Genomic DNA, 57,671 nt, shown 5'->3' on the forward strand with positions numbered 1-57,671 from the left:
TGGCGCCGCCTTTCCCGTTATCCCCGCTGCCTCCCCCTCCGGCGCTGGGTGTAGGCAAATATTTCGCGCCCACTCCCCCACACCCCCGCGCCATAACCCGGGCGGCCCGTCATCGCGGGGCCTCGCTCATTCAGTCCAACCGCACCAGGATGCGGCCGACCATGCCACCGGCCAATATCCGCTCGATAGCCGCCGGCAACTCCGCCAGGCCAATTTCCTGGCACAGCGGCGAAAGATCGAGCTTCCACTGCAGCGAGAGCTTGTCCCACATCGATGCCTTGACCACAAGTGGCAGCTCCACCGAATCCACCCCCAGCAGGTTGACCCCGCGCAGGATGAACGGCAGGACGCTGGCCTGGAAGCCGACGCCAGCGGTCAGCCCGCAGCAGGCAACGCTGCCGCTGTGGCGCAGCGACTTGACCACATTGAACAGAATATCGCCGCCCACGGTATCGACCGCGCCCGCCCAACGCTCCTTGAGCATCGGTCGGTCGCTGCCTTGCTGCAGCTCCTCGCGACTGACGATCTCGTCGGCGCCCAGACCACGCAGGAAATCCGCCTGCTCGGCCTTGCCGGTAGCCGCGGCTACGCGATAACCAAGCTGCTTGAGCAACACGACCGCGATACTGCCAACCCCGCCGGTAGCACCAGTGACCAGCACCGCACCGGATTCAGGAGTGACGCCAGCCTGCTCCAGCTTGTCCACGCACAGCGCAGCGGTCAGGCCTGCAGTGCCGAGCACCATCGCCTCGCGCAGCGGCAGCCCCTGCGGGCGCTTGATCGCCCAGGCTGCCGGCACGCGGATGTACTGGCCAAAACCACCGGCGGTATTCATGCCCAGGTCGTAGCCGGTGACGATCACCTCGTCACCCACGGCGAATTCGGCAACGCTGGAAGCCTCAACCACACCTGCCGCGTCGATACCGGGCGTGTGCGGGTAGGCCTTGGTCACACCACGATTGCCGCTGGCGGACAGCGCGTCCTTGTAGTTGAGCGAGGAATAGCGCACGCGGATCAACAACTCGCCCTGCGGCAACTGCTCGACGTTGCGCTGGACTACTTCACGCTGGAAACCGCCATCGGCGCCTTCGCTGACTAGCAAGGCCTTGAACTCGGTCATCACCCTCTCCTCTTGTCGTGGTTCGCGGCTGCGCGACGCGAGTCGGCCGTGCAGCCCATCATGAACGAAGCGTTACCAGAAGCGTTGCTGATTGAGCCGGCTCAACCAGGTCAGGACAAAGCGATCTGCCGCCATGCTGGCCGCAAGCCCGACACGCTCCTGCAGGCTCTTCTTCTGAGCGAAATGCAGATGGAACAGTTCAGCCTCCACAGCGCGCTCGGCCAGGTACTGGTCGCTGGTCTTCAGCTCATCCACCAGCAGGCGCTCCTGCGCGGCCATACCCAGCCAGACTTCACCGGTGGCGATGGCGTCGATGTCCAACTGCGGGCGATAACGACCGACAAAGCCTTTGAACAGCTCGTGAGTGGTTTCCAGGTCTTCCTGGAATTTCTCCCGACCTTTCTCAGTGTTTTCGCCAAAGACGGTCAGGGTGCGCTTGTATTCGCCGGCGGTCAGCACTTCGAAATCGATTTCGTGCTTTTTCAGCAGACGATGCACGTTGGGCAACTGCGCCACCACGCCGATGGAGCCGAGAATGGCGAACGGCGCACTGAGAATCTTCTGGCCGATGCAGGCCATCATGTAGCCGCCGCTGGCGGCCACCTTGTCCACGCACACGGTCAGAGGGATGCCTGCGTCGCGAATGCGCACCAGCTGCGACGAAGCCAGGCCGTAGCTGTGAACCATGCCGCCACCACTTTCCAGGCGCAGCACCACTTCGTCCTCGGCCTTGGCCATGGACAACAACGCCGTTACTTCATGGCGCAGGTTGTCGGTGGCCGATGCCTTGATATCGCCGTCGAAATCCAGCACGAACACCCGTGGCTTGCTGGGCGGCGTTTTCTTCTCCTGCTTGGCCGCCTTGGCCTCGGCCTTGCGCGTAGCCTTGAGCTGATCCTTGGACAACACGCTCTGCTCCAGGCGCTCGCGCAGATCCTTGTAGAAGTCATTGAGCTTCTGCACCTGTAGCTGGCCACTGCCGCGACGCCCCCTGCCGCGCGTGGCGGCGATCGCCACCAGGACCACGACGATGGCGACCGCCAGGGTCAGGGTTTTCGCCAGAAAGCTGGCGTACTCGCTAAGAAACTCCACGGATCCCCCTCGGACAATGCAGCGGCGCCTGAGCACACAAAGGCTCAAGCATACCGGCGCAGCGGCCTAGCGGCCAACCTCGACAGCGTTGCTGCAATAGCCATACGAGCAATTCAAACAAGCGTATGTTTTTTCGTTGACAGCCCCTGAGCTTCCTCATACCCTCGCGAAACATTCAATGTGCCGGGACCAATACGGACGTGGGCAGCATCTATCTGATTCGACATGGCCAGGCCTCATTCGGTGCAGACGACTACGATGTCCTGTCTCCCGTCGGCGTACGCCAGGCCGAAGTGCTGGGCGAACACCTCGAACAACTCGGCATCGCCCTCGATCGTTGCGTCAGTGGCAGCCTGCGTCGCCAGCAGCACACCGCCAACGCCGCCCTGCAGCGCATGAGCCATGCGCCGACATTGGATATAGACGCAGCCTTCAACGAATTCGACGCCGATGCGGTGATTCGTACGCTGTTGCCGGATCTGCTACCGGAAGAACCCGAAGCCCTGCATATCCTGCGCAACGGTGCACAGAACCGTGCCGAGTTCCAACGCCTGTTCGCCAAACTGATCCAGCGCTGGATTTCCGGCGAGCATGACAAGCCAGGCCTGCAGAGCTGGCAGGCTTATGTCGAACAGGTCGAAGGCGGCCTGCGGCGCATCCTCGAACAGGCCAACAGCAAACAGAACATTGCCGTGTTCACTTCCGGCGGCACCATCACCGCCCTGCTTCGCCTGATTACCGGCGTACCGGCGGCGAATGCCTTCGAACTGAATTGGCAGATCGTCAATACCTCGCTCAGCCAGCTGAAATTCCGTGGCAGCGAGGTGAGTCTGGCTTCCTTCAACAGCCATGTGCATTTACAGCTGCTGAAGGCGCCGGAGCTCATCACCTATCGATGAGCTCCAGCCCACTGCGGCCGCGAGGCTGCGCGAAAAAACCGAAAAAGGATAAGACCATGAGTGTTGCTGACATCGCCCAAACCATGCAGTCCAAGTTCAACGCCAGCGCCGCTGCAGGCCTGGATCTGGTATTCCAATTCAACATCGAAGATGGCGAGAACTACGCGCTGATCGTCAAAGACGGCACCTGCGCCCTCGAGCAAGGCGACAACCCGAACGCCAACGTGACCCTGATCATGGACAGCGAAACCCTCAAGGGCATCGTCAGCGGCGAAACCGACGGCATGCAGGCTTTCATGGCCGGCAAGCTGCGCGCCGAAGGCGACATGATGCTGGCGATGAAGCTGGGCGAACTGTTCCCGGTCTGATCGGCGAGCTGAGCGCAAAACATGAAAACCGGAGTCCTGGCACTCCGGTTTTTTATTGCCTGCGCACAAGCGAAAGATCAGGTCGAAAATGACTGATCAGGCAGTTTGATCGTAGTGCAACACGCCCGCCTATAACGGCGCGTATTGCTTGTGACAGCCAGGGTACAGCATTAGATTAGCCAATTATCTGGGGCACCCATCATAAGTAGAAGGGATAAGCATGGCGCTCACTGACCAATCCACCCGCATTCGCACCGGCGAAGAGCTCGATGCTGCCGTCATCGACGCCTACCTGAAAGCCAATATTCCAGGCCTGAGCGGTGAAGCGAAGATCAGCCAGTTCCCCGGCGGCGCTTCGAACCTGACCTACCTGATCGAGTACCCGCAGCAGGAGTTCGTCCTGCGCCGCCCGCCCTTCGGCCATAAGGCCAAGTCGGCGCATGACATGGGCCGCGAGTACCGCATCCTCAATCAGCTCAATGCCGGTTTCCCCTACTGCCCGAAAGCCTACGTGCACTGCACCGACGAGTCGGTGATCGGCGCCGAGTTCTACGTGATGGAGCGGGTCAGGGGCATCATCCTGCGCTCTGAAATGCCGGCCGAGCTGAACTTCAGCGCCGAGCAGACCGCCGCGCTGTGCAAGAGCTTCATCGACAAGCTGGTGGAGCTGCACAACGTCGACTACAACGCCTGCGGCCTGGGCGACCTGGGCAAGCCCGAAGGTTATGTCGAGCGCCAGATCAAGGGCTGGAGCGACCGCTACGAGAAGGCCCTGACTCCGGACGCGCCGACCTGGGAGCCGGTCAAGGCCTGGCTCAACGACAAGATGCCAGCCGACCACCACAAGCCGGGCATCGTGCACAACGACTACCGCTTCGACAACGTGATCCTCGACCCGAACAACCCGATGCAGATCATCGGCGTGCTCGACTGGGAGATGACCACCATCGGCGATCCGCTGATGGACCTGGGCAACACTCTGGCCTACTGGATCGAAGCCGGCGACCCGGCGCCAGTGCAACTGATGCGCCGCCAGCCGAGCAACGCGCCGGGCATGCTCACGCGCCAGCAGTTCGTCGACTACTACGCCGAAAAAGCCGGCATCGAGATCAAGAGCTTCGACTTCTACTACACCTACGGCCTGTTCCGCCTGGCCGGCATCGTGCAGCAGATCTACTACCGCTTCTATCACGGCCAGACCCAGGACAAGCGCTTCGCCCAGTTCATTCACATGAACAAGCTGTTGGAGCAGATGTGCCTGCAGGTCATCGGTAAATCCACTCTCTAACCCCGGGGTAATCACAATGTCCAAGACCCAACTGTTCGACCTCGACGGCAAGATCGCCTTCGTCTCCGGCGCCAGCCGCGGCATCGGCGAGGCCATCGCCAAGCTGCTGGCCCAGCAAGGCGCTCACGTGATCGTTTCCAGCCGCAAGATCGACGGCTGCCAGGCCGTGGCCGATGCCATTACCGCAGAAGGCGGCAAAGCCACTGCCATCGCCTGTCACATCGGCGAGATGGAGCAGATCACCAACGTCTTCGCGCAGATCAAGGAACAGTTCGGCCGCCTCGACATCCTGGTCAACAACGCCGCGACCAATCCGCAGTTCTGCAACGTGCTGGACACCGACCTCTCCGCCTTCCAGAAGACCGTGGACGTGAACATTCGCGGCTACTACTTCATGTCCATCGAAGGCGGCAAGCTGATGAAGGAAAACGGCGGCGGCTCGATCATCAACGTCGCCTCGATCAATGGCGTCTCCCCTGGCGAGTTCCAGGGCATCTACTCGGTGACCAAAGCTGCGGTGATCAGCATGACCAAGGTGTTCGCCAAGGAGTGCGCGCAGTTCGGCATCCGCTGCAACGCCCTGCTGCCCGGCCTGACCGACACCAAGTTCGCCTCGGCATTGACCAAGAACGACGCCATCCTCAAGCACGCCCTGCAACGTATCCCGCTCAAGCGCGTGGCCGATCCGAGCGAGATGGCCGGCACTGTGCTGTACCTGGCCAGTGACGCCTCCAGCTACACCACCGGCGTGGCGCTGAACGTGGACGGCGGCTTCCTTTCCTGAGGCCGAATGCCCTGAACGACAAAGGCACCTTGTAGGTGCCTTTTTTGTAGGGTGCGAGATGCGCATCGCAGATGGATTCGGTCTATCGGTGCGCACGGCGCACCCTACTTCCGCCACACTCTGCTGCCGCTTACCAATCCTTCAACGCGGCTTCGGCTGCCGGGTTCATAGGTTCGGCCAGCAGACCGGTCGGCGTCAGGCTGACGCTGTAGACGGCATCGGCGGCAATCGGCAGATAGGTCACCCGCAGCGCCTGCGGGTCGAACAGCAGCAGATCACGCTGACTCAGCCGCAGCCAGCGCCACAGGTCCACGCCATAGGGGCTTTCGGCCAACTGCACGCGACCGTGTTGCGCCAGCGCCTGCTGCTCGATGGCCAGAAAACGTCCCGACAGACGCTCCAGGCGATAACCCGGCTCAAGGCCAATCAGCTCGGCCAGACCTTTCCAGCGAATTAGCCGACCATCGAGCTGCCACATGTCGCCCTCCAAGGTAACCGTGCGCTCGCGCCCACCTTCGAGCAACGTCACCTGATAACGCTGCGGGCCGTCGGCCTTGAAGCTCAGCGTCACCAAGGGCTTGCCCGGCTGCAACGGCTCATAGGCATACAGATCGTAAGCCACCAGGCCCACCAGCCCGGCCAACGCGAGAAATGCCAGACCACAGGTGCCACGCAACCAACCGAGGAACCAGCCCGTATTGAGCAGGATGCGCAGTGCCACCAACAGCGCCAATATGGCCAACAGCGCCACGGCCCAGGCCAACCCGTCGTATTGCATCGATTGCGTTCCTTCTATGGCGAAATCCCGGCATTATGCGCAGCTCTCTCCACGACGAACAGCCAGCAGGCTGCGCATTCGCCCACAAGTCGACACTTTAAATATGCCCTTCGCTCTCGAGCTCGCCATCGACCCCAGCACACTGGCCATTCTCGCCCTGGTCGCCTTCATCGCTGGTTTTATCGACGCCATTGCCGGTGGCGGCGGTCTGCTGACCATCCCCGCCCTGCTCACCACCGGCCTGCCGCCGCACCTGGTGCTGGGCACCAGCAAACTGTGCGCGACCTTCGGCTCGGCAACCGCCAGCTACACCTTCTACCGGCGCAAGCTGTTCAGCCCGGGCAAATGGAAGAACGCGATGGCCGGCACCGCCATGGGTGCGATTGGCGGAGCGGTGTTAGTGCACTGGATGCCGGCCGAGTGGATCAACAAGATGCTGCCGTTGGTGGTATTCGCCTGCGGCCTGTACCTGCTCTTCGGCAAGACGCCGGACGCGCCGCTGGACGCCGACCTGCCCATCGCCAGCCGCCGGCAATGGCCCCAGAGCATCAGCCTGGGCTTCTACGATGGCGTAGCCGGCCCGGGAACCGGTGCGTTCTGGACGGTCAGCACGCTGCTCATGTACCCGCTCGATCTGGTGCGCGCTAGCGGCGTGGCACGCTCGATGAATTTCATCAGCAACGCCTGCGCCCTGGCGGTGTTCATCATCGCCGGACAAGTGGCATGGGTGCTGGGCCTGTGCATGGGCTTTTCGCTGATGGCCGGCGCCTTTCTCGGTGCGCGCACGGCGATTGGCGGCGGCTCGAAATTCATCCGCCCGGTATTCATCGCCGTGGTTCTGGCGCTTACCGCCCGCCTGGTCTGGCAGCACTGGGTCGGTTAACTCCGCCAGGACATCGCATCTTGCAGGAGCAGCTTCAGCCGCGAAATGGTCGATGAAATTCGCGGCTCAAGCCGCTCCTACATGAGGAGTGCTAAGTCGGCAGCGTCGGCTCGGGCAGACCGAGGCGGCGCGCGACGTAGAGGTCGATCAGATGGCGAGCGATGGAGCGCGACGCCGGCAACGGCGGCAGATCATCGACACGAAACCAGCGCGCATCCTCGATTTCGTCTTCCTGCATGACGATATCGCCACCGGCATATTCGGCATGGAAGCCGAGCATCAGCGAATGCGGAAACGGCCAGCCCTGGCTACCGATGTACTGCAGATTCTTCACCTCGAGACCGACTTCCTCGCGCACCTCGCGTGCCACGCAATGCTCCACCGACTCGCCTGGCTCGACGAAACCCGCCAGGGTGCTGTAGACCCCTGTCACGAAACGCGGCGAGCGCGCCAGAAGGACCTCGTCGCCCCGGCTGACCAGCACGATCATGCTCGGTGAGATACGCGGATAGTGCTGCGATTCGCAGCTGTCGCAACGCATCGCCCGCTCACCAGGAAGCTGACGAGTCGGTGCACCGCAGCTGCCGCAATAGCGGTGTTCGGCATGCCAGGTGCCAATCTGCGCGGCGTAGGCCAGCATGCGAAAGGTTTCTGCTTCGCCCTGCAGCATGAACTGACGCAGACTCTGCCAGGCGCAGCCCTCCAGCGTCGCCGAGGGTTTGAGTTGCAGCAGGTAAACGGCATCGTCACCGAAATGACCGATACCCTGCTCGCCAAGAATCGGCAGATCTTGGCGCTTGACCCAGTCACGCGGAAATAGCACGCCATTGCTGTCGGCAAGAAAGTGCTGCTGGTTGTAGAGCAGCGCCCAGCCGCCAGCCTGAGCAGGATCGAGAAAGGTGTTGCGCCAGACCATCAGGCCGCCACCGGCATACCCAGCGCCTTGACGCTTTCCTCAGCCAGATCGAGCACACTGGGGCGGGTTTCCGGACGCATCACTGCGCCGGCTTCCAGGTAATACTCGAGGCTGCTCAGCGCATCAGCCAGGGTTTCCAGCATCTGTTCAGACGGCATTTGCGCGGAATCGAGCATGCGCGCCTGGATATAGTCGGCGCAGGCACCGACCAGCATCGCGGCGCGGCGCTGCTCGAGGAACCACAAGCCACCACGCACGGCCTGCAAGCTGAACGGCACGTTGGACAGGTGCATCTTGTCGCCAGCCGATTCCAGGTACGCGGTGATCGCGCGCTTGGCCAGAGCCAAACCGGCCTGGGCCTCGTCGACCACCACGATACGGGCTTCGTTGAGTTGATGAGTGGCGAAAGAGTCGGCTTCGTTGCCCGGTTCGACAGCAGCTGGCCTGAGATCGCGACCTTCGCCACGCTCCAGGCTGGCCACCATACCTTCGACATAGAGCACGGCATCAGCCAGCTTGTGCAGTTGCTCCGCCTGCGGCGGCGTTTCTTCACTCCAGGCGGCAACCTGCGGCAGCTGAGCACCGAGCGAGTTGCCGGCAGAATTCAAGCCGACCATGCCCAGGGTCTTGGCCAATTTGCCCAACAACGCATGCAGGGTGCCCAGGGTTTCACCTTGCAAGGTGCCACGTTCGAGCAGGTCGAGCATATCCTTGACGCTGGCCAGCTCTTCGCGAATCGCCGTGGACAACGAACGCATCACCGCCTGCCCCGGCCCGGCCAGGCGCTGGTATTCCTCTTCCAGCAAATGGTCGGTGAATGGCAACGGCGTGAGGCCGAACACTTCGCGCATAGCAGTGGCGTGTGGGCCATGACTGTCGGCGAGCGCGACCAGATACAGCAACTCTTTCAGCAAGCTGCGCGGCGCTTCGTATTGTGGATTGCCGAGCATCAGCTTGAGCTCACGATCAACTCGCGAAAACAGCTGCTTGCGCGATTTGCGCGGTAGCAGTTGACCGTCGCACTGTGCCTCGATGGCCGCGGCACCAATCCAGCACATGCGCCCACGCGGCTCATTGGCGAACAGGCTGTCCAGGCGCGCCATGGCGCGCACCATCAGCTTGAGGCTGGCCTGCGGATTCTGCTCACGGATAAAACCCAGCAACCCGACCTGATACATGTGCCGCAGGCGCTTGCCTTCGCTCAGCTTGGCCGCGCCATCGAGTGGCTGGGTAGCCGTGTGCGGCCGCGCATGATCGAGGCGAACGCTGAAGAAGAAACTTTCCGGCAGCGGCTGCTGCGCACCGGCCTGACGCAAATCATTGATCGCCGGCAGCAACAGTTCAGGCATTTCCTGGCGATGGGCGTCGACGTTTTCCAGATAACGCCGCAGGACATGCAGGGCATTGCTCAGAGCCGAGAGCTGCGCGTCGCGCTCCTCACCAGCGCCAGCGGGAATGTCAGTGGCCTGATCCAGCACTTCCTGAGCCAGCAACTCGGCGCCGGCCAGCTCGATCAGATTGAGCGTGCCGCGCACCTGGTGCAGGCTTTCCACCGCTTGCTGCAACAGACTGCCGTTGTGCCGCTCGGCGATGAAATGCTCCAGGCTCTGCTCGGCCTCTTCCATGGTGACGAACAGCTCGTCGCGCACCAGATTCAGGGATGTGGCTCCACTTACCATGCTCTAGGCCTCGCAGCGAACATCAGCGAATACGGCATCAGTCGGCGAACTCCGGCTTCTGCTTGGTCATGTGCGCCGCCATGGCCAGGCGCAGGTCTTCCGATTGCAGCATGGCGGCGTTCCAGGTGGCGATGTATTCAAGGCCATCGTCGACCCGGTGATCGCGCATATAGCGAATCATTTCCTTGGTGCCACGCACGGCAATCGGCGACTTGGCGGCGATTTGTGCGGCGATCTCCATCACCCCGGCCAGCAGCGCCTCCTGATTTTCGTAGGTGCGATTGACCAGGCCGATACGGGCAGCTTCAGTGCCATCGATGTTGCGCCCGGTGAAGGCCAGCTCACGCATCATGCCGTCGCCGATGATGCGCGGCAGACGCTGCAGGGTGCCGACATCGGCAGCCATGCCCATGTCGATTTCCTTGATCGAGAACTGCGCATCGAGCGTGGAATAACGCATGTCGCAAGCGCTGATCAGGTCGATGGCGCCGCCGATGCAATAGCCCTGAATGGCAGCCAGCACTGGCTTGCGGCAATTGTCGACGGCGTTGAAGGAGGCTTGCAGCTCGAGAATCTTGCGGCGAAGTGCCGTGGCGTTGCGACCAACGTCCTTGCCCAGCTGGGCGCCGACCGAGGCCAGCAGCATCAGGTCGATGCCCGAGGAAAAGTGTTTGCCAGCACCAGAGAGCACCACGACACGGACCGCGTCGTTGTCATCGACCCACTGGAAGATCTCGATGATCTCGCGCCAGAAGTCGGCATTCATTGCGTTGATCTTGTCCGGACGGTTGATCTGCACATGGGCGATCTTGTCCGCCAGCTCGACGCGGAAGGCTTTGTAGTCGGACATGGCAGGCATCCTCAGCCGCGGCTCGGCAGCACAGTAACAATTTTGTGATTAATAACCGAGCAACTATAACAAGCGCGCCATAAAAGTCGATGCTTGCCACTGTGACGCAGGGCACGCCCCGGACGTTAACAACCGCTTTGAATGTCAGAGATAAGAGATTGATCTGTCGAGGATCTTGCTCCCCGACAGATCCACGGCAGGATTACTCCACCAGGCAATCCACGCTGTACTCACCCGCCTCGGTTTGCAAACCGTGCACGTCGATATCGAACCCCGGGAAGGCCTGGTCGAACGTCCGCGCGAACGCCAGGTAGTCGAGAATCGAGCGAGTGGCCGCCGTGAAGCGCTCGCCTGGCATGATCAACGGAATACCCGGCGGGTAAGGTACCAGCATCACCGCAGCGATACGCCCCTGCAATTGATCGATGGGTACCGCTTCGACCTCGCCGCGCACCAGGCGGTCGTAGGCATCGGCCGGTTTGATCGCCAGTTCAGGCAGCGCCGTGTACATGCTTTTCAGCGCTTTGGCCGTGGCGTTCTCGCGGTAGCAGCCATGCAGCGCGTCGCAGAGGTCACGCAGGCCCATACCCTGATAGCGCCCGCCGCCCGTGTGGGCGATGGAGGGCAGCACGTCGATCAGCGGCAGATTGGCGTCGTAGCTGCGCTTGAACTCCAGCAGCTCGGTCAGCAGCGTGCTCCATTTGCCCTTGGTGATGCCCATGGAGAACAGCACCAGGAAGGAGTACAGGCCGGTTTTTTCCACCACCAGGCCGCGCTCCCAGAGAAACTTGCTGACAACTGCGGCGGGAATGCCCTGCGGCTCCAGCTTGCCGGCTGCATTGAGGCCGGGCATCACCAGCGTGACCTTGATCGGATCGAGCAGCACATAGTCATCGGCTACTTCGCCGAAGCCATGCCAGTCGGCGTCCGGTTGCAACACCCAGTCGGCAGTCGTCAGGCTGTCGGCGCCATCTGCCGCCCCTGGCTGCCAGATACTGAACCACCAGTCCTCGGCGTTCAGGTTGCGCCGCACATTGGCCAGAGCCCGGCGAAAGCTCAGCGCCTCGTCGAAGGTTTCCTGAATCAGCGAGCGCCCTGCCGGCCCTTCCATCATCGCCGAGGCCACATCCAGCGAGGCGATGATGCCGTACTGCGGCGAGGTGGAGATGTGCATCATGAAGGCTTCGTTGAAACGATCACGGTCCAGCTGGCGCTGCCCGCCGTCCTGCACGTGAATCATCGAGGCCTGACTGAAAGCTGCCAGCAGCTTGTGCGTCGAATGCGTGGTGAACACCAGCGGTGAATGCTCATCGTACTGGGTGCCCATGCCATAGCGGCCAGCATAGAACTCATGGAAAGCGGCGTAGGCGTACCAGGCTTCGTCAAAGTGCAGCACCTCGACCGAGTCCCCCAGCGCCTGCTTGACCATTTCAGCGTTGTAGCAGAGCCCGTCATAGGTGGAGTTGGTCACCACCGCCAGCTTCACCTTGGGCGCACGACCGCGCGCCAGCGGGCTGGCGTCGATCTTGGCCTGAATCGATTCCTTGCTGAACTCGGAGAGCGGAATCGGCCCGATGATCCCCAGTTCATTGCGCTCGGGGCAGAGATACAGCGGGATCGCGCCGGTCATGATGATCGAGTGCAGGATCGACTTGTGGCAGTTGCGATCCACCAGCACCAGGTCATCGCGGCCGACCATCGAATGCCAGACGATCTTGTTCGCCGTCGAGGTGCCGTTGATCACGAAAAAGGTGTGGTCGGCACCGAAGTTACGCGCCGCGCGCGCCTCGGCCTCGGCCAGCGGGCCAGTGTGGTCGAGCAGCGAGCCCAGTTCCGGCACCGACACCGACAAATCCGAACGCAGTGTGTTTTCGCCGAAGAACTGGTGGAAGGCCTGGCCCACCGGACTCTTGCGATAGGCCACGCCACCGCCGTGACCGGGTGTGTGCCAGGAATAGTTGGATTGCGCAGTGTGCTGCACCAGCGCCTTGAAAAATGGGGGTAGCAGGCCTTCCAGATAATTATGCGCCGCGCGCGCCACCTGTCGGGCCAGGAAGGAGACGGTGTCTTCGTAAAGATAAAGGATGCCGCGCAACTGATTGAGATCGGCCATGGCCTCGGCCGGGGCGTTCTCGATGGTCACCTGCTCGCCCAGGGCGAAGATCGGCAACTGCGGCGCCCGCACCCGCGCCACGCGGATCAGCTCGACCATGTCCTGCAACAGGCGGCTGTTCTCCCCCGCTCCCTCGGCGGCCACCAGGATGCAGGCCAGGCCGTGGTGGGTGGACGCGACAATGCGCCCCTCAGCGGCGCTCGCCGTGGGCAGAATGCTGAAACCGTCCTGGGTAAGCTCCTGAGCAATAGCGCGCACGCGATCACCGGCCACAGTGTCGGCCTTGATGTCGCGATGCACGATTAGGACGGGAAACTTGAGATCTTTATACATTGTGACGTCCTGAAGGCTGGCAGGCTTGGCCTGCCCATCGCCTCAGGTTAGAGGCTCCCCCTGATCGGCGGAACCCCCCTGTGCATCACGCTATAAGAAAAGGTCGCAATTGCGCTGTTCGGTTATTCCGGCGCTTTTTCCAACTGCGCCCACAGCGACGGGCCACCTGCAGATTTCTCGATCACGGCCAGACGTGCCAGATGCGCCGCAAGTTCGTCGTCGCTGGCGCGAATGACGCGGGTGCGCGGACGCGAGGCGTCCAGACGGCGGATTGGCGTAGGCTGCTGGCGCCCGCTGCCATCGCCATCGGAACCTTCACCGGCCAGGGACAGATTGGTCTGCCCGCCAGTCATTGCCAGGTAGACGTCGGCGAGAATCTCCGAGTCGAGCAAGGCGCCGTGCAGTTCGCGGTTGGAGTTGTCGACGCCGTAACGCTTGCACAGCGCATCCAGGCTGTTGCGCTGTCCTGGATGGCGCTCGCGCGCCATCATCAGGGTATCGAGCACCGAGCAATAATCACTGACGTCGGCGCGCTCGCTTTGCCCCAACAGGGCAAATTCGTTGTTGATGAAACCAACGTCGAACGCCGCGTTGTGGATGATCAGTTGGGCGCCCTTGATGAACTCATAGAATTCATCGGCGACTTCCTTGAAGCGCGGCTTGTCGGCAACGTATTCGTTGGTAATGCCGTGAACCGCGATGGCGCCTTCGTCGATTTCACGATCGGGGTTGAGGTAAACGTGGAAATGACGCCCGGTGAGGCGGCGGCCCAGCAATTCGACACAACCGATCTCGATGATGCGGTGCCCGTCGGTGACCGGCATACCCGTGGTTTCGGTATCCAGCACTACGTAGCGTTTGACGGTGTTCTCGGTTGTCACGCCTTGCCTCTCTCATCTATTCGGGTTGCCGCATACTCAGCGCAGCATCTTAACTCAGGTGCTGAATAACCGCTCAGCGCGCCGCACGCACGTCGTCGACACCGCGATTGGCCAGTTGGTCGGCACGCTCATTGCCGGGGTGACCCGTATGCCCACGCACCCACTGCCAGCTCACTTGATGGCGATTCACTTCTTCATCCAACTTCTGCCAGAGATCGGCGTTTTTCACCGGCTCTTTCGAAGCAGTCTTCCAGCCGCGCTTCTTCCAGTTCGGCAGCCATTCCTGGATACCTTTCATCACGTACTGCGAGTCGGTCACCAGTTTGACCGAGCACGGCCGGGTCAGCGCGATCAGGCCGGCAATCGCCGCCATCAGCTCCATGCGGTTGTTGGTGGTATTGGGGTCTCCGCCCCAGAGTTCCTTCTCCACACCTTTGTACACCAGCAGCGCACCCCAACCTCCGGGACCAGGATTGCCCTTGCAGGCGCCGTCGGTGTAAATCACCACATCATGGTTTTCAGACATTCATAAGCTCTGTACAGAATTGTTTGGCCGGAGTCTGGCCGGCTGCAAATTGCCGCAATCAGTTGTCGAGATCACGCCGACTGACCTTCGCCACTGGCATCGGCAGCAACTTGCCCATCGGCTCGCGGCGCGACTGCCGCAACGGACGCAAACCAACAACCAACTTGCGTGCTACCAACAGGTAACAACCGGCGCCCGGCAACTGCCAGGCATCGCCCCAGCTCTCCATTCGCCGCAGGCGCGTTTGCCAGACCAGCGAAGCGAGCGGCGGACGATAGCACCCGAACCGCCGTTTCTCCAACGCAAAGCCCAGCAAGCTCAGCCAGTCGCCGACGCGGCTCGGGGCGATGCAACGCGCCTTGGCCAAACCGTCCCGGGCAAACAGGCGCCGCACGCCCCAGGAGCTCCAGGGGTGAATTCCCAGAATCAACAGATGTCCGCCAGGTCTGACGCTACGCGCCGCTTCACGCAACAGGCCGTGGGGTGACAGGCTGAAATCCAGGCCATGCTGCAGCACCACCACGTCGGCAGCGTGCTCGCCCAGCGGCCAGGACTGCTCTTCGCAGACGATCTGCACGCCTGGCATCGGCGCGCCAAGGCGCACGTTGTGCTGGATCTGTCCCGCTTTGGGCGGGCCCTCGGCGCCAGGGCCGTAGCTCACCAGATAACCACCGAAAAAACGCGCCAGCTCCTCTTCCAGCAAGCGCCGTTCTTCCTCCAGCAACAGTTGGCCGAGCGGCCCGGCAAGCCAGTCGCGCGCCTCGCCGATAAGCTTGAGCCACTCAGGGTCGGCCTGGGCGAATGCCTCATCAGTCATCGCTGCCTCCGCATGACAGGTTCTGCATGTCGTGCCTAAGATGCACCTTTATCACCAGCTTAGCGACCCGCAATGATTCAGATCGACGCGCTGCCCGCCTTCAATGACAACTATATCTGGCTGCTGCAGGACGCCCGCAGCAAGCGCTGCGCCGTGGTCGACCCCGGCGACGCGGCGCCGGTCATGGCCTGGCTGGAGGCCCGTCCTGACTGGACGCTCAGCGACATCCTGATCACCCACCACCACTTCGATCATGTCGGCGGTGTCGAAACACTGAAGAAAGCCACCGGCGCACGTGTCGCCGGCCCTGCGGCGGAAAAGATCCCGGCCCGTGACCTCGATCTGAGCGACAACGACGAGATCGACGTGCTCGGCCTGCGCTTCCAGGTCATGGCCGTGCCTGGCCACACGCTCGGTCATATCGCTTACTACCACGCCGGACAGGACCTGCTGTTCTGTGGTGATACCCTGTTCGCAGGCGGATGTGGCCGCCTGTTCGAAGGCACCCCGCAACAGATGCATCAGTCTCTCAGCCGCCTGGCGGCCCTGCCCGCCCGTACCCTGGTGTACTGCACCCACGAATACACCTTGAGCAACCTGCGCTTCGCCCACGCCGTCGAGCCGGACAATGCACGCTTGAACGAACGCCTGGCCGAAGTGACCCGCTGGCGCGACGAAGGCCGCATCAGCCTGCCGTCGAACATCGAACTGGAACTGGCCACCAATCCTTTCCTGCGTGTTGGCGAACCTTCGGTCCTCGCTGCGACCAACGGACGCGATGACCGGCAGCCGAGCGAGCCAAGCGCCGTATTCGCTAGCCTGCGCGCCTGGAAAGACAAGTTCTAGCTGCTGAGAAAAGGTCGACAAGCCCGCAAAAGACCAGTCCAGGACTGGTGAAAACTTGACCAGCACCGCCTCGATTCCTAGAATCGCCCGAATTTTTCGTCGGGATGAACACCTCAGCCAATGCCTTTATCATCACGCAAGCCATTGAATATAAAGGCATTGGCGCGAAGCTCTCGAGCGCTCGCAGTGATGTGTTGCACGATCCTAGCCGGTTGTCAGAGCCTGCCCAGCGACACCCCAGATCGCTCTGCCGATACCTCCCGCGCCATTGGCATAGAACGTGAGCCCGAGTGGCTCAGCAGCGAAGTCAAACCCCGCGAGTACACCGACATCTGGGAGCGCATGCGCGACGGCTTCAAGCTGCAGGATCAGATAGGCATCAACCCGCGCATCGAGCGCGTACGCCTGTGGTACGCCAGCAATCCGAAGCATGTCGACACCGTCAGCGAACGTAGCGCCCCCTATATCCACTACATCGTCGAACGCCTGGCTGAACGCGACATGCCGATGGAGCTGGCTCTGCTGCCGGTGATCGAAAGCGCTTACGACCCACAGGCCTATTCTTCGGCGCACGCGGTCGGCCTCTGGCAGTTCATCCCGTCTACCGGCCGTTACTACAACCTGCGCCAGACCAACTGGTACGACGGTCGCCGCGACGTCACCGCCTCGACCCAGGCCGCACTCAACTATCTCAGCCGCCTGCACGAAATGTTCAACGGCGACTGGTTACTCGCCCTGGCTGCCTACAACGCTGGCGAAGGCCGCATCAGTCGCGCCATCGAACGCAACGAGAAACTCGGCCTGCCCAGCGACTACTGGAACCTGTCGCTGCCCAAGGAAACCGAAGACTACGTGCCCAAGCTACTGGCGCTGTCACAGGTGATCCTGACGCCGGAATCCTATAGCGTGACCCTCTCGCCGATCGCCAACGAACCCTACTTCGAACAGATCGCGATCAAGCAGCACATGGATCTGGCCCGCGTCGCCAAACTGGCCGACCTGGATGAACAGGAACTGCTGCAGCTCAACCCGGCCTATAAGCGCGGCATTACCCTCGACGGCCCGCAACATCTGCTGGTACCAACCGACAAAGCCGAGATGCTCAGCGCCAACCTGGCCTTGATGAAACCGCAGGAAATGGTCGACTGGCAGAGTTACACCGTGCGCTCCGGCGATAGCCTGCACGCCATTGCCAATCGTCATCACCTTTCAGTGAACATGCTCAAGGACGTCAATCGCCTGAGCAGCAACAACCTGAGCATCGGCCAGGTACTGACCATTCCAGGCAAACCCGGCACGCAGCCGAGCGAGCCGCTGTATCAACAGCGCGACACCGCGCAGAGCGTGGCCAGCCGGACCTATCAAGTGAAGAACGGCGACAACCTGTGGCAGATCGCTCGCGCCAACCAGGTCGCCGTGCATGACCTGAAGCGCTGGAACAAGCTGCAGGGCAATGATTTGAAGGTCGGCCAGGTGCTCACCCTGGCCGCCGATAGCAACGCGCGTGTCGCCAGCACCGCTCGCAGCACCTCCAGCTCGCGCGACAAGGCCACCTACTACCGCGTGCAGCATGGTGATTCGCTTTACGTGATCGCCAAGCGCTTCAAGATCGACCTCAAGCGCCTGCAAGCCTGGAACCCGCGCAGCAGCAAGCTCCAGCCCGGGGAAATGCTGACCCTCTATCTGCCGTGATCAGCGCTTGCTGATCGCATCCAGACAACGCCCCGCCAGTTGCGTGAAGCGCTGAAACGCCACGAACTGCTCATGCCGCAGCGCCCGCCCGGACAGCCGACTGTCGGCATATAGCACGCCAATTTCCCGCGTACCCGCGATGATCGGCGCAATGAAGAACATACCAGCGCCAAGGCTGCGTCGAATCGGCTGGGTCACCAGCTCGGCCAGGTTGTAGCTGGCGGGCACGCCCATCCAGATCGCCTCACGATGGCGCAGCGCATAACTGAAGATATGCGGCTGCTCCACCTGCTCGGCTGGCAGTACGAACTCTTCCAGCCATTGCTGCGACTTTTCACCGATCACCCGCTTGGCGCGGAAGCGGCTCTGTCCATCGGCAAGCACCGTGAGCATCACCCGCTCCAGGCCAGCGCCCCGATGCAGACCTTTGAGCAAGGTGTCGAGCACCAGCCCGACATCGGCCCTGGCATTGACCATCAGGCCGAGGTCCTGCAATGCCTGCTGCATCACCAACAGATCCGGCTGCAGCAAGCGCGCACGACGCTCTTCCTGCTGCTGGCGAATCTGCTCGGGATCGGTATTGGGAATCAGCCGGCACAACTTGCTGGCACCGAAGGTCGAGGCGACCTTCACCGCTTCATCAGCACTGGCCAGCACCTGCTGCAGGGTTTCCTCCGGAGTCAGGTCGATAAACGCCGCTACCTTGCCCAGCACGCCCTCCATTTCCGCACAATCCCAGCCACCGAGCGCCGCCTCACTGATACGCACGCCCAACTGTACGGCGTAGGCAGCTGGATCATGCTGGCTGGCGCCTGCCTGGGCGAGGATGGCCGTCTCGCCCAGGTTCCAGCTTTTCAGCAACGCCTGGGTAAGTTGACGAAAGCTGGCCCCGAGCACCTCACGCACCGCTTCATCGACATCGACACCAGGGCGCTCAAGGGCATCGGCCAGTTCATCAGCCTGCGCCCCACCACAGCCCCAGAACGCCAGCTCGCCCAGGTGATGGAGCAGTGCAGCGATGAATACCTCTTCGCTGTGCCCGGAAATGACATAGCCAGCCAGGTTGCGCGCCTGCACCGCGGCATGGAAAGAACGCGCGAGCAATGTCTGCAACTGCTCTCGCGGCGCACGAGTGAGCAGCCCGTCGATCAGGCTCACAGAAAGGCTGATCAGGCGCACATTGTCGAAGCCGATCAGCACAATGGCTCGCGAGATGGTCTTGATGGTTTCCTGGGACGGGTTGTAGTAGACGCTGTTGCCGACTCGCAGCACCTTGCTGGTCAGCGCCGCATCACGCAGCAACACATCGGCCAACTGCTGCACTGAGGCAGAATCCTGCTGCGCGAGGCGTTGCAGATCCTGCACGACGGCAGCCAGCGCGGGCAGTTCGGCTTGGTTCAGGCGATCGATCCATGACTGCAAACCATGGCTTCGTTCCGACAAATTCGTACCCTCATGGCGTGTCCCTGAAGTGTATGTCATCGCGTGGTAACCGCCCGCCCACCGCTGCGCTCTTTTTCCTGTCCATACAAGCTGTTACTGTACCGCCCCAGAGCCCAAACGCCGCCATGGATCGGATCTCACGCCCGATGCGTCCCCTCCTCCTGCTGTTCCTCAGCCTGGCCTTGAGCTTTCCCGCCTCTGCGACTATCAGCGAGAGCCACGGCTACGCCCAGTTCGGGACACTCAAGTACCCTGCCAGCTTCAGTCATTTTGACTGGGTCAACCCCGATGCGCCCAAAGGTGGCACGTTGCGCATCATGGCGTCCGGTACTTTCGATACGCTCAACCCCTACACACTCAAGGGCAGCAGCCCGATCTCGACCGCGCATTTCCTGCAGTATGGCGCCAATGAGCTGAACGAACCCTTGATGGTCGGCACTGGCGCTTACGATCCCTCCGGCGATGAGCCTGCCTCCAGCTACGGCCTGATCGCCAAGAGCGTCGAGTACAGCGAGGATCGCAGCTGGGTGGTGTTCAATCTGCGCCCCGAAGCGCGCTTTCACGATGGCAAGCCGATCACCGCCTACGATGTAGCCTTCTCCTATCGCCTGCTGCGCAATGACGGCCATCCGCAGTACCGCACCAACCTGCAGGAAGTGAAGCGCGTCGATATCCTCGGTCGTCACCGCATCCGCTTCGTCTTCAAGCGCGCCGGCAATCCGCTGCTGATCCTGCGCCTGGGCGAACTGCCGGTGCTGCCGCAGCACTACTGGAAAGATCGCGACTTCAAGAGCACGACATTCGACGCCCCGCTGGGCAGCGGCCCCTACCGCATCGTCCAGGTCGTGCCTGGCCGGCGCCTGGTGTTCGAACGGGTGAAGGACTGGTGGGGCAAGGATCTGCCGGTCAATCGCGGCAAGTACAACTTCGACCGCGTCGAAGTGGAGTTCTACCGCGACAACCATGTCGCCTTCGAAGCCTTCAAGGCCGGCGAATTCGACTTCTACATCGAGAACCAGGCGAAGAACTGGAGTAATGGCTATCGCTTCCCGGCCGTGACCCGCGGTGACGTGGTTCGCGCCGAGATACCGCACCAGATCCCGACGCAGACCCAGGCGCTGTTCATGAACACGCGCCGCGAGCTGTTCAGCGACCGCAGGGTGCGCGAAGCACTGGGGCTGATGTTCGATTTCGAGTGGACCAATCGCACACTGTTCAACAATGCCTACGTACGCGCCGCCAGTTACTACCCCAACAGCGAATTCTCGGCCACCGGCAAACCCGAAGGCGCAGAGTGGTTGCTGCTGTCGCCTCACCGCGACAAGCTGCCCGCGCGCCTGCTTACCGAGCCACTGACACAACCGGTAACCGATGGCCGCGGTATCCCCCGGGAAACCTTGCGCCGCGCCCTCGGTCTATTGGCCGACGCCGGCTGGAAGCCTTCCGGCCAGGAGTTGCGTAATGCTCGCGGTCAACGCCTCGAGTTCGAGATCATGCTGGTCAACCCCAGCCTCGAACGCATTCTCCAACCCTATATCGCCAACCTCGCCAGTATCGGCATACGCGCCAACCTGCGCACTGTCGACCGCGCCCAATACAAGCAGCGCCTTGACCAATTCGACTACGACATGATCCTGCTGACTCTGCCGCAAACCCTCAGCCCAGGCCTGGAGCAATCGCTGTATTTCCATTCCAGCCAAGTGAACATCAAGGGCGGCAAGAACTATGCGGGCGTCAATGATCCGGTGGTCGACGAGATGATCGACAAGCTGCTCTCGGCGCAGACGCGGGACGAACAGGTAGCAGCCGCACGGGCCCTTGATCGGGTACTGCTCTGGCAGCACTACAGCATTCCCAATTGGTACATCAATTATCACCGCCTGGCGTACCGCAACCGGTTCGCCTTCGTCACCACGCCGCCCTACACCCTGGGCCTGCGCACCTGGTGGCTGAAGCCCACGGAGAACGCTCGATGACCCACCCGCTGCGCAGTTTTCTGCTCCACGGTAGCAGCCTCATTCTGCTCGGCCTGGCCGGCCTCACCTTCGCCGCCCCCAAGCATGCCGTCACCCTCTACGACGAGCCGCCCAAATATCCCGCCAACTTCACGCACTTCGAATATACCAACCCCGACGCGCCCAAGGGCGGCACGTTTCGCGAAGCGGGTTTCGGTGGCTTCGACAGCCTCAACCCCTTCATCAGCAAGGGCGTGGCCGCCGACGAGATCAATCTGATCTACGACACCCTTGCCGTGCAGAGCATGGACGAGCCGTTCACCGCCTATGGCCTGGTGGCAGAAAAGATCGAGAAAGCGCCCGACAACGCCTGGGTGCGCTTCCTGATACGCAAGGAAGCGCGCTTCCACGACGGCACGCCGATCACCGCCGAAGACGTCAAGTTCACCTTCGATACGCTGATGGAAAAAGGCGCACCGATGTACCGCGGCTACTACGCCGATGTCGAAGAGGTGGAAGTGGAATCGCCGCACAGCGTGCGTTTCGTGTTCAAGCACGCCGGCAACCGCGAGCTGCCGCTGATCGTCGGCCAACTGCCTGTGCTACCCAAGCACTGGTGGGCCGAGCGCGACTTCGCCAAGAGCAATCTCGAGGTACCGCTGGGCAGCGGCCCATACAAGGTCGGTCGTGTTCAGGCTGGGCGCAGCATCCGCTACGAGCGGGTCGACGACTGGTGGGCCAAGGACCTGCCCGTGAGCCGCGGCTTCTACAATTTCGACAGCATCCAGATCGACTACTACCGCGACAACACCGTGGCTCTGGAAGCGCTGAAGGCCGGCCAGTTCGACTACTGGCTGGAAACCAGTGCGAAGAACTGGGCCACCGCCTACAACACCCCGGCGGTTGCCAACGGCCAGCTGATCAAGGAAGAAATCCAGAACCGCAACCCCACCGGGATGCAGGGTTTCATCTTCAACACCCGCCGTCCGCAGTTCCAGGATCGCCGCGTACGTGAGGCACTGGGCCTGCTGTACGACTTCGAATGGGCCAACAAACGCCTGTTCAACGGCGCCTATTTCCGCACCCGCAGCTACTTCGACAACTCCGAGCTGGGTTCGCAAGGGCTGCCCGGTGAAGACGAACTGAAAATCCTCGAGCCGCTGCGCGGCAAGATTCCAGCCGAAGTGTTCAGCGAGGAATTCCGTGTACCGGTCACCGACGGCAGCGGCATCATCCGCGAGCAACAGCGCCGCGCCTACCAGCTGCTGCAACAGGCTGGCTGGCGTATCGATGGTGATCGCATGCTCGACGCCAGCGGCCAGCCGGTAAGTTTCGAGTTTCTGCTCGCGCAGACCGAATTCGAACGCGTGCTGCTGCCCTTCAAACGCAACCTGGCCGACCTCGGCATCGAGCTGGTGATCCGCCGCGTTGACGTTTCGCAGTACATCAACCGCCTGCGTTCGCGTGATTTCGACATGATCGTCGGTGGTTTCGGCCAGTCCAACTCGCCGGGCAACGAACAGCGTGAATACTGGCATTCTTCCAGCGCCGACAACCCTGGCAGCCGCAACTTCATCGGCCTCAAGGACCCGGCCATCGACCAGATCGTCGAAGGGCTGATCAACGCTGACTCGCGGCAACATCTGATCGCCCACACCCGCGCCCTCGACCGCGTGCTGCTGTGGGGCTATTACGTGATCCCCAACTGGCACATCAAGACCTGGCGCGTCGCCTACTGGAATCGCTTCGAGCATCCGAAAGTGACGCCGCTCTACGATATCGGCCTGCACACCTGGTGGGTACGCCCAGGCCTGGAGCAGCCGAGCGAGGCGCAGCAGCAAGCCGCCGAACAAGCGGCCGAAGAGGCGAAGCAATAATATGCTGGCCTATATCTTTCGCCGCCTGCTGCTGATCATCCCGACCCTGTTCGGCATTCTGGTCATCAACTTCATCATCATCCAGGCCGCGCCAGGGGGCCCGGTCGAGCAGATGATCGCCAAGCTGGAAGGTTTCGATGCGGCTGCCGGCGGCGCCACGGGACGTATCGGCGGCGGTGGCGCCGAAGTGTCGGTGGCCGGCTCCAACTACCGCGGCGCCCAGGGCCTCGACCCGCAGCTGATCGCCGAGATCGAGAAAATGTACGGTTTCGACAAGTCGGCACCGGAACGTTTCTGGATCATGCTCAAGAACTACGCGCAGCTGGACTTTGGCTCCAGCTTCTTCCGCGACGCCCAGGTCATCGACCTGATCATCGAGAAGATGCCGGTGTCGATCTCACTCGGTCTCTGGAGCACCTTGATCATGTATCTGGTCTCCATCCCGCTGGGCATCGCCAAGGCCACCCGCCACGGCAGCGCCTTCGACGTCTGGACCAGTTCAGCGATCATCGTCGGCTACGCCATACCGGCCTTCCTCTTCGCCATCCTGCTGATCGTATTGTTTGCCGGAGGCAGCTACTGGGACTGGTTCCCGCTACGCGGCCTGACCTCGAACAACTTCGAGCAGCTCAGCCTCGGCGGCAAGATTCTCGATTACCTCTGGCACCTGGTACTGCCGGTCACCGCCCTGGTCATCGGCAACTTCGCCACCCTGACCTTGCTGACCAAGAACAGCTTCCTCGACGAGATCAACAAACAGTACGTGGTGACCGCCCGCGCCAAGGGCCTGACCAACCACCGCGTGCTCTACGGGCATGTGTTCCGTAACGCCATGCTGCTGATCATCGCCGGCTTCCCCGCCGCCTTCATCGGCATCTTCTTCACCGGCTCCCTGCTGATCGAGGTGATCTTCTCGCTCGACGGCCTGGGCCTGATGAGCTTCGAGGCAGCGATCAACCGCGACTATCCGGTGGTGTTCGGCACCCTGTTCATCTTCACCTTGCTGGGGCTGATCGTGAAATTGATCGGTGACATCACCTACACCCTGGTCGATCCACGCATCGACTTCGAAAGTCGGGAGGGTTGAGCATGAAACTATCCCCTCTCAATCAGCGCCGCTTCGACCGTTTCAAGGCGCACAAGCGCGGCTGGTGGTCGCTGTGGTTGTTCCTCATCCTGTTTGGCCTGAGCCTCGGTGCGGAGCTGATCGCCAACGACAAGCCACTGGCCGTGCGCTACGACGGGGAGTGGTATTTCCCGGTACTCAAGCGTTACCCGGAAACCGTGTTCGGCGGCGAATTCCCGCTGCAGGCCAATTACAAGAGCCCGTACATTCAGGACCTGATCACGGAAAAGGACGGCAAGATGATCTGGCCGCCGATCCCCTTCAGCTATTCGAGCATCAACTACGAGCTGGAAGTACCAGCCCCCGCACCACCCTCGGCACAGAACTGGCTGGGCACCGACGATCAGGGCCGCGACGTCCTGGCGCGGGTGATTTACGGCTTCAGGATCTCGGTACTGTTTGCCCTGATCCTGACCCTGGCCAGCTCGGTGATCGGCGTGATCGCCGGTGCGCTGCAGGGCTTCTATGGCGGCTGGGTCGACCTGCTTGGCCAACGCTTTCTGGAAATCTGGTCGGGCCTGCCGGTGCTCTATCTGCTGATCATCCTCGCCAGCTTTGTGCAGCCGAACTTCTGGTGGCTGCTGGGCATCATGCTGCTGTTCTCCTGGATGAGCCTGGTCGACGTGGTGCGCGCCGAATTCCTGCGTGGCCGCAACCTCGAGTACGTGCGCGCGGCGCGGGCGCTGGGCATGGAGAACGGCGCCATCATGTTCCGCCATATTCTGCCCAACGCCATGGTTTCGACCATGACCTTCATGCCCTTCATTCTCACCGGTGCGATCGGCACGCTTACCGCCCTGGACTTCCTGGGCTTCGGCCTGCCGCCTGGCGCGCCGTCGCTCGGCGAGCTGGTCGCCCAGGGCAAGAGCAACCTGCAGGCCCCGTGGCTGGGCATCAGTGCCTTCGCCGTGCTGGCGATCATGCTGAGCCTGCTGGTCTTCATCGGCGAAGCCGCCCGTGATGCCTTCGACCCGAGGAAATGACATGAGCCAGAACGAAACCCTGCTGCAAGTGCGCGATCTGGCCGTCGAGTTCGTCATGGGCGATCAATGCCAGCGCGTGGTCGAGAACGTCAGTTTCGATATTCACAAGGGCGAAACCCTGGCCCTGGTTGGCGAGAGCGGCTCGGGCAAGTCAGTGACGGCGCACTCGATCCTGCGTCTACTGCCCTACCCGCTCGCACGCCATCCTCATGGCAGCATCGAATACGCTGGCGAGGACCTGCTCAAGCTTGGCGAAGGCCGCTTGCGCGGCATTCGCGGCAACCGCATCGCCATGGTTTTCCAGGAGCCGATGACCTCGCTCAACCCGTTGCATTGCATAGAGAAGCAGATCAACGAAGTGCTTGCGCTGCACAAGGGCCTGCGCGGTAAGGCCGCCAGTGCACGCACGCTGGAACTGCTCGAGTTGGTCGGCATCCCCGAACCGAAGAAGCGTCTGAAGGCTTACCCGCACGAGCTATCCGGTGGTCAGCGGCAGCGCGTGATGATCGCCATGGCCCTGGCTAACGAGCCACAACTGCTGATCGCCGACGAACCGACCACCGCGCTGGACGTCACCGTTCAGCTGAAAATCCTCGAACTACTCAAGGATCTGCAGGCGCGCCTGGGCATGTCACTGCTGCTGATCAGCCATGATCTCAACCTGGTTCGCAGAATTGCCCATCGCGTATGTGTCATGCAGCGCGGTCGCATCGTCGAACAGGCGTCGTGTGAAGAATTGTTCCAGGCTCCGCAGCATCCCTACACCCAGGAACTGCTCGGTGCCGAGCCCAGCGGCGACCCTGCAGCCAACCCTGCGGGCCAGCCGCTGCTGGAAGTGGACGACCTGCGCGTATGGTTCCCGATCAAGAAGGGCCTGCTGCGCCGGACGGTGGATCATGTCAAAGCGGTGGACGGCATCAACTTCAGCCTGCCTCAGGGCCAGACCCTGGGCATTGTCGGCGAAAGTGGTTCCGGCAAATCCACACTGGGCATGGCCATTTTGCGACTGCTCGCCAGTCGCGGTGATATCCGCTTCCAGGGCCAGCAGTTGCAGGGCCTCAGCCAGCAGGAAGTACGCCCGCTGCGCCGGCAGATGCAGGTGGTGTTTCAGGACCCCTTCGGCAGCCTGAGCCCACGCATGTCGGTGAGCCAGATCGTCGGTGAGGGTCTGCGCATTCACGGTATGGGCAACGAGGCGGAACGGGAACAAGCCATCATCGACGCACTTTTGGAGGTAGGGCTGGACCCGCAGACGCGGCATCGCTACCCCCACGAGTTTTCTGGCGGGCAACGGCAGCGGATTGCCATTGCCCGGGCACTGGTGTTGAAACCTGCGCTGATCCTGCTGGACGAGCCCACTTCGGCGCTCGACCGTACGGTGCAGCGTCAGGTGGTGGAGTTGTTGCGCGGCTTGCAGGCCAAGTACAACCTGACCTATCTGTTTATCAGCCATGACCTGGCGGTAGTCAGAGCGCTGAGCCACCAGTTGATGGTGGTCAAGCAGGGCCAGGTGGTCGAACAAGGGTCTGCAGAGTCGATCTTCAGTGCACCGCAACACCCTTATACGCAGCAGTTGCTGGAAGCCGCTTTTCTGGCCCCGGCAACGGCTCACTGATCCTTGAAACAGGAAGAGGAATAGCACAATGGGTTTTCTAACCGGTAAGCGCGTACTCATCGTTGGCGTCGCCAGCAAACTGTCCATCGCCTCGGGTATCGCTGCTGCCATGCACCGCGAAGGTGCCGAGCTGGCCTTCACCTACCAGAACGAGAAGCTCAAGGGCCGCGTAGAGGACTTCGCTGCCGGCTGGGGCTCCAGCGCCGACCTGTGCTTCCCTTGCGATGTGGCCAACGCCGAGGAAATCGCCTCGGTATTCGAAGCGCTGAGCAAGAAGTGGGATGGCCTGGACTGCATCGTCCACTCGGTTGGCTTCGCGCCGGGCGACCAACTCAATGGCGACTTCACCGACGTCACCACCCGTGAAGGTTTCAAGATCGCCCACGACATCAGTGCCTACAGCTTTGTTGCCCTGGCCAAAGCCGGTCGCGAGATGATGAAAGGCCGCAACGGCAGCCTGCTCACCCTCTCCTACCTGGGCGCTGAGCGCACCATGCCCAACTACAACGTCATGGGCATGGCCAAGGCCAGCCTGGAAGCCGGTGTACGCTACCTGGCCGGTAGCCTCGGCCCGGAAGGCACCCGCGTCAACGCCATCTCTGCCGGCCCGATCCGTACCCTGGCCGCCAGCGGTATCGCCAGCTTCCGCAAGATGCTGGCCGCCAACGAGAAGCAGACCCCGCTGCGTCGCAACGTGACCATCGAGGAAGTCGGTAACGCCGGTGCCTTCCTCTGCTCCGACCTGGCTTCGGGCGTCAGCGGTGAAATCATGTACGTCGACGGCGGCTTCAACACCACCGCCATGGGCGCCATGGAAGACTGATCGGCAGTCGACCGGGCATCGACTGGAACTCCAGCATCGATGCCCCCTGCTGAACGGCACGAAAACGCCGCAGATCCCCTTGGGACTGCGGCGTTTTTTCGTCAGGACGCCAGCAAATCCTGCAGGGGCTGAGCGCGCCGAGCCGCGTTCTGATGTCACATTTCATTAAAGCCCGGCACGCATCAACACTGACGCGGTCCTAGATGGGAGGCCTGGAACCGAGAAAGGTAAATGATCCAGACAAAAACCTGGCGAGCCTGCCTGATTACCGCGCTATGCAGCGTCGCGGCTGGCTGCGCATTACCGCCACTGGATGGACGCAGTGAAAGCCTGGCCTTCACCCAGGCCGAAACTGCCGACACAACCCTGGGGCGAGCGCTGGGTAGCGAGCAGGAAGCTCATGCCGGCTTGTCCGGCATCCTTACGCTGGCAGCGGCCAGGGATGCCTTCGCCGCGCGCATGCTGATGGTCGAAGCGGCCGAACGCAGTCTCGACGTGCAGTACTACATCTGGCGCAATGACGTCACTGGCACCCTGTTACTTGACGCCTTGCTCAGAGCGGCAGAGCGCGGCGTGCGCGTCCGCTTGCTGCTGGACGACAACGGCATTGCCGGCCTGGACCAGACACTCAGCACACTCGATCAGCACCCCAACATCGAAGTACGTCTGTTCAACCCCTTCTCCCTGCGCAAAGCCAAGATGCTGGGTTATCTGACGCATTTCTCCCGCGCCAACCGGCGCATGCACAACAAGTCGCTTACCGTCGATAACCAGGCCACCATCATTGGCGGGCGCAATATTGGCGACGAGTACTTCGATGCCAGTGAGGGCGTGCTTTTCGCCGACCTCGACGTGCTGGCAATCGGCCCAGTGGTGGCCGATACCTCGGCCGACTTCGATCGTTACTGGGCAAGTGATTCGAGCTATCCGCTGGAGCTGATCGTGCCGCCAAGCCAGAACGCCCCATTGCGCCTACACGATATCGCCGCAGACCTTTCCAATACACCTGCAGCCAGCGGCTACGTGAAGGCCCTGCAGGAAAGCGATTTCATTGCACGCCTGCTGGACAAGGATCTGAGCTTTGAATGGAGCGAGACCACGCTGGTCAGTGACGATCCCGCCAAAGGCCTTGGCACAGCCAGTGATAGCGAACTATTGATCAGCGACCTGAAAGACATGCTCGACACTCCAACATCCCGGGTCGATCTCGTCTCACCCTACTTCGTCCCCACGCAAGCCGGCGTCGACCTGTTCACCGGCATGGTACGACGCGGCATAGAGGTGCGTATTCTTACCAATGCGCTGGAAGCAACCGACGTGACGCCCGTGCATGCCGGCTACGCCAAGCGTCGTCGCGCCTTGCTGGAAGGTGGCGTCAAACTCTATGAAATGCGCCTGGGTGCCGACGACGAGGGCCACCGGGAAAAAGCCGGGCCGTTGGGCAGCTCCGGCTCTAGCCTGCACGCAAAGACCTTCGCTCTGGATGGCCAGCGCATTTTCATCGGCTCGTTCAACTTCGATCCACGCTCCGCCCGCCTCAACACGGAGATGGGCTTCATCATCGAAAGCCCGGCACTGGCCGCCGCCATTGGCCAGGCATTCGAAACCGATATTCCGGCAAATGCCTATGAGCTGGGGCTAAGCGAGAACGGCGGGCTCTACTGGCTTGAGCGCCAGAATGGCGAGCAACGTCGACTCGACAGCGAGCCCGGTACGGGGCTGCTCAAAAACCTGGGCGTACGCCTGCTTTCCTGGCTGCCCATCGAATGGTTGTTATGACCTCAAAATGAAAGAGCCCCGCACTTGGCGGGGCTCTTTCTTAGCGAACAACGATCAGAAACGCTCGATGTCGGCCTTGGCTTCCAGCTGCTTACGCAGTGCAGCGAAGTCCTGCTGACCTGCACGCGATGCGAGGAAGTTGCGGTACATGGCAAGCTCTTCGTCAGCCAGCGCTTCTTCCGGCACATTCACGCCATCGAGACGCAGCACAACGTAGTCACCATTGTTCAGTGTCACGCCGGCGAAGGTCGGCTCGCCCGCCTTGGCTGGCTTGGGCATACGGAACAGCGCTTGCAGCACCTTCGGCTCAACGCCGTCCTGGCTGCGCGTGGCGGCTTCCTGAACCTGCCAGCCAGCATCGGCAGCTTCACCTGCCTCGGCAGCGGCCAGTTGCTTCTCGCCCTCAGCCTTGGCGGCAGCGGCGGCACGCTCCTGCTGCAGATGAGTGCGAATGCTCTCTGCGACCTGCTCAAGCGGCAACTGTTCGGGCTTGTTGTGCTCTTTGACGCGCACGACAACCACGGTGCTTGGGTCCAGTTCGATGGTCGAGCTGTTGGTGCCATCTTCCAGAACCTCAGGGCTGAATGCAGCCTGCAGTACCTGACGGTTGGCAGTGATACCAGTTGCACCACCCTCACGGCCGAAGGCTTCGCTGGTCTTGACCTCGAGCCCCAGCTCCTGAGCCGGCTGCACCAGATCCGACGCTTCGAACGCAGCATCCTCCAACTGCTTGGTTGCCTCGACGAAGCGCTGCTCGACCTGTTGCGCCTTGAAGTCACGCGCCAGCTTGTCCTTGAGGCTGTCGAAGCTCGGCACTTCAGGCGCCTGAACACCCAGCAGCTTGATCAGATGCCAACCGAACTCGCTCTTGACCGGCTCGGAGACCTGCCCTTGCTGCAGCGCATAGAGCGCCTCTTCGAAGGCCGGGTCGTAAACGCCAGGACCGGCGTATCCCAGATCACCGCCATCGGCAGCCGATCCTGGGTCTTGCGAGAACTCCTTGGCCAGGGCAGCGAAATCTTCGCCAGCGTCTACACGCGCCTTGATCTCTTCGATCTTGGTGCGCGCTGCCTGGTCATCGCCCTCGATAAGGATGTGCGCAGCCTGACGCTGCTCAGCCAGGTTGGCGATCTCGCTCTCGTACAGTGGCTGCAGATCTTCATCGCTGACTTCGACCTGATCGAAGAAGCTGTCCTTGAGCAGTTCGACGTACTCCAACACCACTTGCTCCGGGCTCATGAACTCGCTGGCATGCTCGTCGTAATAGGCTTTGACGTCGTCATCGCTCAGGTTGATCGCAGCACTGTCGGCCTTGATGACGAGGCTGGCGAAGTCACGGGTCTGGCGCTCTAGATTGGCGAACGCACGCGCCTCCTGCTCAGTGACGAAGCTACTGGCGCCGAGACCGGCACGCAGTTGCCCAATCAGCATTTCCTCTTCCAGCATCTGGCGGAACTGCAGACGGGTGTAGCCCATCTGGCGAATGACCTGATCGAAGCGCGCAGCATCGAAGCGGCCATCTACCTGAAATTCGGGAGTTTGCAGAATGACCTGATCCAGCGATCCCTGCGAGAAGGCGAAGTGGGAATCGTCCGCTGCTTGCAACAGCAGCTTGCGCTCGATCAAACCCTTGAGCGAAGCCTCACGTAGCAACTTGTCATCGAGCAGCGAGGCATCGAAATCGCGACCCAATTGCTGCAGCAGTTGGCGACGCTGCATTTCAACGGCCTGGTTGAGCTCGCTGAGGGTAATGGTGTCTCCGTTCACGTCAGCCGCATTGTTGCGATTGCTGGCTCCCGTGACGATAGCTTCGAAACCGGTAAACGCCATCAGCATCACAATGAGGCCGATGATGATTTTGGCAATCCAACCGCGTGAATTGTCCCTGATGTTTTGCAGCATGCTTCCCCCAGAACGACTGTACAGAGTCACCAGCCGCGCAGTGTGGGTAATGTCCAGATAGAAGAAAGGCGCATCCTTGGATGCGCCTTCTCGTAACGCGTTAAGCAGTCAGAGCAAGAGTCTGGGACTACCTGCGCTGCCCCCTAACAGCCGCCAGATGAAGCCTGACGGCGAGGCAAACCCGGAAGACGCTTAGTTGACGGCGTCTTTCAGAGCCTTGCCAGCTTTGAAGCCTGGGATCTTGGCAGCAGCGATGCTGATCGGCTTGCCGGTCTGCGGGTTGCGACCAGTGCGAGCAGCGCGCTCTTTGACAGCGAAGGTGCCGAAGCCAACCAGCACAACGGAGTCACCAGCCTTCAGAGCGCCAGTGACGGATTCAATCACTGCATCCAGCGCGCGGCCAGCAACAGCTTTCGGGATATCAGCAGATGCAGCGATGGCATCGATCAGTTCCGACTTGTTCACTCTAAGTCCCCTTATTTCTGTTTAGTTTGTTTCTTGATTTTTAGTGTAAGCAAAGCGGGTGCTGGATGGCCTGCTGACACAATAAGAGCCGCTTTATAACAAGGGCTCAAAAATTGTGTCAAGGAAGCCCCCCGGCTAATGCGTGCTGATTCGCTCCTTGGAATCAGACTCGCGCTTGTCATCCGTTGCAACCATCTCGGGAGCCGCATCGGGCAAGGGCTCCGGGGCGTATTGCAGCGCAATTTGCAGGACCTCGTCAATCCATTTAACCGGTTTAATCTGCAGGTCTTGCTTAATATTTTCCGGAATTTCCTTCAGATCACGCACATTTTCTTCGGGAATAATCACAGTCTTGATCCCACCCCGATGAGCTGCCAGAAGTTTTTCCTTGAGACCACCGATGGCCAACACCTGACCACGCAAGGTGATTTCTCCGGTCATGGCCACGTCCGCCCGCACCGGAATCTGCGTCAATGCCGAGACCAGCGCCGTGCACAGACCAATACCCGCACTCGGGCCATCCTTAGGTGTCGCACCTTCCGGCATATGGATGTGAACATCACGCTTCTCGTTGAAATCAGCAGCGATCCCCAGGCTTTTCGCACGACTGCGAACCACCGTCATGGCCGCCGTCATGGACTCTGCCATGACATCGCCCAACGAGCCGGTCTTGATCAAAACGCCCTTGCCAGGCACTACCGCCGTCTCGATGGTGAGCAGCTCGCCGCCCACCTGCGTCCACGCCAGACCCGTTACCTGGCCAATCTGATCCTGCTGCTCGGCGAGACCGTAGCGATGCTTGCGCACCCCCAGGAAGTGCTCAAGGGAGTCGGCGCTGACCGTGACCTGAAAACGCTTCTCGCGAACATGTTCCTTGACAACCTTGCGGCAGACCTTGGCAATCTGCCGTTCCAGACTGCGCACACCAGCTTCACGCGTGTAGTAACGAATGATGTCGCGAATCGCCGATTCTTCAATGTCCAGCTCGCCCTTCTTCAGACCATTGGCCTGTATCTGCTTGGGCGCCAGGTATTTGATGGCAATGTTGACCTTCTCGTCCTCGGTGTAACCCGGCAGCCGAATGACTTCCATCCGGTCCAGCAACGGTCCAGGGATATTCATCGAGTTGGCGGTGCAGAGGAACATCACGTCCGACAGGTCGTAATCGACCTCCAGATAATGATCGTTGAAATTGTGGTTCTGCTCCGGATCGAGCACCTCCAGCAGCGCAGAGGCAGGATCGCCGCGCATGTCCTGGCCCATCTTGTCGATTTCATCGAGCAGGAACAGCGGGTTGCGCACGCCGACCTTGGTCATCTTCTGAATCAGACGCCCCGGCATCGAACCGATATAGGTACGACGGTGGCCACGAATCTCGGCCTCGTCACGTACGCCGCCCAAGGCCATACGCACGAACTTGCGGTTGGTCGCGGTGGCAATGGACTCGGCCAATGAGGTTTTGCCCACACCAGGCGGGCCTACCAGGCACAGCACCGGCCCCTTGAGTTTCTTCACCCGCTTCTGCACGGCGAGATACTCGAGGATGCGTTCCTTGACCTCTTCCAGACCGTAATGGTCGGCATCGAGGATGCTCTCTGCACGTGCCAGGTCGAGACGTACCTTGCTCTCGGCCTTCCACGGCACGTTCACCAACCAGTCGATGTAGGAACGCACCACAGTGGCTTCGGCAGACATCGGCGACATCTGCTTGAGCTTGTTCAACTCGGCATTGGCCTTGGCCAGCGCTTCCTTGGTCAGGCCGGCGTTGTCGATGCGCTTCTTCAGCTCATCGATCTCGTTGTGGCCTTCATCGATGTCGCCCAGCTCCTTCTGAATGGCCTTCATCTGCTCATTCAGGTAGTACTCGCGCTGGCTGCGCTCCATCTGCTTCTTAACGCGACCACGGATGCGCTTCTCGACCTGCAGCAGGTCGATTTCGGCATCCAGCAGCGCCAGCACATGCTCGACGCGTGCGGACAGCGAGGTAATCTCGAGGATCTCCTGCTTCTGCTCGATCCTCAGCGCCATGTGCGCGGCCATGGTATCGACCAGACGGCTGGGCTCATCGATGCTGTTGAGCGAAGACAGCACTTCGGCCGGGACCTTCTTGCCCAGCTGCACGTATTGCTCGAACTGACTGAGCAGACTACGAGTAAAAACCTCGGACTCGCGCTCGGCGGTCTCGCCCTCCTCGATCAGTTGCACTTCGGCGCGGCAATGATCATCGAGCTCGATGAAACGCTCGATGGAACCACGCTGCTCACCCTCGACCAGCACCTTGACGGTGCCGTCGGGCAACTTGAGCAGTTGCAGGACGGTGGCAACGGTGCCTACGCGATACAGATCCTGATCATCCGGATCATCGACGGCCGGATTCTTCTGGGCCACCAGCAGAATCTGCTTGTCGCCCGTCATCGCTGCCTCGAGGGCCTCGATGGATTTCTCACGCCCGACGAAAAGCGGGATGACCATGTGCGGATAGACCACTACATCGCGCAATGGCAGGAGAGGCAATTCGATGGTTGTCTTCATGATTTCGGCTCAGCGGCGGCCATAAGGCCGTAAACAGGCGGGATTACCCTTGGCTTTTAAGATGGGGGTAGCTCCCATAAAAAACAAGCGCAATGTCCAGAAAAGCGAAGGGGCCCGAGGGGCCCCTTCTTTGCATCGTGTGACAGCCGTCAGGCGTCTGGCGCGGCCTTCGCCGGCGGCTCGCTGTTCTCGTAGATCAACAGCGGCTTGGAGGTGCCTTCGATGACGCTCTCGTCGATCACCACCTTGCTCACGTCCTGCTGGGACGGGATCTCGTACATGGTGTCGAGCAGAATGCCCTCGAGGATAGAACGCAGGCCACGTGCACCGGTCTTGCGTTCCAGCGCCTTCTGCGCCACGGATTTCAGCGCATCGGAGCGGAACTCCAGGTCCACGCCTTCCATCTCGAACAGCTTGGCGTACTGCTTGGTCAGCGCGTTCTTCGGCTCGGTGAGGATCTGTACCAAAGCTGCTTCGTCCAACTCTTCCAGGGTCGCAATCACCGGCAGGCGACCGACGAACTCGGGAATCAGGCCGAACTTGACCAAATCGTCCGGCTCGACTTCGCGCAGCGACTCGCCGATCTTCTTACCTTCCTGCTTGCTGCGCACTTCCGCACCGAAACCGATGCCGCCCTTGGTGGAGCGCGCCTGGATGACTTTCTCCAGACCGGCGAATGCACCGCCACAGATGAACAGGATGTTGCGCGTGTCGACCTGCAGGAATTCCTGCTGCGGATGCTTGCGCCCGCCTTGCGGCGGAACCGAGGCAACAGTGCCCTCGATCAGTTTCAGCAGCGCCTGCTGCACGCCCTCACCCGACACGTCGCGAGTAATCGACGGGTTATCGGACTTGCGCGAGATCTTGTCGATTTCGTCGATGTAGACGATGCCCATCTGGGCCTTCTCGACATCGTAATCGCACTTCTGCAGCAGCTTCTGAATGATGTTCTCGACGTCCTCACCGACATAACCGGCTTCGGTCAGGGTCGTGGCGTCAGCGATGGTGAACGGCACATTGAGCAGACGCGCCAGCGTTTCCGCCAGCAGTGTCTTGCCGGAACCGGTCGGACCGATCAGCAGAATGTTGCTCTTGCCCAGCTCGACATCATCTTTCTTGTCGCGCTGATTAAGACGCTTGTAGTGGTTGTATACCGCTACCGACAGCACTTTCTTGGCGCGCTCCTGACCAATCACATACTGATCGAGGATGCCGCTGATTTCCTTGGGTGCTGGGAGTTTGTGCGCGCTGCTCTCGGCCTGTGCTTCCTGAACCTCCTCGCGGATGATGTCATTGCACAGGTCGACGCATTCGTCGCAGATGAAGACGGAAGGACCGGCGATCAACTTGCGCACTTCATGCTGGCTTTTGCCGCAGAAGGAGCAATAAAGCAGTTTGCCGTTGTCCTCACCGTTACGGGTATCAGTCATTCGATCAATCCAATACGGTAGGCTTGAAACACAAGATGAAGGCAAATGCGGGCATTTTCAAGGGCGCAGGTCGCGTCATTGAAGGGTGCCCGCAGAAGGAGCCTTATCTAGACCGGCATTTGACGCTTTTCGTGTACGGCATCTACAAGACCGTATTCCATGGCCCGCGAAGCGCTCATGAAGTTGTCGCGGTTGGTATCACGCTCGATGATTTCCAGACTCTGACCAGTGTGATGCGCCAGCAGCTCGTTCAAGCGCTCACGGATAAACAGTATTTCCTTGGCATGGATCTCGATGTCCGAGGCCTGCCCCTGGAAGCCACCCAGCGGCTGGTGAATCATCACGCGCGAGTTCGGCAGGCAGAAACGCTTGCCCTTGGCGCCGCCAGCCAGCAGGAATGCACCCATGCTGCAGGCTTGACCGATGCAGGTGGTGGACACGTCCGCCTTGATGAACTGCATGGTGTCGTAGATGGCCATACCTGCAGTCACCGAGCCACCCGGCGAGTTGATGTACAGGTGAATGTCCTTGTCCGGATTCTCTGCTTCCAGAAACAGCAGCTGGGCGCAGATCAGGTTGGCCATGTAGTCCTCGACCTGACCAACCAGAAAGATCACGCGCTCCTTGAGCAGACGCGAATAGATGTCGTAGGCACGCTCGCCACGAGCGGACTGCTCGATGACCATCGGCACCAGGCCGCCAGCGGCCTGGATTTCAGGCATGTTTTGCATAAAAGGATTGCGGGACATGTCTTGCGCTCACTCCCTAATAGTCATGTCTCAAATACGCATAAGCCAGCACGGAGGCTGGCTTATGGTGGTGTTCTCGAACGAGGTTACCAGATCAGTCGGCTTTAGGAGCTTCCGCCGGCTTGACTGCGTCTTCGTAGGAAACCGCTTTATCGGTCACGTTGGCCTTCTGCAGAACAGTATCTACAACTTGCTCTTCCAGTACAACCGAACGCACTTCGTTCATTTGCTGGTCGTTCTTGTAGTACCAGGCGACGACCTGCTCAGGCTCTTGGTAAGCCGAGGCCATTTCCTCGATCAGTTCGCGTACGCGGGCTTCGTCAGGCTTCAGGTCGAACTGCTTGACCACTTCAGCAACGATCAGGCCCAGCACCACACGCCGCTTGGCTTGCTCTTCGAACAGCTCGGCCGGCAGTTGGTCAGGCTGGATATTGCCACCGAACTGCTGAACGGCCTGCACGCGCAGACGGTTCACTTCGTTACCGATCAACGCCTTCGGCACTTCAACCGGGTTGGCAGCCAGCAGGCCGTCCATTACCTGGTTCTTGACCTTGGACTTGATGGCCTGACGTAGCTCGCGCTCCATGTTCTTGCGAACTTCGGCACGGAAACCTTCCAGACCGCCCTCCTTGATACCGAACAGAGCGAAGAATTCGTCGTTCAGCTCAGGCAGCTGCGGCGCGGAAACGCTGTTCACGGTAACGGTGAACTCGGCGGTTTTGCCGGCCAGATCGAGGTTCTGGTAGTCCTCAGGGAAGGTCGGGGTGATCACGCGCTCTTCACCAGCCTTGGCGCCGACCAGGGCATCTTCGAAGCCCGGGATCATGCGGCCGGAGCCCAGCACCAGTTGAGTGCCCTTGGCGCTACCACCAGCGAAGGCTTCACCGTCGATCTTGCCAACGAAGTCGATGTTCAACTGATCGCCATTCTCGGCAGCACGCTCAACAGCTTCGAAGCGGGTGTTCTGCTTGCGCAGAATGTCGAGCATGTTGTCGACGTCGCTGTCAGCCACATCAGCTTCGAGACGCTCGATGGTGATGGAGTCGAAACCGGAAACCTGAAACTCGGGGAATACTTCGAAAGTAGCGACGTATTCCAGATCCTTACCCTTCTCGAAGGACTTGGGCTCGACAGCCGGAGCACCGGCCGGATTCAGCTTCTGCTCAACCACGGCTTCGTAGAAGGTAGCCTGGATCAGGTCGCCCAGAGCTTCCTGACGAGCAGCGTCTTCATAACGCTGACGAATCACGCTCATCGGCACCTTGCCAGGGCGGAAGCCAGGAACCTTGGCACGACGGGCAGTCTGCTGCAGACGCTTGTTGACTTCGGTCTCGATGCGCTCGACGGGTACGCCGACAGTCATGCGGCGCTCAAGAGCAGAAGTGCTTTCAACAGAAACTTGCATGGATATTCCTCGTTGCACAGACATAAGCCGGCTCGAACCGGCCCCGAATCAAGGCCAAGCATTCTAGAGGCTCAATGTGCAGAAGTCACCCTAGAAGCAGGCGGCAGTCGGGAGGGGCTATATAAAGATGGTGCGGACGGAGAGACTCGAACTCTCACACCTTGCGGCGCCAGAACCTAAATCTGGTGTGTCTACCAATTCCACCACGTCCGCGTGGCTTTGCAGCTTAAAACAAAAACGCCAGGCTTTTGGCCTGGCGCTTTGGAATATGGGGTGGACGATGGGAATCGAACCCACGACACCAGGAGCCACAATCCTGTGCTCTACCAACTGAGCTACGCCCACCATATTGCATTTGCTTACTCTTGCCTGACCGCCAAATGGCGCACCCGGCAGGACTCGAACCTGCGACCATCCGCTTAGAAGGCGGATGCTCTATCCAGCTGAGCTACGGGCACTTATCCATCCGCTAGCGCAGACTTACAAGCTTTTGGCTCCAACCTCACCACCAGGGCTTGGCTCTTGCCGCCTCACCCAGCGAGTGGCTGTTCCTGAGAAGCGGGGCGAATGTTATAGACGCCTCCCAACCTCGTCAACAGAAATTTTCAAAAAAATTCAGCGATTTAAAGGAGTTACGCGAAAACGACGGCAGGCGCCTTTGCCCAGGTGAGCGCCCATGCGAGAATGCGCGTCCTTTTTTCATCCTTATTAATGGTTAACCAGCGCAATGACCGCACAACTGATCGACGGCAAGGCGATCGCCGCCAGCCTCCGCCAGCAGATTGCCCAACGTGTCGCCGAACGCCGCCAGCAAGGCCTTCGTGCGCCAGGCCTGGCCGTGATCCTGGTCGGCACCGATCCTGCCTCCCAGGTCTATGTGTCACATAAACGCAAGGATTGCGAAGAAGTCGGTTTCCTCTCCCGTGCCTATGACCTGCCGGCAGAGACCAGCCAGGCCGATCTGCTCGCCCTGATCGACGAGCTCAATGAAGACCCGACCATCGACGGCATCCTGGTACAGCTGCCGCTGCCGGAGAATCTCGACTCTTCCCTGCTGCTCGAACGTATTCGTCCGGACAAGGATGTGGACGGCTTCCATCCCTACAACATCGGCCGTTTGGCACAGCGCATGCCGCTGCTGCGCCCCTGCACCCCCAAAGGCATCATGACCCTGCTGGAAAGCACCGGTGCCGATCTGTACGGCATGCATGCGGTGGTAGTCGGTGCGTCCAATATCGTCGGGCGCCCGATGGCCATGGAGCTGTTGCTGGCCGGTTGCACCGTCACCGTCACTCACCGTTTCACCAAGGATCTGGCCGGCCATGTAGGCCAGGCCGATATCGTCGTGGTCGCTGCCGGCAAGCCGGGACTGGTCAAGGGTGAGTGGATCAAGCCAGGCGCCATCGTCATCGACGTTGGCATCAACCGCCAGGAAGACGGCAAGCTGGTTGGCGACGTAACCTTTGATGCTGCCCTGCCCCGCGCCGGCTGGATCACACCAGTTCCAGGCGGTGTTGGCCCAATGACTCGCGCCGGGCTGTTGGAGAACACCCTGCACGCGGCCGAACATCTGCATAAGTAAGCAGCGCTGCATAACGAACAACGGCACCCGAGGGTGCCGTTGTCGTTTCTGCCACTTGGATCAGTTGCGCGCCTGCTCCCAGGACTTGAGCAACTCGTCGTAGGCGATGGTTTCGCCTTTGGGTTTCTCGTTGGCCAGCTTGGGCTTCGGTGCACCCGGCTGGTCGAACCAGTACTGCGGGTCACGCGGCTCATTCAGCTTCGGCCCGCACTCGCCCAGCACACCGGAGCGCTCCAGACGACCGAGCATGGTGTCTTGCGCAGCCGCCAGGCCATCGAGCGCCTGTTGCGGGGTCTTGTCACCGCTAGCGGCCTCGGCGATGAACTGCCACCAGAGCTGAGCCAGACGTGGATAGTCCGGCACGTTGGTGCCGGTCGGCGTCCATTGCACACGTGCCGGGCTACGGTAGAACTCCACCAGACCACCCAGCTTGGGCGCTACGTCGGTCATCGCCTGCGAGTTGATGTCCGACTCACGAATCGGCGTCAGGCCGACCAGGGTCTTTTTCAGCGAGACGGTCTTGGAGGTAACGAACTGCGCATAGAGCCAGGCGGCCAGGCGCTGTTTCTCCGGCGTGGAGTTGAGGAAGGTCCAGGAACCGGTGTCCTGATAACCGAGCTTCATGCCCTCCTCCCAATACGGGCCCTTTGGCGACGGCGCCATGCGCCATTTCGGCGTGCCATCGTCGTTGACCACCGGCAGCCCCGGCTTGGTCATATCGGCGGTAAAGGCGGTGTACCAGAAGATCTGCTGAGCGATGGCGCCCTGCGCCGGCACCGGACCGGATTCGGAGAAGGTCATGCCCTGCGCTTCCGGCGGCGCGTACTGGCGCATCCAATCGACGTACTTCTGCGTGGCGAACACCGCCGCCGGCCCGTTGGTATCACCACCGCGGGCGACACTGGAACCTACCGGGCGGCAGCCGTCGACGCGAATGCCCCACTCGTCCACCGGCAGGCCGTTGGGCAGGCCCTTGTCGCCACCGCCAGCCATGGAGAACCAGGCGTCGGTGAAACGCCAGCCCAGCGACGGATCTTTCTTGCCGTAGTCCATGTGGCCATAGACACGCTTACCGTCGATTTCCTTGACGTGTACCGAGAAGAACTCAGCAATGTCCTCGTAGGCCGACCAGTTCACCGGCACGCCCAGCTCGTAGCCGTAGATTTCCTTGAACTTGGCCTTCAGCTCCGGACGCTCGAACCAGTCGGCGCGGAACCAGTAGAGGTTGGCAAACTGCTGATCGGGCAACTGATAAACCTTGCCGTCCGGCCCGGTGGTGAATGACAGGCCGATGAAATCGTCAAGATCGAGAGTCGGCGAGGTGAAGTCCTTACCCTCGTTAGCCATCATGTCGGTGATCGAGACCGCCTTGCCATAGCGGAAGTGGGTACCGATCAGGTCCGAGTCGTTGACCCAGCCGTCGTAGATGTTCTTGCCGGATTGCATCTGCGTCTGCAGTTTCTCGACCACATCGCCTTCCTGCATCAGGTCATGCTTGAGCTTGATGCCGGTGATTTCACTGAAGGCCTTGGCCAGCACCTTGGACTCATACTCGTGAGTGGTCAGGGTTTCCGACGCGACGTTGATGTTCATGCCACGAAACGGCTCGGCAGCCTTGATGAACCACTTCAGCTCTTCGAGCTGTTGCTCCGGCGTCAGGGTCGAGGGGTTGAACTCATCGGCAATCCATTTCTTCGCGGCCTCTTCATAGGCATCCGCCCAGGCCACACCGCTCAAACCGGACAACGCCAGCAAGGCAGCCAACGCCATGCTATGTCGGGTCTTGTTGTTATTGTCGAACATAGAGACCTCCATCTCAGGATATGGGGAGAGGCATACCGGCGGCAGCCCGGCTCAGCCCCAGCGCATGACTGCGCACAACCACAACAGCGATAGCAGCGACGCTATCCACACGCTCCAGTCGGTCACGCCTATCACCAGCAGGTGCAGGTAGGCGCTGCCGAGCAGACCGATGAACAGCCGATCCCCACGGGTGGTGGTGATCGGCAGAAAACCCTTGCGCTCGACACAGGGCCAGCGCAGTTCGACCAACGTCATGCCGGCCAGCAGCACGGCGATGCAACCGAAGAACAGCGCGGTCGGTAGAGTCCAGGCCATCCAGCTCATGATGAACCTCCCTTACACGCGACCGAGGGCGAAGCCCTTGGCCACATGGTTGCGAACGAACCAGATCACCAGCATCCCCGGGATGATGGTCAGCACCCCGGCAGCAGCGAGTACGCCCCAGTCGATACCCGAGGCGGACACGGTACGGGTCATCACCGCCGCGATGGGCTTGGCGTCCACCGAGGTCAGGGTGCGCGCCAGCAGCAGCTCGACCCAGGAGAACATGAAGCAGAAGAAGGCCGTGACGCCGATGCCGGAGCGGATCAGCGGGATGAAGATCTTCACGAAGAATTTCGGGAAGCTGTAACCGTCGATATAGGCCGTCTCGTCGATTTCCTTGGGCACGCTGGACATGAAGCCTTCGAGAATCCACACCGCCAGCGGCACGTTGAACAGGCAGTGCGCCAACGCCACGGCAATATGGGTGTCGAACAGGCCGATGGACGAGTACAGCTGGAAGAACGGCAGCAGGAATACCGCGGGCGGCGCCATGCGGTTGGTCAGCAGCCAGAAGAACAGGTGCTTGTCACCGAGAAAACGGTAGCGCGAGAAGGCGTAGGCCGCCGGCAGCGCCACGCTGAGCGAGATCAGGGTGTTGAGGCTGACGTAGTACAGCGAGTTGAGATAGCCCTCGTACCAGCTGCGGTCGGTGAAGATCACCCGGTAGTTGTCCAGGGTGAAATTCTGCGGCCACAGGCTGAGCCCACCGAGAATCTCGGTATTGCTCTTGAACGACATATTCAGCAGCCAGTAGATCGGCACCAGCAGGAACAGAAAGTAGATCAGCAGTACCAGGCGTTTGCGCAGCGTCATGGTCGGCCTCAGCGAGTTTTGTCGTCGTGGGTCATGGCGGTGTAGAACAGCCAGGACACCAGCAGGATGATCAGGAAGTACACCAGCGAGAACGCCGCCGCCGGGCCCAGGTCGAACTGGCCGACAGCCATTTGCGTCAGGGTCTGGCTGAGGAAGGTGGTGGCGTTGCCCGGCCCGCCACCGGTGAGCACGAACGGCTCTGTGTAGATCATGAAGCTGTCCATGAAGCGCAGCATCACCGCGATCAGCAGCACGCTCTTGAGCTTGGGCAACTGGATATGGCGGAACACCGCCCAGTTCGAGGCACGGTCGATGCGCGCTGCCTGGTAGTAGACATCGGGAATGGCGCGCAGGCCGGAATAGCACAGCAGCGCCACCAGCGAGGTCCAGTGCCAGACATCCATGATCAGCACGGTCACCCAGGCATCCATGGTGTTGGCGGCGTAGTTGTAGCTGATACCCAGACTGTTCAGCGCCCAACCCATCAGCCCGATGTCGGCACGGCCGAATATCTGCCAGATGGTGCCGACCACGTTCCATGGGATCAGCAGCGGAATGGCCATCAGGATCAGGCACAGCGAGGCCCAGCGCCCGCGAGTCGGCATGCACAGAGCGATAGCGATCCCTAGCGGAATCTCGATCAACAGTACGCAGGCGGAGAAGATGAACTGGCGCAGCAACGAGTCATGCAGGCGTGGGTCCTGCAGCACCTGGCGATACCAGTCGACGCCGACGAAGTAGCGGGTGGCCGGGTCGAAGATGTCCTGCACCGAATAGTTGACCACCGTCATCATCGGCACGATGGCGCTGAACGCCACCAGCAGAAATACCGGCAGCACCAGCCACCAGGCCTTGTTGTTCTGCACCTTCATGGCGCCACCTCCACCAGGTAGTCGTCGGCATAGAGCATCAGCCACTGCGCCGGAAAACTCAGGTAAACCTGCTCGTGGGGCACGGGCTGATCCTCCTGCAGGCGCGCCTTGAGCACCTGGCCATCGAGGTCGAAAGTGAGGATCTTGTAGGTGCCGAGATCCTCGACATGCAGCACCCGGCCACACAACGCATCTTCATAGGCGCCGTCCCAGACGTGCACGAACTCGGGACGAATGCCCACCTGCAGACGCTTGCCATCCAGTTCGGCCAGACGCTGATTGAGCGCGTCGGAAAGCGGCAGCACGGTACCGGCAAAGCGCACCCCGCCGTCGCAGCGCTGCACGTCAATCAGGTTCATGCCGGGGCTGCCGATGAAATAGCCGACGAAGGTGTGTCCGGGGCGCTCGAACAGCTCGCGCGGCGTGCCGAACTGGACGATCTGCCCGCCGTACATCACTGCGATCTTGTCGGCGAAGGTGGAAGCCTCCAACTGGTCGTGGGTGACGTAGACCATGGTGATATTGAACTGCTCGTGGATCTGCTTGAGCTTGCGCCGCAGCTTCCACTTCAGGTGTGGGTCGATCACCGTCAGCGGCTCGTCGAAGAGAATCGCCGACACGTCGTCGCGCACCAGGCCACGGCCCATGGACACCTTCTGCTTCTCGTCGGCGGTGAGGTTGCGCGCCTTCTTGTGCAGCAGCGGATGCAACTCCAAGACCTCGGCGATTTCATGCACCTTACTCATCACCCGCGCTTCATCCATGCCCTGGTTGCGCAGCGGGAAGGCCAGGTTGTCGAACACCGTCATGGTGTCGTAGACCACCGGGAACTGGAAAACCTGGGCGATGTTGCGCTCTTGCGGCGATAGCGTGTTGACCGCCTTGCCGTCGAACTGCACCTCGCCCTGCGACGGGCTGAGCAGGCCGGAGATGATGTTGAGCAAGGTGGACTTGCCACAGCCCGACGGCCCCAGCAACGCGTAGGCGCCGCCCTGCTGCCAGACGTGGTTCATCTCGCGAATCGCATAGTCTTCCGGCGCCTTCGGTGCGCCGCTGTAGCTGTGCGCGAGGTTGTGTAGACGAATCTCGGCCATCAGGCGGTCCTCCCCTGACGACGACTGGGCGCCTGCACCAACTGCCCATCGGCAGCGAAGACGAACAGCTTGTGGGTGGGGATGTAGATCAGGATCGGCGTGTCCACCGCGTACTCGTGCACGCCCGGCAGGTGCAGCACCAGCACGAACTGCTCGTTGCGCACATGCAGGAAGGTTTCCGAGCCGCTGATCTCGGCCAGCTCAACGGTTACCGCCAGCTCCAGATCATCGTCATTGGACGGCACCAAACCTATATGACTGGGGCGCACGCCAAAGCGGTACTCGCCCTCGGCGATGCCGCGCAGATCGGGGTTCAGCGGAAAGTGCACGCAGTCGGCGAAGCTCACCTCGGTGCCGCTGATACGCCCCGGCATCAGGTTGATCGCAGGCTCCGAGAACAGCTCGGCGGCCAGAACCTGCTGCGGGCGGTGATAGACCTCGGCGGTCTTGCCACTCTGCACCACCCGCCCCTCATGCAGGATAGTGGTGGTGCCGCCCAGGGCCAGTGCCTCGTTGGGCTCGGTGGTGGCGTAGATGGCAATGGTGTGGCGCGCCTGGAACAGCTCGCGCATTTCCTGGCGCAGCTCTTCGCGCAGTTTGTAGTCGAGGTTGACCAGCGGTTCGTCGAACAGGATCAGCGAGGCATCCTTGACCAGCGCCCGGGCCATGGCCGTGCGCTGCTGCTGGCCGCCGGAGAGTTCCAGCGGATAACGCGACAGCAGCTTCTCGATGCGCAGCATGCGCGCCGTAGCCTCGACCTTATCGACGATCTGCTCCTTGGCCACGCCGGCCTGGCGCAGTGACGAAGCGATGTTCTCGAACACCGTCAGGGTCGGGTAGTTGATGAACTGCTGATAGACCATCGACACGTTGCGCTGGCGCACCGGCACGCCGGTGACATCGGCGCCGTTCATCAGCACGCGGCCGCTATTGGGCCGATCCAGCCCGGCCATCAGGCGCATCAGGCTGGTCTTGCCGGCGAGGGTGCGGCCGAGCAGAACGTTGAAGGAGCCCGGTTCGAAACTGAGGCAGGCATCGTCGATATGCACCTGGCCGTCGACGATACGGGTGACGTGTTCGAGCTTGAGCGACATGGCCTGTCCTTTTTCTTGTCGTGCCATTCGATTGCGAACATCGATAGCGACAAGCGTGCCAGCCCCACAAAAAACAACGCATCTCTTTGATCAGAATCGAAAAAACCACCAAAGAACGGTGCAGCGACGGTTTTCCACTGAACACTTTTGAACAGTCGAATGTGAACAACTGAACAATTGGTTCGTTGACTTTGAACAGCCTTGAACGAAACTGGACCGATCGCGGCGCAGATCGCGAACCAACAAGAAGAGATCGCACCATGACAGAAGCTGCCCGCGCACCGGCGCATGACGCCATCATCCAGGAATCCTGGTCGCGCTGCCGTGACTACGGCCTGACTCACCAGAGCGCGCCCCGCTTCGACCCGCCGGCGCCAGGCGATCTTTCGGCGCTGCTGGAAAGCCGTCAGGCCCTGGTGCAGACCACTCATCAGGAAGTGCTGCCCTACTACGGCACCATCCTTTCCAACTCCAACTGCCTGATCATGCTCGCCGACGACCAGGGCCGGCTGCTGCAATCCTGGGGCGACCAGCGCTTCATCGAGCCACGCCAGGCCGCCGGCTTCGTGGCCGGCGCCAGCTGGCTGGAACGCTACACCGGCACCAACGCCATCGGCACCGCGCTCAGTTGCGGCCAGGCCGTGCATATCCAGCACGACGAGCATTTTCTCAAGGCCAACCGATTCATGACCGGCTCGGCCTCGCCGATCTTCGACGAACAGCGGCGCATGATCGCCGTACTCGACGTGTCCAGCGACAGCTACCTGCCGCCAGCGCATACCCTGGGCATGGTCAAGATGATGAGCCAGTCGGTGGAGAACCGCCTGATCCTCAAGCTGTTCGCCGACCAGTACCACCTGCTCAGCTTCAACACCAGCCTCGACAACCTCGACAGCCCCTGGGCCGGCCTGGTGGTGTTCGATGAACAGGGCCACGTGGTGTCGGCCAACCGCCGCGCTGACAATCTGCTGGGCCAACCGTTGACCTACGGCGCCATCGAGCAACTGTTCGACGTGCCTCTACAGCAGTTGCTCAACCAGCCGGACGGCCAGCCGTTCAGCCTGCGCACCAGCGGCCACTTTCGTTTTCACGCACGAGTACGGCGCCCTGCCCGACCGGCCCCCATTAAGCCTCGCGATTTCCGCCCGCAGGTTGCGCAAAGCACGCCACAAGAGCCTCATCTGCATGCACTGAGCCTGGGTGACGCACGCATGGAAAAGGCCATCCGCCAGGCCGAGCGCCTGCTGGAAAAGGACATCCCGATCCTGGTGCAGGGCGAAACCGGTGCCGGCAAGGAGGTTTTCGTCAGGGCGCTGCATCGCGCCAGCTCAAGCGCCGATCAACCCTTCATCGCGGTCAACTGCGCGGCCATTCCAGCGGAGCTGGTGGAGTCGGAACTGTTCGGCTACGAGAAAGGCGCCTTTACCGGCGCTAGCCAGAAGGGTCATATCGGCCTGATCCGCAAGGCGCATAAGGGCACCCTGTTTCTCGATGAGATCGGTGATATGCCGCTGCGTGTGCAGGCGCGGCTGCTGCGCGTATTGCAGGAGCGCTGCGTACAGCCATTGGGCAGCAGTGAGCTGCATCCAGTCGACGTGCGCCTGGTATCGGCCACCAACCGCCCACTGCGCCAGGACGTCAACAGCGGCCAGTTCCGCGCCGACCTGTACTACCGCATCAGCGGCCTGAATCTGGAACTGCCGCCACTGCGTGAGCGCAGTGACAAGCAGGCGCTGTTCCAGAAACTCTGGGAGCAGCACCGTGAACCTGGCCAACGTGCGGGTATCAGCCGCGAGGTGCTGGAGCTGTTTCAGCACCATCCATGGCCAGGCAACCTGCGCCAGCTCAGCAGCGTGCTACGCGTGGCGCTGGCCATGGCCGACGACCAGCCCATCCGCGCCGAACACCTGCCGGATGATTTCTTTCTCGATCTGCCGACAGAGGCGCCCCTGCCTGCGCATCTCGAGCCGGATGATGGCGACCTGGCCAGCCAGTATCAGGCCTGCGGCGGTAATATCTCCTACTTGGCGCGCCACCTTGGCCTGAGCCGCAATACCCTGTACAAGCGCCTGCGTGAACAGGGCGTGCGGCCCTGAACCTTTGTTAGAAGAATCTGCCCAAGCCATACATTTGCCACTGCACTCGCCCATCGAGCAGCACAGGCGTCGTCCCGCCACGAAAGGAACTCAGCATGCGCCACCTGTACCGCCCCCTGTTCGCCGCCCTGGCGCTGCTGGCCGCCAGCCACGCGCCGGCAGCTCCTTCACTGGAAACACAGGTGGACGCCGCTGCGAAGTCGATGATGCAGACCTATGCCATTCCCGGCATGGCCATCGCCATCAACCACAAGGGGCAGTCGCATTTCTTCGAATACGGCGTGGCATCCCGTGAAAGCGGCCAGGCGGTGGATCGCCACACCCTGTTCGAGCTGGGCTCGATCAGCAAACTCTTCACCGCCACCCTCGGCGCCTACGCCGAAGCCCGCGGCACGCTGAACCTCAGCGACAACGCCAGCCAATATCTGTCTGTCCTGCGCGGCACCGCCTTCGACCACATCAGCCTGCTGGATCTGGCCACTTACACCCCGGGTGGCCTGCCGCTGCAATTCCCGGACGCGGTCAGCAACGAACGACAGATGCTCGATTACTACCGTAACTGGCAGGCAGTGTATCCGCCGGGTACGCAACGACTGTATTCCAACCCCAGCATCGGCCTGCTCGGCTACCTGGCGGCCGCCAGTCTGGCCGAGCCGTTTCAGCAGTTGATGGAGAAGGATTTGCTGCCGCAACTGGGCATGCAGGAAAGCTACGTCCGCATACCGACCGAGCAGATGGAGCACTATGCCTGGGGCTACCGCGACGACAAGGCGGTGCGCGTGACTCCCGGCGCGCTGGATGCTGAAGCCTACGGGCTGAAATCCAGCGCCACCGATATGCTGCGTTTCATCAACACCAACCTGCACCCGGATCAATTACCCGCACCACTGCGCCAGGCGATCAGCTCAACCCATCGCGGCTACTACCAGGTCGGCGACATGACTCAGGCCCTGGGCTGGGAGCGCTACGCATACCCCATCAGTCTGAAGAAACTGCAGGCCGGCAACTCAGCGGAAATGGCGCTGCAACCGCAGACCGTGGCGCGTTTCAGTGTTCCCAGGCCAGCCGAAGGCGACCTGCTGCTGAACAAGACCGGCTCGACCAATGGCTTCGGCGCCTACATCCTGCTGCTTCCGGCGCGCGATACCGGCCTGGTGATACTCGCCAACCGCAACTACCCGAATGCCGAGCGCGTGCGCCTGGCGCTGCAGTTGCTCGAAAGCATCGAGCCATGACGGTACCGGCCAGCTAGACGGGCCCAGAACTTCGAGGCTCAGAAATGACAAAGGCCGCTGGAAAGCGGCCTTTGTCGTTGAGCATCAGCCTTACTCGGCCAGGCGCCAGGTGGTGCCACCCTTGCCGTCTTCCAACACCACGCCCATGGCGGTGAGCTGGTCGCGGATGCGGTCGCTTTCCGCCCAGTTCTTGTCGGCACGGGCCTGCAGGCGCGCGGCGATCAGCGCCTCGACTTCGGCGGCGTCCACCTTGCCGGCAGCACCGGCCTGGAGGAATGCATCGGGTTCGAGCTGCAGCACGCCAAGCACGCTGGCCAGTTGCTTGAGCTGCGCAGCCAGACCGGCTGCAGCCTGCACGTCAGACTCACGCAAGCGGTTGACCTCGCGGATCATCTCGAACAACACCGCACAGGCTTCTGGTGAATTGAAATCATCGTCCATCGCTGCGCCGAAACGCTCGACGAAGGCTTCGCCACCGGCAGGCGCAGCTACCGGCAGGCCTTTGAGGCCGTTGTAGAAGCGCTCCAGAGCGCCCTTGGCTTCCTTGAGGCTCTCTTCCGAGTAATTGATCGGGCTGCGGTAGTGGCTGGACACCAGCAGGTAGCGCACCACCTCAGGATGATACTTCTCCAGCACCTCGCGGATGGTGAAGAAGTTGCCCAGGCTCTTGGACATCTTCTCGCCATCCACGCGCACCGCGCCGGCGTGCATCCAGGCATTGGCGTACTGCTTGCCGGTGGCTGCCTCGCTCTGCGCGATCTCGTTCTCGTGGTGCGGGAACACCAGATCCGGGCCGCCGCCGTGGATGTCGAAGGTCTCGCCCAGGCAGCAGGTGGACATCACCGAGCACTCGATATGCCAGCCCGGACGCCCTGCGCCCCAAGGCGACTCCCAGCTCGGCTCGCCCGGCTTGACGCCCTTCCACAGGACGAAGTCCAGCGGGTCTTCCTTGGCCTCGTCGACCTCGATGCGCGCACCGATCTTCAGGTCTTCGATCTTCTTGCGCGACAGCTTGCCGTAACCAACGAACTTGCCGACGCGGTAGTACACGTCGCCATTGCCCGGCGCGTAGGCGAAGCCCTTGTCGATCAGGGTCTGGATCATCTCGTGCATGCCGGCGATATGGCCGGTGGCGCGCGGTTCGATATCCGGACGCAGCACAGACAGACGCGCTTCGTCTTCATGCATCGCCGCGATCATGCGCTCGACCAGCGCCTCGAACGGCTCGCCGTTCTCGTTGGCGCGCGTGATGATCTTGTCGTCGATGTCGGTGATGTTGCGCACGTAGGTCACATCGTAACCGCGCTGACGCAGCCAGCGGGTGACCACGTCGAATGCGACCATCACGCGAGCGTGACCAATGTGGCAGAAGTCATAGACCGTCATGCCGCACACGTACATGCGCACGCTGTTGCCTTCCAACGGCTTGAACGGTTCCTTGACCTTGCTCAGGGTGTTGTAGATGGAAAGTGCCATTTACTGACCCCAGGAATCGCGCAGGGTGACGGTACGGTTGAACACCAACGCATCGGCAGTCGAGTCCTTGTCCAGGCAGAAGTAGCCTTCACGCTCGAACTGGAAACGATCCTCGGCCGCTGCCTTGGCCAGCGACGGCTCGGCGCGGCAACCGCTGAGCACCACCAGCGAATCCGGGTTGATGTTGTCGAGGAAGCTACCGCCCTCTTCCGCTTTCTCGGGGTTGGCCGAGCGGAACAGACGATCGTACAGGCGCACTTCGCACTCGACGCTCTCGGCAGCCGGCACCCAGTGGATCACGCCCTTGACCTTGCGGCCTTCCGGGTTCTTGCCCAGGGTGTTCTCGTCATAGCTGCAGCGCAGTTCGACGATATTGCCGGCGGCGTCCTTGATGGCTTCGTCGGCGCGAATCACGTAGCTGCCACGCAGGCGCACTTCGCCGCCCGGGATCAGGCGCTTGAAGCCGTCCGGCGGGGTTTCCTCGAAGTCGCTGGCGTCGATGTAGATCTCGCGGGAGAACGGCAGCACGCGCACGCCCATGTCCTGCTTGGGATGGCGCGCCAGCTCCAGATTCTCGACCTGGCCTTGCGGGTAGTTGGTGATCACCACCTTCAGCGGTTTGAGCACGCACATGGCACGCGCGGCGTTGGCGTCCAGGTCGTCACGAATGGCGAACTCGAGCATGCCGATGTCCACCAGGCCGCCGGCGCGGTTGACGCCGATCATGTCGCAGAAAGCGCGGATCGAAGCCGGGGTATAGCCACGGCGACGGTAGCCGGACAGCGTCGACATGCGCGGGTCGTCCCAACCGTTGACGTGCTTCTCGTCCACCAGCTGCTTGAGTTTGCGCTTGCTGGTGATGGTGAAGTTCAGGTTCAGCCGGGCGAATTCGTACTGACGCGGCTGTGCCGGCACCGACAGGTTGGTCAGGAACCACTCGTACAGCGGACGATGGTCCTCGAACTCCAGGGTGCAGATGGAGTGAGTGATGCCCTCGATGGCGTCCGACTGGCCGTGGGTGAAGTCATAGCTCGGGTAGATGCACCACTTGTCACCGGTCTGATGGTGGTGAGCGTGGCGAATGCGATAGAGGATCGGGTCGCGCAGGTTGATGTTCGGCGAGGCCATGTCGATCTTGGCCCGCAGCGAACGGGCGCCGTCGGGGAACTCACCAGCCTTCATGCGGGCGAACAGATCGAGGTTTTCCTCGACGCTACGCTCGCGGAACGGGCTGTTCTTGCCCGGCTCGGTCAGGTTGCCGCGGTACTCGCGCATTTCCTCGGCGTTCAGGTCGCAGACGAAGGCCTTGCCCGCCTTGATCAGCTCGACGGCCCAGGCATGCAGTTGGTCGAAATAGTTGGAGGCGTAGCGCTCCTCACCGGCCCACTTGAAGCCCAGCCACTCGACATCGGCCTTGATCGCGTCGATGTATTCCTGGTCTTCCTTGGCCGGGTTGGTGTCGTCGAAACGCAGGTTGCACTGACCGCCGAACTCGTCGGCCAGGCCGAAGTTCAGGCAGATGCTCTTGGCATGACCGATGTGCAGGTAGCCGTTGGGCTCCGGCGGGAAGCGGGTCACGATCTTGGCGTGCTTGCCGCTGTCCAGATCAGCCTGGACGATGGGGCGCAGGAAGTTGGCAGCTTTTTCGACGGTAGGCTTGCTCATGGTGTCCTTAACAATACTGGCGCGGCACAGGGTAGGCCGCTTCGGGCAAAGTCCGTATCATAACCAACCTGTCAAGCCCCTGACAGGGTGCATACCACCCTGACAAGCGCTGTTCACCCCAGAGCCATCGGCTCGAACCTGCCTCTTCACGGATACGATCATGATCAAACTGCACACCAACCACGGCGTCATCACCCTGAACCTGTTCGCCGACAAGGCCCCGGAAACCGTGGCCAACTTCGAGCAATACGTGAAAGAAGGTCATTACGACGGCACCGTTTTCCACCGCGTAATCGGCAATTTCATGATCCAGGGCGGCGGTTTCGAGCCAGGCATGAAGCAGAAACCGACCCGCGCACCGATCAAGAACGAAGCCAACAACGGCGTCGCCAACAAGGTCGGCACCGTCGCCATGGCTCGCACCATGGAGCCGCATTCGGCCAGCGCGCAGTTCTTCATCAACGTCGCCGACAACGCCTTCCTCAATCACAGCGCACCGACCGTTCAGGGCTGGGGCTACGCCGTATTCGGTGAAGTGGTCGAAGGCATGGACGTGGTCGAGAAGATCAAGGGCGTCGCCACCACCATGAAATCCGGCCACCAGGACGTACCGGTGGACGACGTGATCATCGAGAAGGCTGAAGTCGTAGCCGAGTAAATCGATGATTCTGCTGATCTCCGATCTGCACCTCGAAGAGAAACGCCCGGATATCACCCGGGCGTTTCTGCATTTTCTCGTCACCCGCGCACGCCAGGCCGAGGCGCTGTACATCCTCGGCGACTTCTTCGAAGTCTGGATCGGCGACGACGGCATGACGCCCTTTCAACACGAGATCGCCCGCGCCCTGCGCGAGCAGAGTAATGCCGGCACGCGCATCTACCTGATGCATGGCAATCGCGACTTCCTTATCGGCAAGGCGTTCTGCCGCGAGGCGGGCTGCACCCTGCTGAGCGACCCGCACACAGTGCAGATAGGCGGCGAGACCGTGCTGCTGATGCATGGCGACAGCCTGTGCACCCTCGATGTCGGCTACATGAAACTGCGCCGCTGGCTACGCAACCCGCTGTCACTGCTGATTCTGCGCAATCTGCCGCTCAGCACGCGGCAGAAGCTGGCGCGCAAGCTGCGCAACGAAAGCCGCGCGCAGACACGGATGAAGGCCAGCGATATCGTCGATGTCACGCCGCAGGAAGTGATCAAGGTGATGGCCGAATACGGCGTACGCACGCTGATCCATGGCCATACCCATAGGCCGGCGGTGCATGAGCTGGAGGTCAACGGCCAACCGGCACGACGCATCGTGCTGGGGGACTGGGATCGTCAGGGCTGGGCGTTGCAGGTCGATGAACAGGGCTTCAATCAGGCGCCGTTCGAGCTATAGGGCTCTGCCCCCTCTCCCGCCCTTCGGGCACCCTCGGCTTTGGCGTCCTGCGTCGCCCTACCTCCTGCATCCATGCAGTCGTCTCCCATAAATGGGAGAGGGTCATCAGACGGCCGCTTCGCGGCTGCTTTATGCAGGCACACCGCTATGGAAACGGAACTGCTCATCCGGCGTGGTGATCAGGTCCCGCTCCACCGCCCGCACCACCTCGATACGCGCGTCCACATCGGCCGCATCGCCATACAGGTAAGCGAGCTTGAGATACCCACGGTAGTGGCGCCCTTCGCTCTCCAGCAATCCGGCGTAGAACTTGGCCAGCTCGGCATCCAGTCGCGGCACCAGCGCGGCAAAGCGCTCGCAGGAGCGCGCCTCGATGAACGCACCGACCACCAGCACATCCACCAGCCGCTCCACTTCGCCACCACGCAACAGCGCACGCAGGCCGGCGGCGTAGCGCGAGGCGGATACATGGCGGACCTCGATACCGCGCCCGCGGATGATCTTGCTCACCTGCTCGAAGTGCACCAGTTCCTCACGGGCCAAACGCGACATTCTCGCGGTCAATTCGGTCTTGGTCAGGTAGCGCCCCATCAGGCTCAGTGCCGTCTGTGCCGCTTTGTATTCCAGGTTGCGGTGATCGAGCAGGAGGATCTCCTGCTGGCGCAGGGCCTCGTCCAGCCAGGTCTCAGGGGTAGCGACGCCACCGAGAAACTCGAGAATTTCCTGCAGGATCGTTACAGGTTCCTCGCCATTACTCGGAACATGCTTGGTAATTGACATCATATTTGAAGCGCTCTCGGTGCTGGCGAGGTTGGAAATGGCGGGCCATTATACGAGTGGCAGGCCGGACGACCAGCATGCTGTTGATACAGGTCAACATGCCGCTGATAACGACCCGCCTATAGTTGGATAACTGCCATTCACGCTCAGGGAGATGACCATGCAAGCGATCCGCAGCATTCTGGTGGTGATGGATCCCCAACACCCAGAAGCCCTCGCACTGAAACGGGCAAAACTGATAGCCGGGGTAACCCAATCACACCTGCACCTGCTGGTCTGCGAGAAGAAAGGCGACCACAGCGCGTGGCTCAACGATCTCAGCAGCAGTCTCGCCGGGGAAGGTTTCAGCGTCTCCACCCAGCAGTCCTGGCATGAAAACCAGCACCAAACCATCATCGCCGTGCAGCAGGCCGAGGGCTGCGGCCTGGTGATCAAGCAGCACCTGCCGGACAACCCGCTGAAAAAGGCCCTGCTCACCCCGGAAGACTGGAAGTTGCTGCGCTATTGCCCAGGCCCGGTGCTGATGGTCAAGACCGAGCGCCCCTGGACCGGCGGCAACATCCTCGCTGCCGTGGACGTCGGTAACGCCGATGGCGAGCACCGCACCCTGCATGCCGGCATCATCAGCCATGGTTACGATATCGCTGGCCTGGCTAAGGGCACGCTGCACGTGACCACCGCGCATCCGACCCCGATGCTGTCGGCTGCCGATCCGACCTTCCAGCTCAAGGAAACCATCGAGGCCCGCTATCGCGAGCAATGCCGCAGTTTCCAGGCCGAATACGACATCAGCGACGAGCGCCTGCATGTGCTGGAAGGCCCAGCCGACGTGGTAATTCCGCAAGTTGCCCACCAGCTCGATGCGGCTGTCACGGTGATCGGCACCGTGGCGCGCACCGGGCTCTCCGGCGCACTGATCGGCAATACCGCCGAGGTCGTACTCGACGCACTGGAAAGTGACGTGCTGGTGCTCAAGCCTGACGAGATCATCGCCCACCTCGAAGAGCTGGTGGCGCAACGCTGAGCCAGCTCCCGAAACGAAAATGCCGCTCTGTATGAGCGGCATTTTTCTTTCCCTCCGGGCCGGACTAGACTCGCAGCTCCAGACCTTCCCGCAGAAACTTCGGCGCGATGTAACGCTCGTAGTGCGCTTCAGAGAGCAGGAAGAATTCGCGATCGATGGCGTCACGCAATTCGGGCAGCGCCCAATTGCGGAACTCAGGCAGTACGACCATGCCGTACGCCTCCAGCTGATTGATCATCCGCGCACCACGTGCGATCAGCTGATAGGCCCAGCAGTAAGGCGACTGTTGCGGTACGAAACGAATCTGCCGCTGCTCCAGCTGACTACGTAGACGCTGCTCATCGAATACCTCGACCTTGCCCGCCATCACCTGCACCAGCAGCACTTCCAGACGCGTCCAGACGGCGCGCTTCTCATCGTCGTTGTAGCTGTTCCAGTTGATCACCTCATGATGGAAGCGCTTGCAACCACGGCACACGACATCGCCGTAAACGGTTGAGCACAGCCCCACGCAGGGCGTCTTGATGCGCTGATTGGACATGGCGAAACAACATAAACAGCAAAACGGCCTGGCATCTTAGCCCTTTGTCTAATCCAGATCACCCCTGCCGATACGGGGACATCGACTTAACTTTATTCGCGTTTTCCATTAGAATCGGCCCGCCTTTTAAGGCGCCAATGTCCGTTGGAAGCTGTTTTCAAAGCGTCACGAGCACAGTCGATCCTGCAGGTACGATGGCGGCGCAGCCACTTGGAGTCCCCCCGAGCGTCTGCGTCAGCCCTCATCAGAAACCGTCCTGCCGGCGTAAAACTTTGAAAGCAGCTTCTACAAGAGACTCATGAAACCTCGGCTGCTCGGCTCATAAAGTCGAAAAGCGCCTGGTTCATGAGTATCTGGATCGCGTCCCGGACAACCCTTTGGGACCACTGATGAGGGTAATAACTGTGCTTGAAGCCTATCGCAAACACGTAGCAGAGCGTGCCGCTCAGGGTATCGTGCCCCAGCCGCTGAACGCCGAACAAACCGCAGGCCTGGTCGAGCTGCTGAAAAACCCGCCGGCTGGCGAAGAAGAATTCCTCGTAGACCTGATCACCAACCGCGTACCGCCAGGCGTCGATGAAGCCGCCTACGTCAAGGCCGGTTTCCTCTCTGCCGTTGCCAAGGGCGAAGCCACTTCCCCGCTGATCAGCAAGCAACGCGCCGTTGAGCTGCTGGGCACCATGCAAGGCGGCTACAACATCGCCACCCTGGTCGAACTGCTGGACGATGCCACCCTGGGCACCGTTGCCGCCGAACAACTCAAGCACACCCTGCTGATGTTCGACGCCTTCCACGACGTCGCCGAGAAAGCCAAGGCTGGCAATGCCAACGCCAAGGCCGTGCTGCAGTCCTGGGCCGACGGCGAGTGGTTCACCGCCAAGCCAGCCATCGCCGAGAAATACAGCCTGGCTGTGTTCAAGGTGCCTGGCGAAACCAACACCGACGACCTGTCCCCTGCCCCGGACGCCTGGTCGCGCCCTGACATCCCGCTGCACGCCCTGGCCATGCTGAAAATGGCTCGCGACGGCATCGTGCCGGAGCAACAAGGCGCCATCGGCCCGCTGAAGCAGATCGAAGAGATCAAGGCCAAGGGTTTCCCGGTCGCCTACGTCGGTGACGTGGTCGGTACCGGTTCTTCGCGTAAGTCCGCCACCAACTCGGTGCTGTGGTTCTTCGGTGACGACATTCCGTACGTTCCGAACAAGCGCGCTGGCGGCTTCTGCTTCGGCACCAAGATCGCCCCGATCTTCTACAACACCATGGAAGATGCCGGCGCCCTGCCGATCGAGTTCGACGTGTCGAACATCAACATGGGCGACGTGATCGATGTCTACCCCTACGCCGGCAAAGTCTGCAAGCACGGCACCGACGATGTCATCACCACCTTCGAACTGAAGACCCCGGTGCTGCTCGACGAAGTCCGCGCTGGCGGCCGTATCCCGCTGATCGTCGGCCGTGGTCTGACCGAGAAAGCGCGTGCCGAACTGGGCCTGGGCGCTTCCGACCTGTTCAAGAAGCCGGACCAGCCTGCTGCCAGCACCAAGGGCTTCACCCTGGCACAGAAGATGGTCGGCAAGGCCTGCGGCGTCGAAGGCGTACGTCCGGGCACCTACTGTGAACCGAAGATGACCACCGTCGGCTCCCAGGATACCACCGGCCCGATGACCCGCGACGAGCTGAAAGATCTGGCGTGCCTGGGCTTCTCGGCTGACCTGGTGATGCAGTCTTTCTGCCACACCGCGGCCTATCCGAAGCCGATCGACGTCACCACCCACCACACCCTGCCGGATTTCATCCGCACCCGTGGCGGCGTGTCCCTGCGTCCGGGCGACGGCATCATCCACAGCTGGCTGAACCGCATGCTGCTGCCTGACACCGTCGGCACTGGTGGCGACTCGCACACCCGCTTCCCGATCGGTATCAGCTTCCCGGCCGGCTCCG

General features: G+C 61.3%; 48 protein-coding genes and 3 tRNA genes (1 of these 51 running past the window's edge). 21 read left to right on the forward strand and 30 right to left on the reverse strand.

Annotated elements, in window-relative coordinates; genetic code table 11:
• Positions 1–130 precede the first annotated feature (130 nt).
• Together EGJ86_RS12700 and sohB are read right to left on the reverse strand one after the other, a co-directional pair.
• The gene (locus tag EGJ86_RS12700; protein WP_125835325.1) at positions 131–1,120 is read right to left on the reverse strand and encodes a YhdH/YhfP family quinone oxidoreductase; all 990 of its coding nucleotides are present in this window, start codon (positions 1,118–1,120) and stop codon (positions 131–133) included.
• Between the two features lie 72 nt (positions 1,121–1,192).
• Complete coding sequence (gene sohB / locus EGJ86_RS12705) at positions 1,193–2,212, reverse strand: protease SohB (RefSeq protein WP_125835326.1); 1,020 nt, start codon at positions 2,210–2,212, stop codon at positions 1,193–1,195.
• 200 nt (positions 2,213–2,412) lie between these two features.
• On the opposite strand from sohB, the gene EGJ86_RS12710 reads away from it, so the two are divergent.
• The 4 genes from EGJ86_RS12710 (at position 2,413) to EGJ86_RS12725 (ending at position 5,551) form a co-directional block, all read left to right on the forward strand.
• A complete protein-coding gene (locus EGJ86_RS12710; RefSeq protein ID WP_125835327.1) occupies positions 2,413–3,111 on the forward strand; it encodes a histidine phosphatase family protein in 699 nt (232 codons plus the stop codon).
• 56 nt (positions 3,112–3,167) lie between these two features.
• Complete coding sequence (locus EGJ86_RS12715) at positions 3,168–3,479, forward strand: SCP2 sterol-binding domain-containing protein (RefSeq protein ID WP_003459932.1); 312 nt, start codon at positions 3,168–3,170, stop codon at positions 3,477–3,479.
• A 220-nt stretch (positions 3,480–3,699) separates the two neighbouring features.
• The gene (locus tag EGJ86_RS12720; RefSeq protein ID WP_125835328.1) at positions 3,700–4,767 is read left to right on the forward strand and encodes a phosphotransferase family protein; all 1,068 of its coding nucleotides are present in this window, start codon (positions 3,700–3,702) and stop codon (positions 4,765–4,767) included.
• A gap of 16 nt (positions 4,768–4,783) precedes the next feature.
• The gene (locus tag EGJ86_RS12725; protein ID WP_099524409.1) at positions 4,784–5,551 is read left to right on the forward strand and encodes an SDR family oxidoreductase; all 768 of its coding nucleotides are present in this window, start codon (positions 4,784–4,786) and stop codon (positions 5,549–5,551) included.
• Positions 5,552–5,681: 130 nt separating this feature from the next.
• Here the strand turns inward: EGJ86_RS12725 and EGJ86_RS12730 are convergent, their stop codons facing one another.
• Positions 5,682–6,329 (reverse strand): hypothetical protein, encoded by a 648-nt coding sequence (locus tag EGJ86_RS12730; protein WP_106732412.1) that lies wholly within the window; start codon positions 6,327–6,329, stop codon positions 5,682–5,684.
• 103 nt (positions 6,330–6,432) lie between these two features.
• On the opposite strand from EGJ86_RS12730, the gene EGJ86_RS12735 reads away from it, so the two are divergent.
• Positions 6,433–7,212 (forward strand): TSUP family transporter, encoded by a 780-nt coding sequence (locus EGJ86_RS12735; RefSeq protein WP_125835329.1) that lies wholly within the window; start codon positions 6,433–6,435, stop codon positions 7,210–7,212.
• 91 nt (positions 7,213–7,303) lie between these two features.
• Here EGJ86_RS12735 and nudC read toward each other — a convergent pair whose 3' ends face one another.
• From nudC to EGJ86_RS12770, 7 genes are all read right to left on the reverse strand, one after another.
• On the reverse strand, positions 7,304–8,128 hold the full coding sequence (nudC, locus tag EGJ86_RS12740) for an NAD(+) diphosphatase (RefSeq protein ID WP_125835330.1): 825 nt from the start codon (positions 8,126–8,128) through the stop codon (positions 7,304–7,306).
• Positions 8,128–9,807: a ferrous iron transporter B gene (locus tag EGJ86_RS12745; protein WP_125835331.1), complete on the reverse strand. Its 1,680-nt coding sequence runs from the start codon at positions 9,805–9,807 to the stop codon at positions 8,128–8,130. Before EGJ86_RS12745 ends, nudC begins: the two co-directional genes overlap by 1 nt.
• A gap of 37 nt (positions 9,808–9,844) precedes the next feature.
• Positions 9,845–10,657: a crotonase/enoyl-CoA hydratase family protein gene (locus EGJ86_RS12750; protein ID WP_106732416.1), complete on the reverse strand. Its 813-nt coding sequence runs from the start codon at positions 10,655–10,657 to the stop codon at positions 9,845–9,847.
• Positions 10,658–10,859: 202 nt separating this feature from the next.
• Positions 10,860–13,103, reverse strand: a complete 2,244-nt coding sequence (locus tag EGJ86_RS12755; RefSeq protein ID WP_125835332.1) for an Orn/Lys/Arg decarboxylase N-terminal domain-containing protein — start codon at positions 13,101–13,103, stop codon at positions 10,860–10,862.
• A 122-nt stretch (positions 13,104–13,225) separates the two neighbouring features.
• Positions 13,226–13,984 (reverse strand): DNA polymerase III subunit epsilon, encoded by a 759-nt coding sequence (gene dnaQ / locus EGJ86_RS12760; protein ID WP_125835333.1) that lies wholly within the window; start codon positions 13,982–13,984, stop codon positions 13,226–13,228.
• Between the two features lie 73 nt (positions 13,985–14,057).
• Positions 14,058–14,510, reverse strand: coding sequence for a ribonuclease HI (rnhA, locus tag EGJ86_RS12765; protein WP_099524432.1), 453 nt, complete (start codon positions 14,508–14,510; stop codon positions 14,058–14,060).
• Between the two features lie 58 nt (positions 14,511–14,568).
• A complete protein-coding gene (locus EGJ86_RS12770; protein ID WP_125835334.1) occupies positions 14,569–15,327 on the reverse strand; it encodes a class I SAM-dependent methyltransferase in 759 nt (252 codons plus the stop codon).
• Between the two features lie 72 nt (positions 15,328–15,399).
• Between EGJ86_RS12770 and gloB the strand changes: the two genes are divergently transcribed.
• Together gloB and EGJ86_RS12780 are read left to right on the forward strand one after the other, a co-directional pair.
• The gene (gene gloB, locus EGJ86_RS12775) at positions 15,400–16,173 is read left to right on the forward strand and encodes a hydroxyacylglutathione hydrolase (protein WP_125835335.1); all 774 of its coding nucleotides are present in this window, start codon (positions 15,400–15,402) and stop codon (positions 16,171–16,173) included.
• 120 nt (positions 16,174–16,293) lie between these two features.
• On the forward strand, positions 16,294–17,865 hold the full coding sequence (locus tag EGJ86_RS12780; protein ID WP_125835336.1) for a lytic transglycosylase domain-containing protein: 1,572 nt from the start codon (positions 16,294–16,296) through the stop codon (positions 17,863–17,865).
• Here EGJ86_RS12780 and EGJ86_RS12785 read toward each other — a convergent pair whose 3' ends face one another.
• Positions 17,866–19,308 (reverse strand): HDOD domain-containing protein, encoded by a 1,443-nt coding sequence (locus EGJ86_RS12785; RefSeq protein ID WP_177432832.1) that lies wholly within the window; start codon positions 19,306–19,308, stop codon positions 17,866–17,868.
• 146 nt (positions 19,309–19,454) lie between these two features.
• On the opposite strand from EGJ86_RS12785, the gene EGJ86_RS12790 reads away from it, so the two are divergent.
• The 7 genes from EGJ86_RS12790 to EGJ86_RS12820 all read left to right on the forward strand — a co-directional run bounded on the left by EGJ86_RS12790 (position 19,455) and on the right by EGJ86_RS12820 (position 29,466).
• A complete protein-coding gene (locus EGJ86_RS12790) occupies positions 19,455–21,284 on the forward strand; it encodes an extracellular solute-binding protein (protein WP_125835338.1) in 1,830 nt (609 codons plus the stop codon).
• Positions 21,281–23,140, forward strand: coding sequence for an extracellular solute-binding protein (locus EGJ86_RS12795; RefSeq protein WP_125835339.1), 1,860 nt, complete (start codon positions 21,281–21,283; stop codon positions 23,138–23,140). Before EGJ86_RS12790 ends, EGJ86_RS12795 begins: the two co-directional genes overlap by 4 nt.
• Before the next feature lies 1 nt (position 23,141).
• On the forward strand, positions 23,142–24,227 hold the full coding sequence (locus EGJ86_RS12800) for a microcin C ABC transporter permease YejB (protein ID WP_003461414.1): 1,086 nt from the start codon (positions 23,142–23,144) through the stop codon (positions 24,225–24,227).
• 2 nt (positions 24,228–24,229) lie between these two features.
• Positions 24,230–25,249: an ABC transporter permease gene (locus EGJ86_RS12805; RefSeq protein WP_125835340.1), complete on the forward strand. Its 1,020-nt coding sequence runs from the start codon at positions 24,230–24,232 to the stop codon at positions 25,247–25,249.
• A gap of 1 nt (position 25,250) precedes the next feature.
• Positions 25,251–26,864 (forward strand): ABC transporter ATP-binding protein, encoded by a 1,614-nt coding sequence (locus tag EGJ86_RS12810; protein ID WP_125835341.1) that lies wholly within the window; start codon positions 25,251–25,253, stop codon positions 26,862–26,864.
• Between the two features lie 28 nt (positions 26,865–26,892).
• Positions 26,893–27,687, forward strand: a complete 795-nt coding sequence (gene fabI, locus EGJ86_RS12815; RefSeq protein WP_125835342.1) for an enoyl-ACP reductase FabI — start codon at positions 26,893–26,895, stop codon at positions 27,685–27,687.
• 231 nt (positions 27,688–27,918) lie between these two features.
• Positions 27,919–29,466: a phospholipase D family protein gene (locus EGJ86_RS12820; protein WP_125835343.1), complete on the forward strand. Its 1,548-nt coding sequence runs from the start codon at positions 27,919–27,921 to the stop codon at positions 29,464–29,466.
• A gap of 54 nt (positions 29,467–29,520) precedes the next feature.
• On the opposite strand, the gene EGJ86_RS12825 is transcribed toward EGJ86_RS12820, so the two are convergent.
• From EGJ86_RS12825 to EGJ86_RS12865, 9 genes are all read right to left on the reverse strand, one after another.
• Entirely contained in the window at positions 29,521–31,368 is a 1,848-nt protein-coding gene (locus EGJ86_RS12825; protein ID WP_125835344.1) for a SurA N-terminal domain-containing protein, read from the reverse strand.
• A gap of 192 nt (positions 31,369–31,560) precedes the next feature.
• Positions 31,561–31,833 carry a nucleoid-associated protein HU-beta gene (hupB, locus tag EGJ86_RS12830; RefSeq protein WP_003239952.1) on the reverse strand — a complete coding sequence of 91 codons (273 nt, stop codon included), beginning with the start codon at positions 31,831–31,833 and terminating at the stop codon, positions 31,561–31,563.
• Positions 31,834–31,968: 135 nt separating this feature from the next.
• The gene (lon, locus tag EGJ86_RS12835) at positions 31,969–34,365 is read right to left on the reverse strand and encodes an endopeptidase La (protein WP_125835345.1); all 2,397 of its coding nucleotides are present in this window, start codon (positions 34,363–34,365) and stop codon (positions 31,969–31,971) included.
• A 149-nt stretch (positions 34,366–34,514) separates the two neighbouring features.
• On the reverse strand, positions 34,515–35,795 hold the full coding sequence (gene clpX, locus EGJ86_RS12840; RefSeq protein WP_099524454.1) for an ATP-dependent Clp protease ATP-binding subunit ClpX: 1,281 nt from the start codon (positions 35,793–35,795) through the stop codon (positions 34,515–34,517).
• A gap of 107 nt (positions 35,796–35,902) precedes the next feature.
• Entirely contained in the window at positions 35,903–36,544 is a 642-nt protein-coding gene (clpP, locus tag EGJ86_RS12845; protein ID WP_106732429.1) for an ATP-dependent Clp endopeptidase proteolytic subunit ClpP, read from the reverse strand.
• Between the two features lie 94 nt (positions 36,545–36,638).
• Positions 36,639–37,949 carry a trigger factor gene (tig, locus tag EGJ86_RS12850; protein WP_125835346.1) on the reverse strand — a complete coding sequence of 437 codons (1,311 nt, stop codon included), beginning with the start codon at positions 37,947–37,949 and terminating at the stop codon, positions 36,639–36,641.
• 128 nt (positions 37,950–38,077) lie between these two features.
• Positions 38,078–38,162 (reverse strand) — tRNA-Leu (locus EGJ86_RS12855).
• Between the two features lie 56 nt (positions 38,163–38,218).
• Positions 38,219–38,294: transfer RNA gene (locus EGJ86_RS12860), tRNA-His, on the reverse strand.
• A 36-nt stretch (positions 38,295–38,330) separates the two neighbouring features.
• A tRNA-Arg gene (locus EGJ86_RS12865) sits at positions 38,331–38,407 on the reverse strand.
• Between the two features lie 269 nt (positions 38,408–38,676).
• Here EGJ86_RS12865 and folD point away from each other — a divergent pair.
• Entirely contained in the window at positions 38,677–39,531 is an 855-nt protein-coding gene (gene folD / locus EGJ86_RS12870) for a bifunctional methylenetetrahydrofolate dehydrogenase/methenyltetrahydrofolate cyclohydrolase FolD (protein WP_003459914.1), read from the forward strand.
• Between the two features lie 60 nt (positions 39,532–39,591).
• On the opposite strand, the gene EGJ86_RS12875 is transcribed toward folD, so the two are convergent.
• Genes EGJ86_RS12875 through EGJ86_RS12900 form a run of 6 tightly spaced genes read right to left on the reverse strand, consistent with a single transcriptional unit; the run spans position 39,592 to position 45,531 of the window.
• Positions 39,592–41,334: an ABC transporter substrate-binding protein gene (locus EGJ86_RS12875; RefSeq protein WP_125835347.1), complete on the reverse strand. Its 1,743-nt coding sequence runs from the start codon at positions 41,332–41,334 to the stop codon at positions 39,592–39,594.
• A 51-nt stretch (positions 41,335–41,385) separates the two neighbouring features.
• On the reverse strand, positions 41,386–41,658 hold the full coding sequence (locus EGJ86_RS12880; RefSeq protein WP_013715271.1) for a DUF2160 domain-containing protein: 273 nt from the start codon (positions 41,656–41,658) through the stop codon (positions 41,386–41,388).
• Between the two features lie 12 nt (positions 41,659–41,670).
• On the reverse strand, positions 41,671–42,471 hold the full coding sequence (locus EGJ86_RS12885) for a carbohydrate ABC transporter permease (protein WP_013715270.1): 801 nt from the start codon (positions 42,469–42,471) through the stop codon (positions 41,671–41,673).
• An 8-nt stretch (positions 42,472–42,479) separates the two neighbouring features.
• Positions 42,480–43,343: a carbohydrate ABC transporter permease gene (locus tag EGJ86_RS12890; RefSeq protein ID WP_013715269.1), complete on the reverse strand. Its 864-nt coding sequence runs from the start codon at positions 43,341–43,343 to the stop codon at positions 42,480–42,482.
• Entirely contained in the window at positions 43,340–44,437 is a 1,098-nt protein-coding gene (locus EGJ86_RS12895; protein WP_125835348.1) for an ABC transporter ATP-binding protein, read from the reverse strand. The genes EGJ86_RS12890 and EGJ86_RS12895 overlap by 4 nt, the downstream gene beginning before the upstream one ends.
• On the reverse strand, positions 44,437–45,531 hold the full coding sequence (locus EGJ86_RS12900) for an ABC transporter ATP-binding protein (RefSeq protein ID WP_125835349.1): 1,095 nt from the start codon (positions 45,529–45,531) through the stop codon (positions 44,437–44,439). The genes EGJ86_RS12895 and EGJ86_RS12900 overlap by 1 nt, the downstream gene beginning before the upstream one ends.
• A 260-nt stretch (positions 45,532–45,791) precedes the next feature.
• On the opposite strand from EGJ86_RS12900, the gene EGJ86_RS12905 reads away from it, so the two are divergent.
• Entirely contained in the window at positions 45,792–47,627 is a 1,836-nt protein-coding gene (locus tag EGJ86_RS12905) for a sigma-54-dependent Fis family transcriptional regulator (protein ID WP_125835350.1), read from the forward strand.
• Between the two features lie 95 nt (positions 47,628–47,722).
• Positions 47,723–48,862 (forward strand): PRC family class C beta-lactamase, encoded by a 1,140-nt coding sequence (blaPRC, locus tag EGJ86_RS12910; protein ID WP_125835351.1) that lies wholly within the window; start codon positions 47,723–47,725, stop codon positions 48,860–48,862.
• A gap of 90 nt (positions 48,863–48,952) precedes the next feature.
• Here blaPRC and cysS read toward each other — a convergent pair whose 3' ends face one another.
• Both cysS and EGJ86_RS12920 read right to left on the reverse strand, forming a co-directional pair.
• A complete protein-coding gene (gene cysS / locus EGJ86_RS12915; RefSeq protein WP_125835352.1) occupies positions 48,953–50,338 on the reverse strand; it encodes a cysteine--tRNA ligase in 1,386 nt (461 codons plus the stop codon).
• A complete protein-coding gene (locus EGJ86_RS12920) occupies positions 50,339–52,003 on the reverse strand; it encodes a glutamine--tRNA ligase/YqeY domain fusion protein (RefSeq protein WP_125835353.1) in 1,665 nt (554 codons plus the stop codon).
• A 160-nt stretch (positions 52,004–52,163) separates the two neighbouring features.
• Here EGJ86_RS12920 and EGJ86_RS12925 point away from each other — a divergent pair, with 160 nt between their 5' ends.
• On the forward strand, positions 52,164–52,661 hold the full coding sequence (locus EGJ86_RS12925; RefSeq protein ID WP_125835354.1) for a peptidylprolyl isomerase: 498 nt from the start codon (positions 52,164–52,166) through the stop codon (positions 52,659–52,661).
• 4 nt (positions 52,662–52,665) lie between these two features.
• Positions 52,666–53,385, forward strand: a complete 720-nt coding sequence (gene lpxH / locus EGJ86_RS12930) for a UDP-2,3-diacylglucosamine diphosphatase (RefSeq protein ID WP_125835355.1) — start codon at positions 52,666–52,668, stop codon at positions 53,383–53,385.
• Positions 53,386–53,514: 129 nt separating this feature from the next.
• Here lpxH and EGJ86_RS12940 read toward each other — a convergent pair whose 3' ends face one another.
• Positions 53,515–54,168 (reverse strand): tRNA-(ms[2]io[6]A)-hydroxylase, encoded by a 654-nt coding sequence (locus tag EGJ86_RS12940; protein WP_125835356.1) that lies wholly within the window; start codon positions 54,166–54,168, stop codon positions 53,515–53,517.
• A gap of 157 nt (positions 54,169–54,325) precedes the next feature.
• Between EGJ86_RS12940 and EGJ86_RS12945 the strand changes: the two genes are divergently transcribed.
• Positions 54,326–55,189 carry a universal stress protein gene (locus EGJ86_RS12945; RefSeq protein ID WP_106732122.1) on the forward strand — a complete coding sequence of 288 codons (864 nt, stop codon included), beginning with the start codon at positions 54,326–54,328 and terminating at the stop codon, positions 55,187–55,189.
• Between the two features lie 64 nt (positions 55,190–55,253).
• Here EGJ86_RS12945 and EGJ86_RS12950 read toward each other — a convergent pair whose 3' ends face one another.
• A complete protein-coding gene (locus tag EGJ86_RS12950; RefSeq protein ID WP_106732121.1) occupies positions 55,254–55,730 on the reverse strand; it encodes a DUF1289 domain-containing protein in 477 nt (158 codons plus the stop codon).
• A gap of 404 nt (positions 55,731–56,134) precedes the next feature.
• Here EGJ86_RS12950 and acnB point away from each other — a divergent pair, with 404 nt between their 5' ends.
• Positions 56,135–57,671: the 5' portion of a bifunctional aconitate hydratase 2/2-methylisocitrate dehydratase gene (gene acnB / locus EGJ86_RS12955; protein WP_125835386.1), read on the forward strand. 1,064 nt of this gene lie beyond the right edge of the window; the window shows 1,537 of its 2,601 coding nt (coding positions 1–1,537); its start codon is at positions 56,135–56,137; its stop codon lies beyond the right edge, outside the window.

The organism is Pseudomonas sp. o96-267 (genome assembly GCF_003935465.1).
Classification (GTDB): Bacteria; Pseudomonadota; Gammaproteobacteria; order Pseudomonadales; family Pseudomonadaceae; genus Aquipseudomonas; species Aquipseudomonas sediminis.

Coding starts and splice junctions, on each gene's coding strand:
- EGJ86_RS12950 (WP_106732121.1), bottom strand. CDS start 55,730: ATGTCCAATCAGCGCATCAAGACGCCCTGCGTGGGGCTGTGCTCAACC.
- EGJ86_RS12875 (WP_125835347.1), bottom strand. CDS start 41,334: ATGTTCGACAATAACAACAAGACCCGACATAGCATGGCGTTGGCTGCC.
- lpxH (WP_125835355.1), top strand. CDS start 52,666: ATGATTCTGCTGATCTCCGATCTGCACCTCGAAGAGAAACGCCCGGAT.
- EGJ86_RS12795 (WP_125835339.1), top strand. CDS start 21,281: ATGACCCACCCGCTGCGCAGTTTTCTGCTCCACGGTAGCAGCCTCATT.
- EGJ86_RS12905 (WP_125835350.1), top strand. CDS start 45,792: ATGACAGAAGCTGCCCGCGCACCGGCGCATGACGCCATCATCCAGGAA.
- EGJ86_RS12735 (WP_125835329.1), top strand. CDS start 6,433: ATGCCCTTCGCTCTCGAGCTCGCCATCGACCCCAGCACACTGGCCATT.
- EGJ86_RS12790 (WP_125835338.1), top strand. CDS start 19,455: ATGCGTCCCCTCCTCCTGCTGTTCCTCAGCCTGGCCTTGAGCTTTCCC.
- EGJ86_RS12890 (WP_013715269.1), bottom strand. CDS start 43,343: ATGAAGGTGCAGAACAACAAGGCCTGGTGGCTGGTGCTGCCGGTATTT.
- EGJ86_RS12810 (WP_125835341.1), top strand. CDS start 25,251: ATGAGCCAGAACGAAACCCTGCTGCAAGTGCGCGATCTGGCCGTCGAG.
- rnhA (WP_099524432.1), bottom strand. CDS start 14,510: ATGTCTGAAAACCATGATGTGGTGATTTACACCGACGGCGCCTGCAAG.
- EGJ86_RS12715 (WP_003459932.1), top strand. CDS start 3,168: ATGAGTGTTGCTGACATCGCCCAAACCATGCAGTCCAAGTTCAACGCC.
- nudC (WP_125835330.1), bottom strand. CDS start 8,128: ATGGTCTGGCGCAACACCTTTCTCGATCCTGCTCAGGCTGGCGGCTGG.
- EGJ86_RS12900 (WP_125835349.1), bottom strand. CDS start 45,531: ATGTCGCTCAAGCTCGAACACGTCACCCGTATCGTCGACGGCCAGGTG.
- EGJ86_RS12920 (WP_125835353.1), bottom strand. CDS start 52,003: ATGAGCAAGCCTACCGTCGAAAAAGCTGCCAACTTCCTGCGCCCCATC.
- folD (WP_003459914.1), top strand. CDS start 38,677: ATGACCGCACAACTGATCGACGGCAAGGCGATCGCCGCCAGCCTCCGC.
- EGJ86_RS12730 (WP_106732412.1), bottom strand. CDS start 6,329: ATGCAATACGACGGGTTGGCCTGGGCCGTGGCGCTGTTGGCCATATTG.
- clpP (WP_106732429.1), bottom strand. CDS start 36,544: ATGTCCCGCAATCCTTTTATGCAAAACATGCCTGAAATCCAGGCCGCT.
- cysS (WP_125835352.1), bottom strand. CDS start 50,338: ATGGCACTTTCCATCTACAACACCCTGAGCAAGGTCAAGGAACCGTTC.
- EGJ86_RS12940 (WP_125835356.1), bottom strand. CDS start 54,168: ATGATGTCAATTACCAAGCATGTTCCGAGTAATGGCGAGGAACCTGTA.
- fabI (WP_125835342.1), top strand. CDS start 26,893: ATGGGTTTTCTAACCGGTAAGCGCGTACTCATCGTTGGCGTCGCCAGC.
- EGJ86_RS12800 (WP_003461414.1), top strand. CDS start 23,142: ATGCTGGCCTATATCTTTCGCCGCCTGCTGCTGATCATCCCGACCCTG.
- EGJ86_RS12945 (WP_106732122.1), top strand. CDS start 54,326: ATGCAAGCGATCCGCAGCATTCTGGTGGTGATGGATCCCCAACACCCA.
- EGJ86_RS12880 (WP_013715271.1), bottom strand. CDS start 41,658: ATGAGCTGGATGGCCTGGACTCTACCGACCGCGCTGTTCTTCGGTTGC.
- EGJ86_RS12780 (WP_125835336.1), top strand. CDS start 16,294: ATGCCTTTATCATCACGCAAGCCATTGAATATAAAGGCATTGGCGCGA.
- EGJ86_RS12720 (WP_125835328.1), top strand. CDS start 3,700: ATGGCGCTCACTGACCAATCCACCCGCATTCGCACCGGCGAAGAGCTC.
- blaPRC (WP_125835351.1), top strand. CDS start 47,723: ATGCGCCACCTGTACCGCCCCCTGTTCGCCGCCCTGGCGCTGCTGGCC.
- EGJ86_RS12925 (WP_125835354.1), top strand. CDS start 52,164: ATGATCAAACTGCACACCAACCACGGCGTCATCACCCTGAACCTGTTC.
- EGJ86_RS12895 (WP_125835348.1), bottom strand. CDS start 44,437: ATGGCCGAGATTCGTCTACACAACCTCGCGCACAGCTACAGCGGCGCA.
- EGJ86_RS12700 (WP_125835325.1), bottom strand. CDS start 1,120: ATGACCGAGTTCAAGGCCTTGCTAGTCAGCGAAGGCGCCGATGGCGGT.
- EGJ86_RS12770 (WP_125835334.1), bottom strand. CDS start 15,327: ATGACTGATGAGGCATTCGCCCAGGCCGACCCTGAGTGGCTCAAGCTT.
- gloB (WP_125835335.1), top strand. CDS start 15,400: ATGATTCAGATCGACGCGCTGCCCGCCTTCAATGACAACTATATCTGG.
- EGJ86_RS12885 (WP_013715270.1), bottom strand. CDS start 42,471: ATGACGCTGCGCAAACGCCTGGTACTGCTGATCTACTTTCTGTTCCTG.
- EGJ86_RS12820 (WP_125835343.1), top strand. CDS start 27,919: ATGATCCAGACAAAAACCTGGCGAGCCTGCCTGATTACCGCGCTATGC.
- EGJ86_RS12750 (WP_106732416.1), bottom strand. CDS start 10,657: ATGTCCGACTACAAAGCCTTCCGCGTCGAGCTGGCGGACAAGATCGCC.
- EGJ86_RS12725 (WP_099524409.1), top strand. CDS start 4,784: ATGTCCAAGACCCAACTGTTCGACCTCGACGGCAAGATCGCCTTCGTC.
- EGJ86_RS12745 (WP_125835331.1), bottom strand. CDS start 9,807: ATGGTAAGTGGAGCCACATCCCTGAATCTGGTGCGCGACGAGCTGTTC.
- EGJ86_RS12805 (WP_125835340.1), top strand. CDS start 24,230: ATGAAACTATCCCCTCTCAATCAGCGCCGCTTCGACCGTTTCAAGGCG.
- EGJ86_RS12755 (WP_125835332.1), bottom strand. CDS start 13,103: ATGTATAAAGATCTCAAGTTTCCCGTCCTAATCGTGCATCGCGACATC.
- EGJ86_RS12825 (WP_125835344.1), bottom strand. CDS start 31,368: ATGCTGCAAAACATCAGGGACAATTCACGCGGTTGGATTGCCAAAATC.
- lon (WP_125835345.1), bottom strand. CDS start 34,365: ATGAAGACAACCATCGAATTGCCTCTCCTGCCATTGCGCGATGTAGTG.
- clpX (WP_099524454.1), bottom strand. CDS start 35,795: ATGACTGATACCCGTAACGGTGAGGACAACGGCAAACTGCTTTATTGC.
- tig (WP_125835346.1), bottom strand. CDS start 37,949: ATGCAAGTTTCTGTTGAAAGCACTTCTGCTCTTGAGCGCCGCATGACT.